Source organism: Limimaricola hongkongensis DSM 17492 (assembly GCF_000600975.2).
In the GTDB taxonomy this organism is placed as follows: domain Bacteria; phylum Pseudomonadota; class Alphaproteobacteria; order Rhodobacterales; family Rhodobacteraceae; genus Limimaricola; species Limimaricola hongkongensis.
On record NZ_CM002676.1, the window covers coordinates 1 to 57,078 of the forward strand.

General features: G+C 69.2%; 45 protein-coding genes (1 of these 45 only partly in view). 22 read left to right on the forward strand and 23 right to left on the reverse strand.

The window, feature by feature from the left end:
* The first annotated feature begins 54 nt into the window (after window positions 1-54).
* A complete protein-coding gene (locus tag LOKHON_RS16275; protein WP_051585560.1) occupies window positions 55-549 on the forward strand; it encodes a CAAX prenyl protease-related protein in 495 nt (164 codons plus the stop codon).
* Between the two features lie 127 nt (window positions 550-676).
* Here the strand turns inward: LOKHON_RS16275 and LOKHON_RS00430 are convergent, their stop codons facing one another.
* Window positions 677-1,360 carry a sugar transferase gene (locus tag LOKHON_RS00430; protein ID WP_033315700.1) on the reverse strand — a complete coding sequence of 228 codons (684 nt, stop codon included), beginning with the start codon at window positions 1,358-1,360 and terminating at the stop codon, window positions 677-679.
* A gap of 646 nt (window positions 1,361-2,006) precedes the next feature.
* On the opposite strand from LOKHON_RS00430, the gene LOKHON_RS00435 reads away from it, so the two are divergent.
* The 3 genes from LOKHON_RS00435 to LOKHON_RS00445 all read left to right on the forward strand — a co-directional run bounded on the left by LOKHON_RS00435 (window position 2,007) and on the right by LOKHON_RS00445 (window position 4,516).
* Window positions 2,007-2,189: a hypothetical protein gene (locus LOKHON_RS00435; protein WP_017929813.1), complete on the forward strand. Its 183-nt coding sequence runs from the start codon at window positions 2,007-2,009 to the stop codon at window positions 2,187-2,189.
* A gap of 168 nt (window positions 2,190-2,357) precedes the next feature.
* Complete coding sequence (locus tag LOKHON_RS00440) at window positions 2,358-3,401, forward strand: NAD-dependent epimerase/dehydratase family protein (RefSeq protein WP_017929814.1); 1,044 nt, start codon at window positions 2,358-2,360, stop codon at window positions 3,399-3,401.
* Between the two features lie 347 nt (window positions 3,402-3,748).
* On the forward strand, window positions 3,749-4,516 hold the full coding sequence (locus tag LOKHON_RS00445) for a class I SAM-dependent methyltransferase (RefSeq protein ID WP_162561742.1): 768 nt from the start codon (window positions 3,749-3,751) through the stop codon (window positions 4,514-4,516).
* On the opposite strand, the gene LOKHON_RS00450 is transcribed toward LOKHON_RS00445, so the two are convergent.
* From LOKHON_RS00450 to LOKHON_RS00460, 3 genes are all read right to left on the reverse strand, one after another.
* Window positions 4,509-5,636 (reverse strand): acyltransferase family protein, encoded by a 1,128-nt coding sequence (locus LOKHON_RS00450; protein ID WP_017929816.1) that lies wholly within the window; start codon window positions 5,634-5,636, stop codon window positions 4,509-4,511. The genes LOKHON_RS00445 and LOKHON_RS00450 overlap by 8 nt on opposite strands.
* 43 nt (window positions 5,637-5,679) lie before the next feature.
* Window positions 5,680-8,841, reverse strand: coding sequence for an SGNH/GDSL hydrolase family protein (locus LOKHON_RS16380; RefSeq protein ID WP_036082221.1), 3,162 nt, complete (start codon window positions 8,839-8,841; stop codon window positions 5,680-5,682).
* Window positions 8,842-9,007: 166 nt separating this feature from the next.
* Window positions 9,008-10,000, reverse strand: a complete 993-nt coding sequence (locus LOKHON_RS00460; protein WP_017929735.1) for a lysylphosphatidylglycerol synthase transmembrane domain-containing protein — start codon at window positions 9,998-10,000, stop codon at window positions 9,008-9,010.
* Between the two features lie 283 nt (window positions 10,001-10,283).
* Between LOKHON_RS00460 and LOKHON_RS00465 the strand changes: the two genes are divergently transcribed.
* The 3 genes from LOKHON_RS00465 (at window position 10,284) to LOKHON_RS00475 (ending at window position 15,263) form a co-directional block, all read left to right on the forward strand.
* Entirely contained in the window at window positions 10,284-11,576 is a 1,293-nt protein-coding gene (locus LOKHON_RS00465; protein ID WP_017929736.1) for a glycosyltransferase family 4 protein, read from the forward strand.
* Complete coding sequence (locus tag LOKHON_RS00470; protein ID WP_017929737.1) at window positions 11,573-13,567, forward strand: acyltransferase family protein; 1,995 nt, start codon at window positions 11,573-11,575, stop codon at window positions 13,565-13,567. The genes LOKHON_RS00465 and LOKHON_RS00470 overlap by 4 nt, the downstream gene beginning before the upstream one ends.
* 70 nt (window positions 13,568-13,637) lie before the next feature.
* Window positions 13,638-15,263: a hypothetical protein gene (locus tag LOKHON_RS00475; protein WP_017929738.1), complete on the forward strand. Its 1,626-nt coding sequence runs from the start codon at window positions 13,638-13,640 to the stop codon at window positions 15,261-15,263.
* Here LOKHON_RS00475 and LOKHON_RS00480 read toward each other — a convergent pair.
* Genes LOKHON_RS00480 through LOKHON_RS00495 form a run of 4 tightly spaced genes read right to left on the reverse strand, consistent with a single transcriptional unit; the run spans window position 15,251 to window position 19,031 of the window.
* Window positions 15,251-16,168: a sulfotransferase family protein gene (locus LOKHON_RS00480; protein WP_017929739.1), complete on the reverse strand. Its 918-nt coding sequence runs from the start codon at window positions 16,166-16,168 to the stop codon at window positions 15,251-15,253. The genes LOKHON_RS00475 and LOKHON_RS00480 overlap by 13 nt on opposite strands.
* Before the next feature lie 3 nt (window positions 16,169-16,171).
* Complete coding sequence (locus tag LOKHON_RS00485; protein ID WP_017929740.1) at window positions 16,172-17,326, reverse strand: glycosyltransferase; 1,155 nt, start codon at window positions 17,324-17,326, stop codon at window positions 16,172-16,174.
* Window positions 17,327-18,298: a glycosyltransferase family 2 protein gene (locus LOKHON_RS00490; protein WP_051585556.1), complete on the reverse strand. Its 972-nt coding sequence runs from the start codon at window positions 18,296-18,298 to the stop codon at window positions 17,327-17,329. It lies immediately after the preceding gene.
* Window positions 18,291-19,031, reverse strand: coding sequence for a family 16 glycosylhydrolase (locus LOKHON_RS00495; RefSeq protein ID WP_017929742.1), 741 nt, complete (start codon window positions 19,029-19,031; stop codon window positions 18,291-18,293). The genes LOKHON_RS00490 and LOKHON_RS00495 overlap by 8 nt, the downstream gene beginning before the upstream one ends.
* A gap of 118 nt (window positions 19,032-19,149) precedes the next feature.
* On the opposite strand from LOKHON_RS00495, the gene LOKHON_RS00500 reads away from it, so the two are divergent.
* The 3 genes from LOKHON_RS00500 to LOKHON_RS16545 all read left to right on the forward strand — a co-directional run bounded on the left by LOKHON_RS00500 (window position 19,150) and on the right by LOKHON_RS16545 (window position 23,251).
* On the forward strand, window positions 19,150-20,109 hold the full coding sequence (locus LOKHON_RS00500; RefSeq protein WP_081610636.1) for a glycosyltransferase family 2 protein: 960 nt from the start codon (window positions 19,150-19,152) through the stop codon (window positions 20,107-20,109).
* Window positions 20,110-20,477: 368 nt separating this feature from the next.
* Window positions 20,478-22,493: an acyltransferase family protein gene (locus tag LOKHON_RS00505; protein WP_017929744.1), complete on the forward strand. Its 2,016-nt coding sequence runs from the start codon at window positions 20,478-20,480 to the stop codon at window positions 22,491-22,493.
* Complete coding sequence (locus tag LOKHON_RS16545; RefSeq protein ID WP_017929745.1) at window positions 22,490-23,251, forward strand: acyltransferase; 762 nt, start codon at window positions 22,490-22,492, stop codon at window positions 23,249-23,251. Before LOKHON_RS00505 ends, LOKHON_RS16545 begins: the two co-directional genes overlap by 4 nt.
* On the opposite strand, the gene LOKHON_RS16550 is transcribed toward LOKHON_RS16545, so the two are convergent.
* Genes LOKHON_RS16550 through LOKHON_RS00530 form a run of 4 tightly spaced genes read right to left on the reverse strand, consistent with a single transcriptional unit; the run spans window position 23,160 to window position 27,141 of the window.
* A complete protein-coding gene (locus LOKHON_RS16550) occupies window positions 23,160-24,146 on the reverse strand; it encodes a hypothetical protein (RefSeq protein ID WP_017929746.1) in 987 nt (328 codons plus the stop codon). The two genes, LOKHON_RS16545 and LOKHON_RS16550, sit on opposite strands and share 92 nt — an antisense overlap.
* Before the next feature lie 4 nt (window positions 24,147-24,150).
* On the reverse strand, window positions 24,151-24,570 hold the full coding sequence (locus tag LOKHON_RS00520) for a GtrA family protein (protein WP_017929747.1): 420 nt from the start codon (window positions 24,568-24,570) through the stop codon (window positions 24,151-24,153).
* Entirely contained in the window at window positions 24,542-25,552 is a 1,011-nt protein-coding gene (locus LOKHON_RS00525; protein WP_248606222.1) for a glycosyltransferase family 2 protein, read from the reverse strand. The genes LOKHON_RS00520 and LOKHON_RS00525 overlap by 29 nt, the downstream gene beginning before the upstream one ends.
* Window positions 25,549-27,141 (reverse strand): glycosyltransferase family 39 protein, encoded by a 1,593-nt coding sequence (locus tag LOKHON_RS00530; RefSeq protein WP_017929749.1) that lies wholly within the window; start codon window positions 27,139-27,141, stop codon window positions 25,549-25,551. The genes LOKHON_RS00525 and LOKHON_RS00530 overlap by 4 nt, the downstream gene beginning before the upstream one ends.
* Before the next feature lie 175 nt (window positions 27,142-27,316).
* Here LOKHON_RS00530 and LOKHON_RS00535 point away from each other — a divergent pair, with 175 nt between their 5' ends.
* Complete coding sequence (locus tag LOKHON_RS00535; protein ID WP_110549302.1) at window positions 27,317-28,486, forward strand: glycosyltransferase; 1,170 nt, start codon at window positions 27,317-27,319, stop codon at window positions 28,484-28,486.
* Between the two features lie 16 nt (window positions 28,487-28,502).
* On the opposite strand, the gene LOKHON_RS00540 is transcribed toward LOKHON_RS00535, so the two are convergent.
* Together LOKHON_RS00540 and LOKHON_RS00545 are read right to left on the reverse strand one after the other, a co-directional pair.
* The gene (locus LOKHON_RS00540) at window positions 28,503-29,345 is read right to left on the reverse strand and encodes a sulfotransferase family protein (RefSeq protein WP_017929751.1); all 843 of its coding nucleotides are present in this window, start codon (window positions 29,343-29,345) and stop codon (window positions 28,503-28,505) included.
* Entirely contained in the window at window positions 29,342-30,556 is a 1,215-nt protein-coding gene (locus LOKHON_RS00545) for a glycosyltransferase family 2 protein (RefSeq protein WP_017929752.1), read from the reverse strand. Before LOKHON_RS00545 ends, LOKHON_RS00540 begins: the two co-directional genes overlap by 4 nt.
* Window positions 30,557-30,706: 150 nt before the next feature.
* Between LOKHON_RS00545 and LOKHON_RS00550 the strand changes: the two genes are divergently transcribed.
* The 4 genes from LOKHON_RS00550 to LOKHON_RS00565 all read left to right on the forward strand — a co-directional run bounded on the left by LOKHON_RS00550 (window position 30,707) and on the right by LOKHON_RS00565 (window position 36,612).
* Complete coding sequence (locus LOKHON_RS00550; RefSeq protein ID WP_017929753.1) at window positions 30,707-31,975, forward strand: polysaccharide biosynthesis/export family protein; 1,269 nt, start codon at window positions 30,707-30,709, stop codon at window positions 31,973-31,975.
* A gap of 120 nt (window positions 31,976-32,095) precedes the next feature.
* The gene (locus tag LOKHON_RS00555; protein ID WP_017929754.1) at window positions 32,096-33,103 is read left to right on the forward strand and encodes a glycosyltransferase family 2 protein; all 1,008 of its coding nucleotides are present in this window, start codon (window positions 32,096-32,098) and stop codon (window positions 33,101-33,103) included.
* Window positions 33,084-34,061: a hypothetical protein gene (locus LOKHON_RS00560; protein ID WP_017929755.1), complete on the forward strand. Its 978-nt coding sequence runs from the start codon at window positions 33,084-33,086 to the stop codon at window positions 34,059-34,061. The genes LOKHON_RS00555 and LOKHON_RS00560 overlap by 20 nt, the downstream gene beginning before the upstream one ends.
* 253 nt (window positions 34,062-34,314) lie before the next feature.
* On the forward strand, window positions 34,315-36,612 hold the full coding sequence (locus LOKHON_RS00565) for a GumC family protein (protein WP_017929756.1): 2,298 nt from the start codon (window positions 34,315-34,317) through the stop codon (window positions 36,610-36,612).
* On the opposite strand, the gene LOKHON_RS00570 is transcribed toward LOKHON_RS00565, so the two are convergent.
* The 4 genes from LOKHON_RS00570 to LOKHON_RS16005 form a co-directional block, all read right to left on the reverse strand.
* On the reverse strand, window positions 36,582-37,496 hold the full coding sequence (locus LOKHON_RS00570; protein ID WP_017929757.1) for a glycosyltransferase family 2 protein: 915 nt from the start codon (window positions 37,494-37,496) through the stop codon (window positions 36,582-36,584). The two genes, LOKHON_RS00565 and LOKHON_RS00570, sit on opposite strands and share 31 nt — an antisense overlap.
* The gene (locus tag LOKHON_RS00575; RefSeq protein WP_017929758.1) at window positions 37,493-38,527 is read right to left on the reverse strand and encodes a glycosyltransferase family 2 protein; all 1,035 of its coding nucleotides are present in this window, start codon (window positions 38,525-38,527) and stop codon (window positions 37,493-37,495) included. Before LOKHON_RS00575 ends, LOKHON_RS00570 begins: the two co-directional genes overlap by 4 nt.
* 164 nt (window positions 38,528-38,691) lie before the next feature.
* The gene (locus tag LOKHON_RS00580; RefSeq protein WP_033315697.1) at window positions 38,692-42,249 is read right to left on the reverse strand and encodes a G8 domain-containing protein; all 3,558 of its coding nucleotides are present in this window, start codon (window positions 42,247-42,249) and stop codon (window positions 38,692-38,694) included.
* A gap of 624 nt (window positions 42,250-42,873) precedes the next feature.
* Window positions 42,874-44,199 (reverse strand): O-antigen ligase family protein, encoded by a 1,326-nt coding sequence (locus LOKHON_RS16005; protein ID WP_017929760.1) that lies wholly within the window; start codon window positions 44,197-44,199, stop codon window positions 42,874-42,876.
* Between the two features lie 201 nt (window positions 44,200-44,400).
* Between LOKHON_RS16005 and LOKHON_RS16010 the strand changes: the two genes are divergently transcribed.
* The 3 genes from LOKHON_RS16010 (at window position 44,401) to LOKHON_RS00600 (ending at window position 48,039) form a co-directional block, all read left to right on the forward strand.
* Window positions 44,401-45,168: a hypothetical protein gene (locus tag LOKHON_RS16010; RefSeq protein WP_017929761.1), complete on the forward strand. Its 768-nt coding sequence runs from the start codon at window positions 44,401-44,403 to the stop codon at window positions 45,166-45,168.
* 4 nt (window positions 45,169-45,172) lie between these two features.
* Window positions 45,173-46,720 (forward strand): FAD-dependent oxidoreductase, encoded by a 1,548-nt coding sequence (locus LOKHON_RS00595; RefSeq protein ID WP_017929762.1) that lies wholly within the window; start codon window positions 45,173-45,175, stop codon window positions 46,718-46,720.
* 104 nt (window positions 46,721-46,824) lie between these two features.
* Window positions 46,825-48,039, forward strand: a complete 1,215-nt coding sequence (locus LOKHON_RS00600; RefSeq protein ID WP_211205691.1) for an NAD-dependent epimerase/dehydratase family protein — start codon at window positions 46,825-46,827, stop codon at window positions 48,037-48,039.
* Here the strand turns inward: LOKHON_RS00600 and LOKHON_RS00605 are convergent.
* Window positions 48,026-49,216: a glycosyltransferase family protein gene (locus LOKHON_RS00605; RefSeq protein ID WP_060490105.1), complete on the reverse strand. Its 1,191-nt coding sequence runs from the start codon at window positions 49,214-49,216 to the stop codon at window positions 48,026-48,028. The genes LOKHON_RS00600 and LOKHON_RS00605 overlap by 14 nt on opposite strands.
* 63 nt (window positions 49,217-49,279) lie before the next feature.
* The gene (locus LOKHON_RS00610) at window positions 49,280-50,704 is read right to left on the reverse strand and encodes an oligosaccharide flippase family protein (protein ID WP_081610639.1); all 1,425 of its coding nucleotides are present in this window, start codon (window positions 50,702-50,704) and stop codon (window positions 49,280-49,282) included.
* A gap of 552 nt (window positions 50,705-51,256) precedes the next feature.
* Here LOKHON_RS00610 and LOKHON_RS16015 point away from each other — a divergent pair.
* Window positions 51,257-51,697 carry a GNAT family N-acetyltransferase gene (locus tag LOKHON_RS16015; RefSeq protein WP_026147624.1) on the forward strand — a complete coding sequence of 147 codons (441 nt, stop codon included), beginning with the start codon at window positions 51,257-51,259 and terminating at the stop codon, window positions 51,695-51,697.
* Between the two features lie 19 nt (window positions 51,698-51,716).
* Here the strand turns inward: LOKHON_RS16015 and LOKHON_RS00620 are convergent, their stop codons facing one another.
* The gene (locus LOKHON_RS00620) at window positions 51,717-52,631 is read right to left on the reverse strand and encodes a Gfo/Idh/MocA family protein (protein ID WP_017929767.1); all 915 of its coding nucleotides are present in this window, start codon (window positions 52,629-52,631) and stop codon (window positions 51,717-51,719) included.
* A complete protein-coding gene (gene araD, locus LOKHON_RS00625; RefSeq protein WP_017929768.1) occupies window positions 52,631-54,373 on the reverse strand; it encodes an L-arabinonate dehydratase in 1,743 nt (580 codons plus the stop codon). Before araD ends, LOKHON_RS00620 begins: the two co-directional genes overlap by 1 nt.
* 123 nt (window positions 54,374-54,496) lie before the next feature.
* Between araD and LOKHON_RS00630 the strand changes: the two genes are divergently transcribed.
* Window positions 54,497-55,519 carry a LysR substrate-binding domain-containing protein gene (locus LOKHON_RS00630; RefSeq protein ID WP_017929769.1) on the forward strand — a complete coding sequence of 341 codons (1,023 nt, stop codon included), beginning with the start codon at window positions 54,497-54,499 and terminating at the stop codon, window positions 55,517-55,519.
* Window positions 55,520-55,583: 64 nt separating this feature from the next.
* Window positions 55,584-55,883: a hypothetical protein gene (locus tag LOKHON_RS00635; RefSeq protein WP_017929770.1), complete on the forward strand. Its 300-nt coding sequence runs from the start codon at window positions 55,584-55,586 to the stop codon at window positions 55,881-55,883.
* A gap of 48 nt (window positions 55,884-55,931) precedes the next feature.
* Here the strand turns inward: LOKHON_RS00635 and LOKHON_RS16020 are convergent, their stop codons facing one another.
* Window positions 55,932-56,537: an autoinducer binding domain-containing protein gene (locus LOKHON_RS16020; protein WP_017929771.1), complete on the reverse strand. Its 606-nt coding sequence runs from the start codon at window positions 56,535-56,537 to the stop codon at window positions 55,932-55,934.
* A gap of 309 nt (window positions 56,538-56,846) precedes the next feature.
* Here LOKHON_RS16020 and LOKHON_RS00645 point away from each other — a divergent pair, with 309 nt between their 5' ends.
* Window positions 56,847-57,078, forward strand: the start of a protein-coding gene (locus LOKHON_RS00645; RefSeq protein ID WP_017929772.1) for an SDR family oxidoreductase. It continues 443 nt past the right edge of the window; only the first 232 of its 675 coding nucleotides appear in the window; its start codon is at window positions 56,847-56,849; its stop codon lies off the right edge, out of view.

The window sequence follows — 57,078 nt, forward strand, 5'->3', positions numbered from 1 at the left end:
GCGTCGAGCTTCTTTGCCGACCCCGAAACCGCCTATCCGCTGCGGGTCGCGGCGATGGTGGCGGCGCTGTGGTTCTGCCGGCGTCCGATCCTGCGGCTCGGCTGGGGGCTGTCGCCGCTGGCGATCGGCGCAGGCGCGGTGATCGCCGGGCTGTGGATCTGGCTGGGCCAGCCATCCGGCCCGGCGGCGCAGGACACGCCGGTGCTGTTGATGGGCGGGGCGGTCTTCGCCGCATGGGCCGCGATCCGGGTGTTCGGCACCGTCATGGTCGTGCCGCTGATCGAGGAGCTGTTCTTTCGCTCCTATCTCTTCGATCTGCTCGGGGCGCGCCGGTCGCGGCTGGGGGCGGTCGCGGCCATCGGGCTGAGCAGCGTGGCCTTCGCGGCGCTGCACCAGCGCTTTGCGCTCGCGCTGTTCGCCGGTCTGGTCTTTGCGGCGCTGGCGCTTCGGCCGCGGGGCCGCTTAAGCGACACGGTGATCTGCCATGCCACGGCGAATGCGCTCATCGCGGGATACGCGGTGCTGACCGGAAACTGGTCGGCGATCTGAAACCCGACGCCGGAGCGCCCGAAGCAAGCATCCCGCCGAGGCGGGATCAGGAGCGATGGCGCGGAATTATGCGGTGGGGCGCGGCAGGCCGGGCTGCGCCCGCCCCGCCAGCCCCCCCCCCCGGAGATCAGCAGCCGGTGCGGTTCAGCACGACCCCGACGGTGCGCAGCAAGATCCCCAGATCGGTGCGCGGCGAGATCCGCTGGCGATACTCGGCGTCGAGCTGCACGCGCCTGTCGTAGCTGGTGTCGTTGCGGCCCGAAACCTGCCACAGGCCGGTGACGCCGGGACGCAGCGACAGGTAGACCGGGCGGTGCGAGCCATAACGCTCGAGCTCGGTCTCGGTCACCGGGCGCGGGCCGATCAGGCTCATCTCCCCGGTCAGAACGTTCCAGATCTGCGGCAATTCGTCGAGCGAGGTTTCGCGCAGGAAGTTGCCGAGCCGGGTCACCCGGGGATCGTTGCGCAGCTTGTGGTCGCGCTCCCATTCCTCGCGCGCCTTGGGGTCCGAGGCCAGAAGCTGTTCGAGCCGTTCGCCCGCATTGGGCACCATGGTGCGGATTTTCCAGCAGCGGAAGCTGCGCCCGTCACGCCCGATCCGGGGGTGGCCGAACAGGCCCGGCCCGCCATCGAGGCGGACGATCAGGCACAGGATCAGGATGATCGGCCCGAGCGTGGACAGCAAAAGCAGCGCCAGGACCAGATCGAGGGCTCTCTTGGCGAACCCGTCATATCGAATAGCAGGAAACCAGCGGGTACGTTCAACCTGGCTCGATCGCGTTGGCGGCGCTGCCGTCGAAGTATCCATCATGACCACATCCTAAAAAACTACCGTTCAAAAACACCTTTCACTGTCGATAGATACCGGTAACGCCGAAGCGCGCGGCTCTGCCTCGTTCCGCCATTGTTGTTGCCGGCTCTGATGGCCGGGCTTGCCGTGACGGGTCGAAAAACATTGACCCGTGGTTTCGTTTCGGGGTGCTGAAGGGATTTTCTCGCACGACACCAGACCTTTGGCCTGCTCCACCGATCGAAATCCCCGGACGACGCACACCCCTGATCGTCGCTTTCTCTGTCCCGACTATACGATGCGGAACCGAATTCTTGCAAACTTTAACTGCATTCTTGCCATAGTTGTGTGGCAGCGGGTTGTCTGTGGGACGTTCCGTCCGGCCGGGCGCGGCGCTTGCATTCACCGGGCCAGAATCGCGGGCAGAATCGGGGCCAGGATCGGAAATCCGCTCATCATTCCCCAGCTGCGCAAGAAAGATTGCGAAATGGCCCGGGAATGCGTATCCAGAATACCATGGGTTGATCTTGCGCGGGGCCGTTCGGACGGTAAGGCGCAATGATGTCATTCTCGCGAAAAGGGGCAGGACGCCTTGGCCAGTGTTCGAACGGAAGCTCCAGACAGCATGTCGGCAACATCCCCGAAGGCGAAGCATCGGCCACGCCCGATGCCGCGCCGGGGATCGGTCATCGTGCTGGCGCTGGCGCTTTTGCCGCTGTCCTTCGGCATCGCGATATGGATCACGCATTCGACCGGCATCTCGCTGCTCTGGGTGCTTCCGATCCAGGGGCTGACCGGCGCCGTGCTGACCCTGGCGGTGGTGATCGTGCGGTATCTCGACAGGCGGTGATCCCTCCGGGCGGCGCCTTGCGGGGGCGATAAATCCTTGACCTCCCCGGCCCCCTTGGCCGACCCTTTCTTGCAAGATGCGTCCATTTCGGCCCATCCGGGCCGCCAGCGGTGATGCGCGTTTCCGATTTCGTTTTTGACAATTGCCCCATCAGCCCGGAGCTCCGACATGTCCCACGAAGATACAATTCCCCCGCTTTTTCTCGTCACGGGGGCGGCCGGGTTCGTCGGCGGTCATCTGGTGCGGCACCTGCATGCGCGGGGCGACCGGGTCCGGGCCATGGTCCGCGACGCGGCACAGGCGGCGCCGCTCGAACCCTTTGCCGAGGTCGTGGTGGGCGACATCACCCGCCCCGACACGCTCGGCCCGGCCTTTGACGGGGTCACGGGGGTCTATCATATCGCCGGGCTGTTCCGGCAGGAGGGCGTCCCGGATCGCGCGTTCTGGGACGTCAATGCCGACGGGGTGCGCCATGTCTTCGACGCGGCCATCGCCGCGGGCGCGGCCCGCGTCATCCATTGTTCGACCAACGGCGTCCACAGCGACATCAAGGATCCGCCCGCCGACGAGACCGCGGATTTCAACCCCGGCGACCTTTATCAGGTGACCAAGCTCGAAGGCGAGAAGATCGCGGAGTCCTATTTCAAGGCGGGTCGCATCGGCGGTCTCGTGATCCGGCCGACGATGATCTACGGCCCCGGCGACGACCGGACCCTGAAGCTGTTTCGCATGATCTCGCGGCGGCGGTTCTTCTATGTCGGGCCGGGGACGGCGCTGACCCATTGGGTCGATGTCCGCGATCTCGCCGAGGCGTTCCGGCTGGCGATGCAGCGCGACGACGTCAATGGCGAAGCCTTCCTGATCGGTGGCGCGCGCTATCACGCGCTGAAGGACAACGTCCATGAAATCGCGAGGCAGCTTGGCGTGCCGGAGCCGCGGCTGCACCTGCCGGTTGCGCCGGTCATGATGCTTGCCCTACTGACCGAAAAGATCTGCAAGCCGATCGGGGTCGAACCGCCGCTGTTCCGCCGCCGCGTTTCGTTCTTTCTCAAGAACCGCGCCTACGACATCGGCAAGGCGCGGCGCATGCTGGGCTATACTCCGCGTCAGGATTTCGCGGGCGAGGTGGCCGAGATCATCGCCGATTACCGCGCGCGCGGTCTTCTGGATGCGGCCGGGGACACCGATGGCCGATCGCGCGAAGCGGTCTGAGCGATCCGCGGGCCATTTCAGGGCCCGCGATCAAATCGGGGCGCGTCTTTTGGCCGTGACAGCGATCGACATCGCCGCGCCCCCGGTTTCCAATCGAGAGACATTCCCGGTATTTCCAATTTAATGTCGAGTTCGTGCCGTATTGTCGCTTTTCGGCAACGCGTGCCTTGCGCCCGGGATTAGGATCTTTCGGATATCGGGCAGGATTTACCGTCCTGAAACGTAAAAGACGTGCCAGAATGAAGGCGCGGCGCGGTTGGCCTCGAGAGGCACTGAAAATGAAAATAAAAAACACGGAATTCCAGTCTTCGTCCCCGCTGGGCAATGTGATGCATTCGCGGGATATCGTGTCGGAGACGCCCCTCGATATCGGGTCGTGCGAGCCGGATCTCGTGTCATCGAGCGACCGCTATGCGAAACGGTTTCAGGGGCCGGCCGGCGATTGGCTCTTGGCGCGGCAAAGCGCGATCCTGCGGGATCTGATCCGGCCCTGGCCCTCGGCCAGCGTGCTCGATATCGGCGGCGGCCACGCCCAGGTCGCACGGCCGCTTGTCGCGGATGGCCACCGGCTTCGGGTGCGGGCCAGCTCGCAGGCCGCGCTCGGCCAGATTTGCCATCTGGACAGCGACCTGCTGTCGACCGAGACCGGCCCGCTGACGGTGCTGCCGCATGCCGATCGCAGCTTCGACGTCGTCATCTCGATCCGCATTCTCGCGCATGTCGGTCACTGGGACCGGCTGGTCGCGGAAATGTGCCGCGTGGCGCGGCACGCAGTGATCGTCGATTTTCCGACCCAACGCGCGGGCAACCTGTTCGGTGACCGGCTGTTCGCCCTGAAAAAGCGGGTCGAGGGCGACACCCGCCGCTATCGTTTGTTCCGGCACGATGAAATGCGCGCGCATCTGGCCGCGCAGGGGTTCGCGCCGGGCCCGGCGGTCGGGCAATTCGTGCTGCCCATGGTCGTGCACCGCGTGCTGAAACGCCCCGGCCTGTCATCGATCCTGGAACGCGGCCTTGCGGCGGCGGGGGGTGCTGCGATCGCGACCCCCGTGATCCTCTGCGCGCGCCGCGATCCGCGGCACCCTCCGCAACACCCGGTGGCGGCCCTCACTTGACGACGGTCTCCCGCGCATAGGGCGGAACGCGCGGCGGCGCGGTCATGCCGCGCCGCAGCCGCTCGGTCAAACGGCGTTCGAGCCAGACCTGGCTCAGATGGCCCAGCAGCAGCGAGATCGGCGCCGCGATGCCGAAGAAGACGAGCTGGCTCCAATCGCCCAGCATGGCGGGCAGACCGGCCTCTCGCATCGCCGCCTTGACGATCGCCAGCACGACCGGGTGCCACAGATAGAGCGAATAGCTGATCGTGCCGAGCCAGATCATCGCCCGGCTTTGCAAGAACCGCGCGGCGAACCAGCCCTGTCCCGCGGCGATCCCGTTCAGCGACAGGGTGGCCGCCGCGAAGGCGAGCGCGGCGAGCACGAACAGCCGCGGTTCGCTCCAGCTCCAGACCGGTTCGAAAAAAGGCGCCGCCGGCAGCGCGGCCGCCTGCCAGACGCCCAGGAACACCAGCAGCATCAGCCCCGGCGCGCGCGACAGCGCCGCCGTCACCGGCCCGCCGGGCAACCGGCCCGACCCGACCAGCAACCCGCACATGAAGAACAACGCGCGCGGATGGTGCAGCGCGAACACCGCCCCGACCACCACAAGCGGCAGCGCCCAGCCGATCCCCGGCCAGCGCTGGCGCAGCGCGAGATAGGCAAAGCACAAAAGGTAAAAGGCGAATTCAAAGCTCAGCGTCCAGGCCGGGGGCAGGAACAGCGGCAGGTCGAACACGCCCGGCAACGCCATCAGGTTGGCAAGCGTCAACAGCACGAGGCTGGCCGGGTCGAGCGCCGCCGGCGCCCGGCTCTGGCTGATCAGCGACAGAAGCACCACCACCAGCACCGCGGTCCACAGCACCGGAAAGATCCGGGTCGCGCGGTTCAGAAGAAACCGGCCCGGGCTGCGCGCCCGCTGCATCGAACGGGCCATCACGTAGCCGCTGATCGCGAAGAAGATCTCGACGCCGTATTTCAGCGAGCGCAGACCCTCCTCGACAAGCGGCGGAAGACCCCATGAGGGCAGCCCGGAATTGACCACGTGGTAGACCAGAACGCCAAAGGCCAGCAGGCCGCGCGCGCCGTGGACGCCAAGGCTGATCCGGCCCGGGGCCGCGGGGTCGGGCGCGGCGGTCATGCGCCGCCCCCGCCGCCCAAGCGCATCCCGGTCCCGCGCCGCATCAGACGAGGATCACGTCGTCGGCGAGGCTGATATCGCCGAGGGTGATCTGCGCGGCATGCACCACGGAGGTGGTGGACCCCGACGCGGTGACGGTGAGATCGACCCCGCCGGTGACCGCCACGAGCTCGAATCCGGCCTGGGCCTGGCTCAGCGTCCAGCCGAAGAAGGCGCTGATGGCGCTGACATCGATCATGTCGTTCTCGGTGGCGTTGAAATCGGCGATCCGGTCCGGGGTCGTCTGCGACAGGGATTTTTCGTCGAACACGAAATGATCCGCGCCGCCGCGCCCTTCGAGCAGATCGTTGCCGCCGCCGCCGTCGAGCCGGTTGGCGCCCGCGTCGCCGCGGATGCGGTCGCCCGCCTCGGTGCCGGTCACGTTCGCGATGCCCGGCAGCGCCACGGGGCTGCCGCCGAAGGTGCCGCCCGCAAGGCCGATCCCGCCGACGAGCAGGTCGGCCAGCGCGTCGGCATATTCGGTATAGGCGCCCGCGCTCCAATGCACCTCGTCGCCGGTCAGGTGATCGGTCTGGTCGGCGGTGTCGGAAGGCGGATGCGCGGCGTGCGGGTTCTCGAACAGCATCAGCGTCGGATGGCTGGCCTGCAGCCCGGCGATGGTGGCCTTGATGCCCGGCACATAGGTGCCGTTACCGGCATCGCCCGCCACAGCGGTGCCGCCGACGATGCTGTAGCCTTCATTCGCGAAATAGGCGTGCTCGGGTTCGTTGTCGCGGCGAGTGAGCGGCGCGAGGGTCGACACCACAAGATGCCGGTCGTCATTGCCGGACACGGCATAGAATTGTTCGACCGCGGTGGTGAGGTCCGAGACGAGATTGGCCTGCGTGCCCAGCACGTCGGCGGTCCCTTCGTCGAGATCGTTGGTGCCGAGCATCAGCAGCGTCACGTCCGGCGCGTGATCCTCGAGCATGTTGGTGAAATAGCCGTTGGCGATCAGCTGCGCCATTTCCCATCCCGCCACGCCGGCATGATCCCGGTCGAGCATTCCGGCCGGGCCGTTCTGGTAGGGGCCGACGTAATCGTACCAGCCGCCATCCGTGGCGATCCGCTCGAACATATCCTGCCGAAACCCTTCGCGCTCGGCGTTGCTCTCGGCGGGATCGTTGCGGTCGCGCCAGCCCACGGTCAGCGAATCGCCGATCGCCAGCACCCGCGCCGCGGTGGCGTAGCTCTCGGCCGCGAGGTCGATGACCACCGCCGCGGCCTCGCCCGCGAGCGACAGCGTGCCCGACGAGGCGATCCAGAAGCCCGGCCCCGAGCGGATGGTGGTGTTGCCCTCGGAATCATTGGCGGTGACCTCGGTGGTGACGGCGCCGTCATTGAAACCCGACAGGTCGAAGACAACCGACCCATCGGCGGAGATCGCGGGCGATGTCAGGCTGTTGGTGCCGTCGCTGATCGTGATCACCGCCGTGGCGTCGGCGTCGAGCCCGGACAGCACCACCTCGACATTGCCCTCTTCGCCGGCGGTGATGAGCGTATCGGGCAGCGTCAGCGCCATGTTGGCGTCGTCATCGGCAGAGGCGCCGGTGAGCAGCAGCGTGCCGGTGGCGGGGGTGATGTCGCTCGCGGCGGCGTCGCGGATGTCGATCAGGGATATGGTGCCGAGATCAGGCGTGGCCACCGACAGCAGAGCGCCGTTCGGCCCGTCGGTGACGCTCACCGCCGCCTCGGCCTGCGACTGGTTCCAGCCGTAATGCTCGGCGACCTTCGACAGGTCGATCACGTGGCCCCCGGCGGCGGAGAAGTAATACAGCAGGTCGCGATTGCCATCGAGCGCATCCATGCCCCAGACGAAGCGATCCGCGCCCGCGCCGCCATGGAGCACGTCGAAGCCCGCGCCGCCCTCGTAGACGTCGTCGCCACCGCCGCCGCGCAGCGTGTCGCGCCCGTCGCCGCCATAGAGGATGTCGTCGCCATCGCCGTTGAACAGCTTGTCGTTGCCCGCCAGCCCGTGAAGGATCGAGCCGGTGCTTTCGGGGATCAGCGTGTCGTTGCCCGAGGTGCCGAAGATCTCGTTCTCGGCCGGGGGCGGCGTGACGGTGTCGAGCGTCAGGCCGGGGCCGTCGACGCTGGCGGTGTTGCCGGTGGTGTCGTCGACCACCACGCGGCTGGTCAGCGGCCCGTCCTGCAGCCCGGTCAGATCGAAGCTGACGCTGCCATCGGCGGCCAGCGTGCGGGTCAGCGTGGTGGTGCCGTCGCTGATCTCGACCACCGCGTCGGCGTCGTCATCGATGCCGGTGACGGTCATCTGCACATCGTCCGCCTCGAAGGCGTCGATCTCGGTGTCGGGGGCGGTGAGGGTGAGGTTGCCATCGGCATCGGCGCTGGTGTCGGGTGCCGTGTCGAGCGTCAGCCCCGGCCCCTGCCGCGTGGTGGCGTTGCCGCCGGCATCGGTGGCGGTGACCTCGGTGGTGACGGCGCCGTCGTCGAAGCCCGACAGGTCGAAGACAACCGACCCATCGGCGGAGATCGCGGGCGATGTCAGGCTGTTGGTGCCGTCGCTGATCGTGATCACCGCCGTGGCGTCGGCGTCGAGCCCGGACAGCACCACCTCGACATTGCCTTCCTCGCCGATGGTGATCCGGTCGTCGGGCAGGGTGAGGGCCATGTTGCCGTCATCATCGCCGGTGTCCGGCGGCGGGCCGGAGACCAAGAGCAGCGCCCCCGTCACCTCGCTCGCGGCGACGCCGCGGATGTCGATCAGGGAAATGGTGCCGAGATCAGGCGTGGCCACCGACAGCAGGGCGCCCTTGGGCCCGTCGGTGACGCTCACCGCCGCTTCGGCCTGCGACTGGGTCCAGCCGTAATGCGCCGAGATCGCCGACAAATCGATCACGTGACCCTCGGCGGCGGAGAAATAATAGAGCAGGTCGCGATTGCCATCGAGCGCGTCCATGCCCCAGACGAAGCGATCCGCGCCCGTGCCGCCGATCAGAACGTCGAAGCCCGCGCCGCCCTCGTAGACGTCGTCGCCACCGCCGCCGCGCAAGGTATCGCGGCCCTCGCCGCCATAGAGGATGTCGTCGCCATTGCCGTTGACCAGGGTGTCATTGCCGCCGAGGCCGTAAAGGATCGAACCATCATGGTCGGGAGAAAGAACGTCATTACCGGAGGTTCCGAACACCTCGTCATTCGCTGACATGAAAACCACCTTTCACTGACACCAGACACAGCCAAAAAAAACGGAACGGCTGGGCCCATTATCTACACGATTGTTCAATCCACGCCATGACAATGATGCGATATGCCGGGTGGCGGTTGAATTGCGAAATAATGTTCCATTATTCAGGGCATTGCCCCCGGCATGTTCAGCCCCTGCGCAGCGCGAACAGCACGCCGCCAAGGCAGCCGAAGAGCAGGAAAATTCCGAATTCGAGCCAGGCCAGCGCGAGCGCGTCGGAGGCTTGGACGCCCCATTGGGCGAGCAGCAGAACGAAGACGCCTTCGCGCACGCCGATGCCGTTGATGCTGATCGGCAGCATCATCACGAGGACCGCGACCGGGGCGATGACGTAGAAATCGGCGTAGGAGACGGGCAGTCCCAGCGCCAGCCCGAGCGCCCAGTAGAAGGTGATGACGTTGACCTGCAACAGCAGCGACAGCGCCGCCGCGCGCAAGAGCGCCGGCATCGCCCCGTGATAGAGCGCGAGCGCCGCGCCGATCCTGCCCAGCCGTCCCGAAGCGGCCCCGGCCCGGCGCGGCCGCGCCAAGAGCACCGCCAGCGCCACGAGCGCGGCAAGCAATGCCAGGCCCAGCCATCTCAGGCCGGGCACGCGCTGATCGATCTGGGGTGACAGCAGCAGCGCCAGCATCGCCAGCGTCAGCAGCGCCAGCAGGCCCGCCAGCCGGTCCACCACCAGCGACATCAAGGCCAGGCTCTTCGAGGCCCCCGCCCGCCAGGCGTCGTAGCCGCGGATGACATCGCCGCCGATGGTCGACGGCATGAATTGCCGGAAAAAGCCCGAGACCAGCACCGAGCGATAGAGATAGGGCCAGCCCGGATGCAGGTCGTGATGCCCGAGCAGGCCGCGCCAGCGCAGCGCGATGATGGCGGGGCCGAGCAGCTGGCAGGCCAGCGCGAGGCCAAGCCAGCCGGGGGCGATCTGTGCCATGGCGCGCCAGACCGCGTCGAGATCGGCCCGGTTCAGGATGAACACAACGAGACCGATCGAGGCGGCCGCCTTGAGAAGAAAGCCGCCGCGCCCGCCGCGCCGCCCGCGATCCGTCGCGAAACCGCCGATCGCACCGAGCGAGGAGGCGTGGCGTCCGGGGCGCGAACCGGTGGCGGAATGATCGAACATGATCCACTCATCAAACAGGCGAACATACCAAGCGGGCGCAACAAGCCCACCTCTCCTTCATAGCCGCCCACCCCCCTTCTGGCGAGACATTTCGCAGCCGCGGGACCGGGCCCGCGACATCCCGGCTTTGAAAAAAACCTGATGGAATCCGGTGGGGCTGGTGTAGTCTGACGCTGCGGCATGCCCGTTTGCGGGGCATGGCGCTGGTTTGGCCGGCACGTGTGCGCCGGGTGTGTTTGCAGTGACGGCGGTTCGGCAGGGGTGGGCCGCCGGGAGTGTGTTTATGAGTGTGACGGTCTGGCCGAAATTCCGGTTTCCCTTTCGGAACGGCGCGCGGTTGGCCGCGCGCGAGGACGGCGCAGCGGGGGTGGCGCCGCTGCGGGTGCTGATCGTCGCGCCGCAGCCCTTCTTCGTGCCGCGCGGCACGCCGATCGCGGTGCGGGCGCTGGCCGAGGGGCTGGTGTCGGAGGGCTGGGAGGTCGATCTTCTGGCCTTCGACGAAGGCGACGCCATCGCGATGCCCGGCGTGACCCTGCGGCGCAGCCCGCTGCTGCCGGGGCTGCGCGGCGTGCCGCCGGGGTTCTCGCTGCGCAAGGTCGCCGCCGATGCGGTGATGCTGCCGCGGCTGGCGCTGCTGCTGGCGCGGCGGCGCTACGATCTCGTCATCGCGGTCGAGGAGGCCGCCTACATGGCGATGCTGCTCGGACCGATCTTCCGGGTGCCCTATATCTGCGATGTCGACAGCTCGATCCCCGAGCAGATCGGCGACAAGTACGATCTGCCGGGCTGGGTGGCGCGCGTCCTGAGCGCGGTCGAGGCGCGCGCGGCGCGCGGTGCGCTCGCCGCGATCACCTGCTGCCCGGCGCTGGAGCGGCTGATGCGCGACCATGCGCCGGGGCTGCCGGTGCAGACGCTCGAGGATGTCACCCTGATCGATCCCGCCGCCGGGACCGCGCCGCCACGGGACTGCCGGTTCGAGGGGCCGGTGCTGATGTATATCGGCAATCTCGAAGGCTATCAGGGCGTCGATCTGTTGCTCGAAGGGTTCGCCCGCGCCGTGGCCGATGGCGCGCCGGGCCATCTGGTGATCATCGGCGGCGCCGAGGCGCATGTCGCGGCCCTGCGCGCCGAGGCCGACCGGCTTGGGCTGGGCGCGCGGGTGGCGCTGCTCGGGCCGCGGCCGATCGAGGCGATCGGCCAGTACCTGGCGCAGGCCACCGTGGTCGCGTCGCCGCGCGTGCAGGGCCGCAACACGCCGATGAAGGTCTATTCCTATCTCGACAGCGGGCGGCCGCTTCTGGCCACGCGGCTGCCGACCCATACGCAGGTGCTCGACGACGAAATCGCCTGCCTGGTCGATCCCGCGCCCGACGCGATGGGCCGGGCCATCGGGCAACTCTTCGCGGATGACGGGCTGCGCGCGCGGCTGGCCACCGCGGCGCGGCGCCGGGTGCAGGCGGAATATAGCCCCGAGGCCTATCGCCGCAAGCTGTCGCGCTTTTTGCGCCGCGATGTCGTGCCGCGCCTTTCCGCCGGCCATGCCCATGAGGCGCTCGGGGCGGAGACGCGCGGATGACGGGGCGGGCCGTCGCAAAGCTGGGCTACCGGCCCGAGATCGACGGGCTGCGCTGCCTCGCGGTGGTGCCGGTGCTGCTGTTTCATGCGGGCCTGCCGCCCTTCAGTGGCGGCTATGTCGGGGTCGACGTGTTCTTCGTGATCAGCGGCTACCTGATCGCCACCATCCTGTTCGAGGATCTCGCCGCCGGACGCTTCAGCATCGCCCGCTTCTACGAACGCCGGGCCCGGCGGATCCTGCCGGCGCTGTTCGTGGTGGTGCTGGTCTGCCTGCCCTTCGGCTGGTCGTGGATGCTCGTGCGCGAGTTCAAGGAGCTTTTGCAAAGCGTCGCCGCCACGGCGCTATCGGTCTCGAATGTCTATTTCTGGCTCAAGAGCGACTATTTCGCGATCGAAGCGGAGCTGTTGCCGTTGCTGCACAGCTGGAGCCTCGGGGTCGAGGAGCAGTTCTACCTGCTGTTTCCCGGCCTGCTGCTGCTGTTGCATGGCCAGCCGGGCCGACGCCAGGTCGGGGTGCTGCTGGCGATCGGCGGGGCGAGCTTCGCCGCCGGGCTCTGGTACATCTCGACGCATCCGATGATGGTCTATTACCTCTTGCCGTTCCGCGCGTGGGAGCTGATCGCGGGCGCGGCCTGCGCCTATCTGCATCACCGCCATGGCCGCTGGCCGAATGGCTGGCTGGCGCTGGCGGGGGCGGGGCTCGTGTTCTACGCCATGCTCGCCTATGACGCGCATACCGTGTTTCCCGGCTGGGCCGCCGTGCCGCCGGTGCTCGGCAGCGCGCTGATCATCCTGTACGCCGATCCCGGCGCGCTGCTGGGCCGGGTGCTGGCGCTGCGGCCGGTCGTCTTCGTCGGGCTGATCAGCTACAGCCTCTATCTTTGGCACCAGCCGGTGCTGGCCTTCGCGCGGCACTATCTCGGCCATGAGCCCGCCGCGCCCGTGCTCGTCGCGCTGCTGCTGCTTTGCGTCCTGCTCGCGGTGCTGACCTGGCATTTCGTCGAGAAACCGTTCCGCCGCCGCGGCCCGCTGGCGCTTGTGCCGGGGCGAAAGCAGGTCTTCGCCTGGTCGGCCGCCTCGATCGTGGCGGTCACCGGGATCGGCGTGGCGGGCGATCTGCGCGGCGGCTTCCCGGAGCGGCTGAGCGATTGGGAAATGCGGGTCTATGTCGAAAGCGGCTGGTATTCGGATTGCATGTATACGCGCGACGCCCCGGCGCCCGCGCCGCCGGATGCGGGCTGCGTGGTCAATCCCGGCCAGCCGCGCAAGGCGGCGCTGTTCGGCGATTCGGTGATGAGCTCGCTCGCCCCCGCCTTCGCGCGCAGCCTCGCCGCGCGCGGATACGAGGTGCACCTGCTGACCCATTCGCACTGCACGCTCAATCTCGATTACCACCGGGCCAGCCAGAATGCGCAGCCCTGCCCGGAGTTCGCCCGCTCCATGCTCGGCTTCATCGAAGCCGAGCGGTTCGATCTCGTGGTCACGGCCGGGCATTTCGCCGCCCTTCTGGGCGGGGCGCCGGGGCAGGTCGTCGAGGCCGCGGGCGGCGCGCCGGTCATCGATGCCGGGCCGGTCCTGCAGGACCTGGCCCGCCAGCTGAACAGCCTGCCCAGCGAGGTGGTGCTGGTGCTGCCGCATCTCACCCCCGAAACCGGGGTGCGGGTTAGCACGCTCAAACAGCTTCGGGTGACAGGGGAGCTTAGGCAGACGGCGGTCGCGCGGGCCGATCTGGCCGACGCCGCCGACCGGGTCGGGGCGGTGCTGCGCGACACGATCACCCAGGACAACATCCGGTTTCTCGATCCGACGGCATCGCTGTGCGATGCAAGCCATTGCCGTTTCGTGCAGCAGGGCATGCCGCTTTTGTCGGACACGCTGCATTTCACCGCCACGGGGGCCGATCTCGTGGCAACGCAGCTCGAGACCCTGCTCGCGACCCGCGACCGGCCGGTGCCGGTCGATTTCGCGGCGCCGACACCGGTGGTGCGATGACCGGGCCGGGCGCGGGGGCGGGGCGGGGGCCGGAGCCGGGGGCGCAAAACCCGCCAGCCAGGAGGGCGCTATGACGACGCAGGTGGCACGCGACAGGACGACCTTCGGCAAACCGGAGCTGAGCGCCGTGACGGTGGCGGCGCTGGTCTTCGTGCTCGCTTGCGCCAGCCGCGTGGCCCTGCTCGACGCCGCGCCGTTCTATGACGAGCTGTATCACCTGCTGGCGGCGCGCAGCTGGCTCGACAGCGGCACGCTGGGCATCGCCGAGGGCACCTATACGCGCAGCGCGCCCTATACCCGGCTGACCGCGGCGTTTTTCGCGCTGACCGGATCGGACACGGTGCTGGTCGCCCGGTTGCCCAACGTGCTTTTCGGGGCGCTTTTCGCCGCGCTGGCGACCTATTGGGTCTGGCGCAAGGCCGGGCGGATCGCGGGGATCACGGTGGCCGGTCTGGTGCTGCTCTGGCCCAGCGGCATCCTGTTGTCGCAATTCGCCCGTTTCTACGCGCTGCACGGCCTGCTGTTTCTGGGCGGGGCGCTGTGCTTTTACGAGGCCGCCGCGCCGGGCGCATCACCGCGCCAGCGGCTGCTCGCCGCCCTCGGGGCGGGGCTGCTGCTCTTGGGCGCGTTGCAGTTTCAGGAGACGACGCTGGTCGGGGTGCTGTGTCTTCTGGTCTGGTTCGGGCTGTGCGTGGTGCTGCCCGCGATCTGGCGCAGCCGTCACCGGGTCTGGATCTTCGCGGGGCTGATCGCGGCGGGGCTGACCGTCGTCGCGCTGGCCTTCGGCGCAGGCGTGCTGCAGGCGCTGTGGACCGAATACCGGGAATCGCCATGGGACAGCGACCCGTCGGCCTACAACCGGGTGCTGCGCGATTTCTATCCGCTGTTCTGGCCGCTCACGCCGCTGCTCGGGCTGCTGGCGATCCGCGAGGCGCCCCGCCCGGCGGGGTTCTGCGCGGTGATCAGCGCGCTGGGGCTGGTGATCCATTCCTTCGCGGGCGTCCAGAACCTGCGCTATATCTATTACTTCTCCCCCTTCCTGTTCGGGCTCTGGGCGATCGGCGTGCAGGCGGCGCTGCCGGCGCTGTTCGAAGCGGTGCGGCGCGGTCTGCGGGGGCTTCCCGTTCCCGTCGCGGGGGCCTTTGCGGGCCGCGCCCTGACGGTGGCGGCGATCCTGTTCGCGGTGCTGGCCAACGGGGCGGTGCCGCGCGCGATCAGCCTCGCCGCCGGTGGCGGCGCGCCGCCCTTCGTGCCGCGTCTGGACTGGGAGGAGGCGCGCGACCGGGTGGCCGAGCTGGATCGCGACGGGGCGCTCGTGGTGGCGGCCAACGACCTCAACGCCATCGCCTATCTCGGGCGGCTCGACCTGACCTACAGCCTGAACTGGCTGCCCGAGATGAACCGCACCGAATTCGCGCGCGATCCGCGCACCGGCAAGCCGATGATCTCGGAGCTGGCCTCGCTGCGCGACGTCGTCAACTGCGTCCCGGAAGGCGTCTTCGTGACCGACCTCCAGTGGCGGCCACCGGCGGGCTACATCGACTTCTTCTCGGTGTTCGAGACGCCGGGCATCCGGCTGCACGTCGAACGGGCCGGGCCGGTCCGCCTGCTGCGCTGGTTCGCCGATCCGTCGGCGCTTGGCGATCCCGCGACCTGCGCCGCGTTGCCCTCCGGGCTGCGCGGTCAGCCGGGATAGCCGTATTCCGCCAGCAGCGGCGCAAATGCCTCGGGCATCTGCCTGAGATCGGCGGGGCCGAGCTGCGCGCGCCAGCGCCCGACCGAGGCGGCCGAGATCGGGCGCCGGACGTTGCCGTGATGCGCCCGGCGTTCGACATCGCCCATCGCGCCGCCGGAGTCGGTCAGGACGCCCGGCGCGTAGTCGAGCCCGGCCCAGCCATAGATCGCCCTGACGGATCGTTCGGGCGCGGTCACGAGATCCTCGTAGGATTGCCGGTAGACATCGCGCCCGCGCCGGGCGAGCGCGGCGCAGGCCCGGTTCGCCGACACCCAGCGCTCGGCCGCCGCGCCGAGATCGTCGTAAAGACCGGCCTGCACATAGGACAGGGCCACGTCGCGGCCGTCGCGCAGCAGCCACAGATATTGCGCATCGGGAAACAACGCGTCGATCGCGGGCAGGTGCACGGTGTTGTAGGGGGTCTTGTCGCCCCAGCGATGGGCCGCGGAGCCGTGCTGCCGCGCGAGGTGGCGGTAGAAGGTCTCGAACAGGGATCTCAGGTTGCGCGCCGGTGGCGGCAGCGCCACGGCCTCGTCGGCAAAGGCGTTGAGGTTGTCGAGCGCGAAGGTCGGAAATTCCGGGTGCTTCTCGAAATAGGCGCAGAACAGCCAGACCCGTTCATACCATGACAACAGCGCGCCGCGCGGCCAGCGTTCGATGATCTCGCCCAGCACATAGGTTTCGGGCGGCAGGTATATTTCGCCCGACGCCATCAGCAGGCGGCGCATCAGCGTGTTGCCCGACCGCCCCGACCCGATGACGAAGAGCGGGCGCGCGCGGCTGTCCCCCGCGCCGGGCCGGGCGCGGTGCAGCCCCAGCGCGACCGACCGGGCGAGCTGGCTGCCAAGAGAGGGTCTGCGCTCCACGGCTCAGCCCTCCAGCCCGGCGGTGCGGCGCCGATAGAGCCCCGCGAGCTTGCGCAGCGCCACGGTCGGCGGGATGCTCGCTGCCCGGCGGGCGCGGGTGCCCGGATCGTTCTGCAGCGCGGCGAGCCGCGGCCGCAGGCTGTCGGTGCCAAAGCGCCGCTGCGCGATCTCGCGCGCCTCGATCGCGCGCCGCCGCGTGCCGGTCCTGTCCGACAACATCCGTTCGACCGCCGCCGCCACCTCGGTGGCCGGGCAATACAGCGCCATCGGCCCGAAGGTCGGTTCGAGCCGCGGATCGAGCAGGCAGGGCCGGCCGCTCAGCGCGGCCTCGATCACGGTGCGCCCGAACCCCTCCACCCAGTTGGGGTGGTAGTGATAGGCAAAGATGTCGAGGCTGTGCAGGAAGGCGGACGGGTCCTCGGCGCCGAATTCGACCACCTCCCAGCCGTCGAGCCGGGCGCCGCGGGCCCGAAGGTCTGATTGCGGGCAGCCCAGCACCCGCACGCGCAGCGCGTCCGAGGCGGGCAGGCAGGCGTCGATCTCGGCCGCCGTGGCGGGCCATTTCAGAAGATCCGCCCGGCCATGCCGCCCGATCACCGCGCCCGGCCCGGTCAGGATCTCGGGCCCGCGGGACCAGCGCCCGGTGTCGAAGATGTTGGGCCAGTCCTCTCCGGTCAGGCGGATGAAGGGGGCAAAGCTTTCGAGCTGGCGCCGCACCGTGCCGGAGATCGGGCCGAAGCGGACCGAGAGACCCAGCGCGGCGCGGGCCCGGCGCGCGGTGGTCACGGGATCGTATTCCAGCGACCCGTCGGCCCGGAAGGGCGGGTGATGGGCGACCAGCACGCTTTGGTCGGCGCGCAGCGGCGAGCGGGTCTCGATGCCGCGGAAAAACACCATCGGGTGGTGCAGGAAGGCCAGCCGCGCCTGCGCGGGCTGGCCGGGCGCGAGCAGGTGCACCCCGTCGAGATCGGCCAGTTCCAGCGCCGCCGGGTTCGGCGGATCCTCGTCATCCTCCAGGAACGGAGAGCGCACGAACAACAGCCCGATCCGCGCCCCGAGCCGCGAGAAGGCCGCGACATCGGCGGCCATGGCGGCGGTGGTGCCGCCCTGGAACCGCGCATCGCCGACCACGATGATATCGAAATCCGCCGCGCGCATTCAGCCGGTCCCGCCGCGCCGCAGGCCGCGTTGCAGTCCCTCGCGCAGCAGCCGGCGCGACAGGTCCGCGCTCACCCGGGGCGGTGAGATCAGACAGGCCAGCGCCGCCTTGGGGTCGCGGTTGCGCACCGCGTCGATCATCCGCCGCCAGACCCATTTGCGATGATGTTCGAGAAGATGGGCCCGCAACGCCGCGCGGGTCTCGCGCGAAAGTCCCGGCTGCGAGAGCATCCGCCGGTCGGCGGCCATCAGCGCGGCATGGTCCTGCGTCGCGTGGCGCCCCGACAGCGAATTGGCGCGCACCGTGGCGAGATAGCCGCAAGGATCGGTCAGCCGGAACCGCGCGCCCCTGATCAGCGCGCGGGCATAGAGGTCGTAATCCTCGCCGAGCCGCAGCGGCGCGTAGCGCAGCGCGTGGCGATCGAGAAAACCGCGGCGCATCACCGGCTTGAGAAACCCCATTTCGCGGCGGTCGCCATGGCCGGCGGCGAGGTTGGCGCGGATGAAGGCGGCGGCATCGATGTCGATCGTGCCGATCGCGTGGTCCGAATAAAGCCGTTGGCGCGGCCCGTCGGGATCGGCCTCGTCGACCTTCTCGATGTCGTCGGCGAGAAAATCGAGCCGCGCCGCCTCGGCCTGCCGCACCAGCCGCTCCAGCCGGTCGGGGGCCATCACGTCGTCGGCGTCGAGCACCGCGATCCAGGGGGCGCGGCTGGCCTCGATGGCGCGGTTACGCGCTTCGGCGGGGCCGGGGTTGCGGTCCTGCCCGATGCAGCGCAGCGCAGGGTTGGCGCGGGCGAGCGCCGCGATGCGCCCCCTCGTGCCGTCGGTCGAGGCGTCGTCGACCACCACCACCTCGACCGGCAGGGTCTGCCGCAGCGCCGAAGCGATCGCCCGGTCGATGCTGGCTTCGGCGTTCCAGGCCGCGATCACAACGGTCGCGCGCGGCGTGGCGGGGGCCGCGTCAGTCACGAAGGATCCCGTCCGAGCATTGCGGCGCGTCGACGCCGAAGGGGCGGTAGGACATGCAGTCATAGCTTGCCGCCGCCCTGGTCCAGATCGGCGCTTCGCCAGACCAGTTGCGCTGTGCCTTTCCGCCGGCCCAGATGTTGGCATAGATCTTGCCCGGCGTCTGCGGCAGCGGCCCGTCCGCCTCGGTGACGCGCAGGATCTCCTTGCCGTCGACATACCAGACGATGCGGTCGGGGTGCCATTCGAAGGCATAGAGATGCGGCGCCTCGGCGGCGTCGAAGCCCAGATCGATCCAGCGGCCCGACAGCTTCTGCCCGTCGGCAAAGGCCATCGCCCAGACCTTGGTGGTGTCGCGGCCGAGGAACTCGAAGTCGATCTCGTCATGCGGATCGTCGAACCACGGGCCGGTATAGGTGAAGAACGAGGAGATCACGCCATCGCCGCGCGCCGCCGTCATCACCACCTCGTAGCGGCCGTAATGGGTGCGCTGGCGGCGCTGCACCTCGCTGCCGAGAAAATCCTTGTCATGGCCGTCCGGGGCGGGGCGCAGCTGCAGCACCATGCGGCCATCCTCGGTCGAGACCAGCGCCTTGCGCCACGCGGTGCGAAAGCCCGACGTCTTGATGGCGAAATTCGAAGTGAACCATTGCGGCTGGATGTCGGCGCGGCTGAATTCGCCCGCGTCGAGGATGAAACCGGGCGCCGCCTCATCCGCGGCGGCGGATCCTGCCATCGCCGCCGTGGCGAGGGCCAGATGGACCGCGAAAGCCCTTGATGTACGTAAAAAAATAGACATCGCAAACACCTGACATGGCTGGGCCAATCGTCACCTTCATGGTTAGCTCGGAATCATGATCGAAACAACAGTGATCATCGCCGCCTACCGGGCCGAGGAGACGCTTGGCGCCTGCGTCGAAAGCGTGCTCGGCGCATCGCCATCCGGGGTCGAGATCCTCATCGCCGACGACGCCTCGCCCGACGGCACCGCCGCCGTGGCCGACGCGCTGGCGCAAAGGCATGCGCAGATCCGCGTGCTGCGGCTGGCCGAGAATGGCGGGCCGGGGGCCGCGCGCAACGCCGCGCTGGCGCAGGCGCGCGGCGAATGGGTGGCCGTGCTCGACGCCGATGACCGGTTCTGCCCGGACCGGCTGGCGCGGCTGACGGCGTTTGCCCGCGGCCACGGCGCCGACATCGTCTGCGACGGGCTGGTGCTGGCGGACATGGCGGGGCGGCAGGCCCCGGCCCCGCCGCTGTGCTTCGACGGGGCGCCGGAGGGGCGGCGCTGGACGCTGCCGGATTATCTGCGCGGCAACCAGATGCGCGATGGGCGGATGTCGCTTGGTTATCTCAAGCCTTTGATACGGCGTCGCTTTCTTGTCGAGCACGGGATCGCCTACGATCCGCGCCTGCGCAATGGCGAGGATTTTCACCTTGTTCTGGCGATGCTGATCGCCGGGGCCGACATGCGCTACCTGCCGCAGCCCGGCTACCTCTACACGACGCGCAGCGGCTCGGTGTCGCATAGGCTCGACCCCGACCATGCCCGGCAGCTTCTGATCGCGGATCGCGAGGTGCTGCGCGAACACGCCGCCGTGCTGGGGCCAAGGGGCCGCGCCGAGATGCGCCGCCGCATCCGGCTCAACACCGATCTGGCGGTGGCCGAAGAGGCGATCGGCCTGCTGAAGGCGCGCCGGCCTTTCGCGGCGGGGGGTCGGATCGCGCGGCGTCCGCGCGCGACCGCACGGCTGCTGCGGCAGCTTTCGGCCGCCGCGCGCAAGCGTCTTCCGGGCGCGGGGCCGCCCGGTCCATGACCCGGGCAGGGCCGCTTTGCGAAACGGTCTTGCGGGCGTTTCGAAACAAGACAGTGGCGCGAAACGCCGATTTCTGGCATGACGTAGGGGGAGAGATCCGGGGCGTCACGGACAGCCGGAAGCCCCGGTTCCGCCCATCGGCAAGAGCGGAGGCGAGAGCGTGAAGGGTGTCGCGGAGCGCGAAGGACGGTGGCGCAACACGCGCCGCGGCCCGTGCCGCGCGGCCCGCGCGAGCATCATCAGCAAGGAGAGAATGACCGGGACCGGCCGGGCCTGAGCCGATCCCAAGTGCCGCGACACCACCGGGGGCATGCCGGATCCGGCGTCGCGTTTGACCAGTTCCAGTTTGCGGGAGGCGTGCTCGCCAGATGTCCCAGCTTTCCTATCGTGCCGATATCGACGGCCTGCGCGCGGTGGCCGTGCTGCCGGTCGTGCTGTTTCACCTCGGCGTGCCGGCCATGGCGGGGGGGTTCGTCGGCGTCGACGTCTTCTTCGTGATCTCCGGCTTTCTCATCACCTCGATCATCCGGCGCGAGATCGCTGAGGGGCAATTTTCCATCCTGCGCTTTTACGAACGCCGGGTGCGCCGCATCCTGCCGGCGCTGTTCGTGACCATCGCCGTCACGCTGGCGATCTCCAGCCTGATGCAGGTGCCGAAAGACCTGCTCAACACCGCGCAGAGCGCGGTCGCGGCGACGCTCTTTGCCTCGAATGTGCTGTTCTTTCTTGAATCGGGCTATTTCGACGCCTCCGCCTACAGCAAGCCCTTGCTGCACAGCTGGTCGCTCGCGATCGAAGAGCAGTTCTACATCCTGCTGCCGCTGCTGATGATCGCGGTGTCGCGCCGCCGGTTCGGTGCCACCGGCTGGATCGCCGCGATCACGCTGGCGTCGTTCCTGCTCAGCGCGTTCGCCACCCGCTCCTATCCGAGCGCGGCCTATTATCTCCTGCCCTGGCGCGCCTGGGAGCTGGGGATCGGCGCGCTGCTGGCCTGCGTCACCGGTCCGGCGCTGCACAGCGCGGCCCTGCGCGGGGCGGTCGCGGGGCTGGGCCTCGCGCTGATCCTTGGCGCGGTTCTGCTGATCGACGCGGCCACGCCCTTTCCGGGGGTCGCGGCGCTGGCGCCCGTGGCGGGCACCGCGATGATCATCCATGCCGGACGTTTCGGCCCGAGCCCGGTGTCGCGGCTATTGGGGGCGGCGGGGCCGGTCTGGATCGGCAAGCTCTCCTATTCGCTCTATCTGTGGCACTGGCCGGTGATCGTCTTCTTCGTCTACTGGCGTTTCGACATGCCCGATCCGGTCGAGGGCACGGCGCTTTTCGCGCTGTCGCTGGCGGCCGCGGCGCTCAGCCTGCGCTATGTCGAGCGCCCGTTCCGCAAGCCGGGCGGGCCGGTGCCGGGGCTGCGCCTGTTCGCCGGGGCCGGGGCGACCGCGGCGCTCTTGCTGGCGGTGAGCGGCGGGCTGGTGCTGAGCCGCGGCCTGCCGGGACGGCTGCCGGGCGATTTGCAGCGCATCGCCGCCTTCAGCGAGGATTTCGATCCGCGCAGCGGGCCGTGCTTTTACGTCAAGACCGAGGAGGAAAGCTGGCTCGACCCCTGCATCTATGGCGATGTCACCGCCGGCCCGCCCAAGGTCGCGCTCTGGGGCGACAGCCATGCCCCGGCGCTGGTGCCGGCGCTCGACCAGGCCGGTCACGACGCGGGCGCCTCGGTCGCGCTCTATGCCAAGCAGGGCTGCCCCGGCTTTACCGATTTCCAGGTCTACTGGACCGGCAACGACCATGATTGCAGCCGTTACCTCGACGAGATCATCCCGGCGATCCTCAACGACCCGGGCATCGAGGTCGTGGTGCTGAGCTTTCGCACGCCGATCTATACGCAGGGCTGGCTCGATTACGGGCTGGCCGAACGCGGGCGGCGCAGCATCACCATCGGGTCGCGCGACACGCCGCTGTCGCCGGTCGCGGTCGAGGCGCGGCTGGCGCTTTTCCTCGACCGGCTGGACGGGGCGGTGACGGCGCTTCAGGCCGCGGGCAAGCGGGTCATCCTGGTCTACCCGACCCCCGAAGCGGGCGTGCAGGTCCCGAGCGCGCTGCTGCGGCAGGCGCTGTGGCAGGGCGCCATCGGCGATCTGGCCCTGCCGCGGGACGTCTTCGACGCGCGCACCGCGCACAGCATCGCGGGCTTCGACCGGCTGGCCGAACGCCACGGGCTGACCACGGTGCGGCTCGACCGGGCCTTGTGCGACGAAATGGCGTGCCGGCTGGTGCAGGACGGGATCCCGGTGTTTCGCGACAACAATCACCTGAGCGCCACCGCGGCCCGCAACATGGCGCCGCATTTCCGAACGGTTTTCGAAACGCTGCGCGAGAGGGGCACATGAAGGATCTGGACGACGCCGGGACGCACCCGCCCAAGGACAAGGTGGTGGAGCGGCTTTCGGGGCAGGGCTCGGCCTATGCCAAATACGCGGCCTTCTTCGTCGGCACGACCGCGCCGGGCGCATTCCTGCGCTACGAGGCGGCGATGATGCTGGCGGCGGGCGCGCGCGGGGCCCTGGGCTTCGCGCTGCGGCGGGCGCTGTTTCCGGGGCTGTTCGGCCGGGCCGGGCGCGGCCTGAATGTCGGGCGCGACGTGTCGCTGCGCTGCCCGGGGCGGATGTCGATCGGCGATCACGTCGCCATCGACGATGGCTGCGCGCTCGATGCGCGCGGCGGGTCCGGGCCGGATGATTTCGTGATCGGCGACCGCTGCCTCATTGCGCGCGGCACCAGCCTCGTGCTCAAGCAGGGCTACCTGCGCATCGGCGCCGATTGTTCGATCGGCAGCCAATGCTACCTGAGCGGCGTGTCGGGGATCGAGATCGGCGATCATGCGATCATCGCGGGGCAGTGCTATTTCGGGGGCGGGCGCTACCTGACCACGCTCGGCGCCGGGCCGATGGTCACGCAGGGTCTGACGACCAAGGGCCCGGTGGTGATCGGCGCGGATGTCTGGATCGGCGCCGGGGCGCGGGTGCTCGATGGGGTGCGCGTGGGGCAGGGCGCGATCATCGGGGCGGGCGCCGTCGTGACCTCGGATGTGGCGCCGAACGCGGTGGTCGCGGGCGTGCCGGCGCGAGAGATCGCGCAACGGCGCTGAGCACCCCGGCCCGCCAGGCCCAGACCACCCACCAGCCCAGCACGACGACCAGCCCGACGAGCGTGAGCCGGTCGCGTTGCCCCGTGGCATGCACATGCAGCGCCGTCGCCCGAATGGTGTCGTGATCGACGAAGCGCCCGCGCAGGGAAACGGTGCGCGCGCCGTCGAGCCCATCGGCGATCACGGCCAGCGCGGGGCCGGTGCCGGGCCGGATGATGGCGCCCTGCGCGCCGGTCGCGATCACCTGTCCGCGGTCGATTTCGATGGCGCGGCCGCTGCGCGCGACGTCGCCGCGCAGCGTGGCGACATGGTGAAGATCTTGGGCCGCGGCGCGATCGAGAAAGGCCAGCGGCAGCAGCATGTAGACCGCGCAGAGCCCGGCCGCCGCGACTGCGCGGTCGGGTCGCGGCGCCCGGATGGGCGCGGGCCGGTGCCGCCGCGCCTTCCAGACCGCATGCGCGACATGCACGGCCCCGAGCGCGGTGAGCAGGTGGCCGGTCCAGCCATCGGGCCAGTAGAGGCCGAAATTCAGCAACTCCCACGAGGCGGGGGCGAAGAGCAGGACCCCGTTGGCCCATTTCGTCTCGGTGGCATCGAGCAGAAGATGCAGCACCGCGCCGAGCGCCAGCGTGGCAAAGGTCCGCCCCGGCCACCGCGACAGCAGCGCCAGCGCGCCCGCGGCCAGAAGCGTGACGAACAGGCTGCTCTGGACCACGGCATAGAGCCGCAGGTCGAAGGCCGACAGCCCGGCGATCCGGCCCTCGACGAGCCGTTGCAGGATCCATGGAAGATCGGGCAGGACACAGCCCGCCCAGACCCATTTCAGATCCATCCCCGGGATCGCGGCGCGGGTGAGAAGGGCCTGCACACCGAGATGGGCAAGCGTGTTCGGCACCGGTCTAGGGCCTTTCGTTCGGGGCGCGCGGCGCGGCAAAGCCCCACAGCCGGCTGGCGAGGAAGGTGGCGGCGGGCACCACGAGGATCGCCGTGGCGAGGGCTGCGCCGTCGCCGACCCGGCCCGAGGCCACGAGCGCGGCCAGGGCCAGGTTGTTGACCAGAAAGCCCCCCATCGCGATCACGCCGTAGCGGCGCAGGGCCCGCGCGAAGGGGCCCGCGGCGCGGAAGGTGAAATGGTAATGCCCCAGCAGGCCGAGCCCGAACGCCGCGGCGAACCCCGCCGCGTTCGCCGCCACCGGGGCTACGCCCGCCGCCAGAACGGCCTGCGCCGCGACGAGATGCATCAGCGTCGCCGCCGCCCCCACCAGCCCGAACCGGGCCGCCTTCGCGCCTTCAGACCGCGCGCGCCCGTTTCGAAACATCCCGTCCCTTCCTGTAGACGCCCTGGCACAGGTACAGCGGCCGCTGCTTGGTTTCGACGAACAGCCGCGACACGTATTCGCCGATGATGCCGAGCGAGATCAGCTGGATGCCGCCCAGGAACAGCACCGTCACCATCAGCGAGGCATAGCCCGGCACGTCGCGCCCGAAGATCAGCGTGCGCGCGATGACATAGCCGCCATAGACCAGAGAGAACAGCGCGACCAGCGTGCCCAGATAGGTCCAGACCCGCAGCGGCATGGTGGAAAAGCTGACGATCCCGTCCAGCGCGAAATTCCACAGCTTCCAGAACCCGAACTTGGTGGTTCCGGCGCAGCGTTCGGGCCGGGCATATTCGACCCCGGTCGAGCTGAACCCGACCCAGGCGAACAGCCCCTTCATGAAGCGGCTGCGCTCGGGCAGCTGGGTGACGGCATCGACCACGCTGCGGTCCATCAGGCGGAAATCGCCGACATTCTCGGGGATCTCGGTGCTCGCGAGGCGGTTGAAGAAGCGGTAGAACCACTGCGCCGTCGCGCGCTTGATCCGGCCATCCTTGCTGCGGTCGGCGCGCACCCCGTGCACCACGTCGTAGCCTTCGCGCCAGCGTTCGAGGAATTGCGCGATCAGCTCGGGCGGGTCCTGCAGGTCGGCATCCATCGGCACCACCACGTCGCCGGTGGCGAGATCGAGACCGGCGGTCATGGCGATCTCCTTGCCGAAGTTGCGGCTCAGATCGGCCACCACCACGCGCGGGTCGCCCCGGCTCAGCGCCAACAGCTTGACGAGCGTGTCGTCGCGGCTGCCGTCATTGACGAAGACGAATTCGATCCGGGCCTGCGGCAGCGCCGCGTCGACCGCGGGGATGAAGGCGTCGATCGCCTCGCTTTCGGCATAGCAGGGCACGACCAGCGAGATCAGCGGATCGGCCTTGCGGGGCCGGGCCGGCGGCAGCGGCATCCGTGGCAGGTCCTGCGCCGTCATCCGCCCCGGCTCCATCTGGCATAGTAGCGCCGGCCCTGATCGGCGGGCGCCGCGGCGGTCCTGTCAAAGCCGTCTGCTTCGAGCATCTCGACGATCTCCTTGTAGAGTTGGGCCTTGTCGCTCTCCATGGAGCCGCGCTCGATGGTGTAGAGGAGCAGCACCTGGCTGACGCCGTCGAGCCGCGGCGCGATGTCCGCCGCGGCGGCGCCCCAGCCCTTCGGGTCGCTGTCCAGAAGATAGGCCCCGGTATCGGGCGGCAGGGCATAGGCGGCCTCGAGCGGGGTGCCGCGGCCGCTGCCCATGTCGATCAGCACCAGCGTCTCGCCCGCCGGTCGCGCCGCGACCTGCGCCGCGATGGAGTTGAGATAGGATCCGCCGCGGTTGCGGTTCGCCTCCCAGCCGTAATTGGCCATCGCCGCCTCGGCCGCGACGAGCAGCAGGGCGGGGGCAAGGCGCCACGCCCGGTCGGCGAACAGCGCCCGCCCCAGTTCGAGCGCGCCGCGCCCGGCGAGATAGGCCATGAAGGGGGCGAACATCACGAAATAGCGCAGCGCGTCGAACCAGCGGTCGAGCAGCACCGACATCGCGAGAAACCCCGCCAGCCCGAGCGCCGGCACCACGACCGCGATCAGCGCCAGCCGGTCGCGCCCGGCCCCCATCGAAGGGCGCCGCAGCGCCGCCAGGGCGCCGAGCGCCGCGAGCCCGAGCACCGCGATCCGGCCGATGGTCTGAACCTGGCTCGACACCGCGAAATGGCTGGCCGAAAAGACCTGCCCGGCCATCAGATGCGCCACGCGCCTGAGCCATTCGACCAGACCGGCAAAGCCCTGCATCTGGCCGGGCCGGGCCCCGAGATGATCGAACAGCACCGGCAGCCATGGCAGGAAAAACAGCGTGCAGGCCAGCGGCGCGATCAGCGCGATGGCGCGCCGGCGGCGCAGCCCGTCGAGCAGGTGCCAGCCGAACAGCGCCAGAACCAGCAGCACCGCGAAGTAATGCGTCAGCATCAGCCCCGCGCACAGCCCGCCCAGCAGCGCCTCGCCGCCCAGGCGGCGGCGCCCCGACAGATCCGGCATCACCGCGAGCAGGTGCCACGCGCCGATCGCCAGCGGCAGCAACAGCGCGTAACCGCGCGCGTCCTGCGCCGTGCTGATGGCGGTGAAGGACAGGCCATAGACCAGCATCATCAGCAACGGCGCGGGCGATCCGGTGCGCCGCAGCATGTTCATGTAAAGCCCGGCCGACACCAGCACCAGCACCAGCGACACGCCCCGCACGACCATCAGATCATTGCCGAAGACCAGCGTCGCGGCATGGGCAAGCAGGAAATAGAACGGCGGGTGGATGTCGGTTTCGATGTAATGCCGCAGCAGCCCCGAAACGGTGGTGGTGCCTTCGACATAGGGGCGCAATTCGGCGATCTGCACCGCGCCGGGTTCAAGCCCGCGAAAGGCGGCCCCGGCGAGCGATTGCAGGGTGATCGCCTCGTCGAACCAGATCGACCGGCTCGACACGCCGATGGCATAGAGCAGCGCGATCCCCGAAAACAGGACGGCCAGCATGAAGGTGGAACGCAAGCGACGGGTCATCGGCCGAACACGGCTCCTCGCGGGGAGGCACACAAAACACCCCCCGACGTTAGCACCCAAGATGCGCGTTCGGCAATTCTGCAAATTCGGCGCAGCGGCAGATTGCGGGCGCGCCCGTTTGCGACAAGACTTCGCAAGACGGACCGGCATGTCGGCCGGCGAGGGGAGGGGCGCGATGACAAAGCTGGCGGTGTTCGGCTTCGACGCGGCGGAGGCCGCGCAGATCCGGCGCATCCGCAGCTACATGGCCTGCGGTTTCGCGGTGCGCGGCTTCACCATGCGGCGCCGCAACATGAACGAGACCTTCGAGCCGTTCTGGCCCAACGTGGCGCTCGGCGAGATTTCGAACAACAGCCTCGCGCGCCGGGTCCGGTCGCTGGCCGCGGCGCTGCCGGTGATCGCGCGCCATCGCCACGCGCTGGCGGAGGCCGACGTGATCGTGGCGCGCAATCTCGACATGCTGGCGCTCGCGGCGATGGCCCGCGCGCTGATCCCGGGGCGTCCGGCGCTGATCTACGAATGCCTCGACATCCACGGCATGATGACCCGCACGGGCGCCGGTGGCCGTCTCTTTCGCTGGATCGAGCGGCGGATGCTGCGCCGGGTCGATTGCCTCGTGGTGTCCTCGCCCGCCTTCCTGAGCGCCTATTTCCACCCGGTTCAGGGCTGGCGCGGGCGCAGCGTGCTGCTGGAGAACAAGCTCTGGTACGAAGAGGGCGCCGTGACGCGGCCCGCGCAGGACAGCCGGCCGCCGCGGCCCGACGGGGCGCCGATCCGGCTGGGCTGGGTGGGCACGCTGCGTTGCCCGCAAAGCCTCGCGCTGCTGGCGGAGACGGCGCGGCAGCTCGGTCCGGCGGTGGAGCTGCGGCTGCACGGGGTGGTCCATCGCCACGCGCTTCCGGATTTCGACGCGGTCGTCGCGGCGCATGACAACATCGCCTATCTGGGCCCCTATGATTACCCGGCGGGCCTCGCGCGGGTCTATGCGGATTGCGATCTCGTCTGGTCGCAGGATCTGTGGCAGTGGGACGCCAACTCCACCTGGCTGCTGCCCAACCGCATCTACGAGGCGAGCTTCTTCGGCTGTCCCTCCCTTGCCGTGGCGGGGACGGAAACGGGCGCGCGCGTGGCGCAGGGGCTGGGCTGGACCCTGCCGCGCCCCGATGCCGAAGCGCTCGTGGCGCAGCTGCGCGCGCTCTCCGCCGGGGATCTGCACGCGGCGCGAAAGGCGCTTCTGACACGGCCGGAATCGGCGTTCCGGCTGACCGATGCCGAGGTGCGCGACGCGATCTGCGCGGCGCTGCGCCCGGTGGACACCGATGACGCGCGGCGCGCGCGCGCCTGATCCGACGACCCGGGCGTCAGACCCGCCAATGCGCGAAATCGAGGCCGGAGAGCCGCCGGAACGCGGCCGCATCCTCGGCCAGGCCGGCCGCGACCGCGTCGAGCAACGTCTCGGGCAGGTCGGGCACGTGGCGCTTGGGGCCGATCGACAGCGCGCGCCGCGCGACATCGCGGGCGCGGCGCGAGATCAGCGGGTCGAAACGCCGCATCGCCGGGCTGCGCCACAGCCGCTGCACCGCGCCGGGCATGCGGGCGATCGAGGCGGCATCATTCTGCGCCGACATGAGCGGCACCCGGTGCCGCGCGATTCCGATATGATCGGTCACGCGGTCCATCAGACCTTGCGGATCGCAGCGCAGCTCGTCGAAATCGAGAATCAGCAGCTGCGCGCGGTCGAAGCGTTCGAGAAAGGGCTGAAGCTGCCAGGCATAGCGGCTCGTGGCGAGGATCTCGCGCCCTTCGGTGGTGTCGAGCAGCCCCTCGGGCGCGAGCCGGGCATGGCCCAGGAGCCACAGATGACGGTATTGCGACACGAAGCGGTCGACCGGATCGCGGGCGATGAAGATCAGCCGCGCTTCGGGCGCGGCCTCCACCAGATTGCCGGCGACGCCGGTGAAGATCTCGCGCATCGTGTAATTCGGCGAAGCCTCGCCATAGACGTCGAAACCGGGGGCGAACTGCGCGCGGTACCAGTCCGGGCCGAGGCGGAAATTCTTGTTGCGGATGAAGTAGTCGGTTTCCTTCATCCGCGACATCCCGACCTGCGGATGCTCGTGCAGATAGCGGTAGAGCGTGGTGGTACCGGCCTTCATCGCGCCGAGCACCACGAAGTCGGGCAAGGGGCGCGCGGCGACGGTCATTCATGCTCCCCGAGCACGAGCGGGAGCAGCGCCGGTTCGCGGCGTTCGGTCAGGGCGGGCCATGTCGCGCCCGCCGGGCGCCAGCTCGCGGCGCCGATCCGCGCAAAGCCCGCCACGAGCCGGAGCACCATCTGCGCATCCCGCGCCCGAACCGCGTGGCGCAGGCGCCAGACCAGCCCGCGCAGCAGGCCGCGCGCGATCGCCGCGCCCGCCGGACCCTGCCGTCCGAGCCGCGCCAGCCGCGCGCGGATCGGCGGGGCGAGCGCCTCGGCGCAGCCATGTTTCCCGGCCATCGCGCGCAGGCAGATCGCCCGCTCGGTGCGCGACAGCGCCGTGTCGGGCAGGATCGCGGCTGCCTGCGCGAAATCCTCAAGCGCGCTGTCCCAGTCGGTGCGCCGCGCATAGACGCAGCCGCGCTGCAAGAGCGCCGCGCGACGCCGCGCGCCCGGCGCGGCGCCGCCATACATCGCCTCGTAGAGCGCGAGCGGCAGGCTCTGGCGGAACGGGGCGAAAACCGCCCGGTCGGCCGCCTTCCACACCTCGTCGGAGCGCGCCGCGGCGTGCCGCGCGGCGGCCGGGCCGCGATCGCCGTCATGCTTGCGCTGCAAGAAGACCGGCTTTTCGGTGACATGAACCGGGTAGCGGGCGGCGAGCCGGACGATCATGTCGTAATCGATCGAACGCGAAAGATCCTCGCGGAACGGGCCGACCTCGGCATAGCAGCCGCGCCGCGCCAGCGTGGCGTTCTGGAACAGGAAGATGTCCTCGAGCAGGTGGCGTAGCACCGATCCCTGCCGCAGGTCGGGCCAGTAGCCCGGCCCGGATTCGATCCGCTGGCCCCCTTCGGTGCGAAACCTTCGGTAGCTGGCCGCCGAAACGCCGATCCCGGCGCACCGGTCCAGCGGCTCGGCCAGCATTTCGGCGGCCCGCGGCAACGCGATGTCGTCGTCGTCGCAGATCCAGACGTAATCGCCGCGCGCCCGCGCCATGGCGGCGTTCAGGGCGCGGGACTTGCCGCCATTGGCGCCGTGGAAATAGCGCACCGGCCCGGCGCGCGCGCGGGCCACGGATTCGGTCGCGTCGGTGGAGCCGTCATCCCAGACGATGATCTCGGCCACCGGGCGCGATTGCGCCAACAGCGCGTCCAGCGCTTCGCCAAGCAGCGCCGCGCGGTTGTAGGTCGGTACGATGGCCGTGATCGTGGCTGGCATGGGGCCTGTCGGGTCCGCGCTTTTCCTTGACGCAACGGCGTCTGATGGTCTTCACTTTGGACTAGAGCGCAATAAGAGGCGGATTTCCAGCACCTACACGCACTATGTAGCAAAGTGATTGCAGGGTTTATGTTACCTATTTTTCGTTTCATGAGTGTCGTTGCGGCAGTTTTCCTGATCGGCGGCGCCGCGCGCGCCGAGACGCAGCCGCCCGCCTACAGGCTCGGCCCGACCGAGCAGATCGGTCTGCGGGCGGTGGTCTGGGACAGCACGCAGGCCGCCTTCGTCGAGCTTGAGGCGATGCGCGGCTCCTATTCCATCGCGGCGGATGGCCGGGTGATGCTGCCGATCGTCGGCCCGCTCGACGCCGGGGGCACCACCATCGACGATCTCGCCGCGCGGGTCTCGCGCGCCCTGCAGGAGCGCACCGGTCTGAACGAGGCGCCCAGCGTCGCCATCGAGATCCTGCGCCATCGGCCGGTCTTCATCCTTGGCGAGGTGGCGCAGCCGGGGCAGTACGAATACCGGCCCGGCCTGCGCGCGATCCAGCTTCTGTCGATGGCGGGCGGCTATTTCCGCGCGCCGGAGGAGCGCGCCGGGGGCCGGGTCTCCGAAGCGATCCGGCTCGGCGGTGAATTGCGGGCCTTGCGGGCGCAGCTTGCCGGGGTGCGCATCCGCGAGGCGCGGCTGGCAGCCGAGGCCGAGGGCGACGCCGAGAGCGGCGGCGCGGCCCGGTTCGCGCTGCCGCAGGATATCGGCCACCCCGAAGGCGCCGCCGCGGTCGACCAGATCTATGCCCGCGAGCTGAGCCTCATGCAGGCGCGGCAGGACGCGTTCGAGCGGTCGATCGCCTCGCTCGAATCCTCCCGCGCGTTGCTCGAAAGCGAAACGCGCGTGCTGACCGAAAAGCGCGGCGGCATCCAGCGCCAGATCGAGCTGATGTCCGAATCCGTGGGCAACATAGAGGATCTGGCCGAGCGCGGGCTGGTGCGTTCGCCGAGCCTCGTGAACATGCAGCAGGCGCTGATCGACCTGCAGGCCCGCGATCTCGACGCCGAAACCCAGCTGTTCCGCGCCGCCCAGACGATCGGCGAGATGGAGCGCGACCTGAACGACATCCGGCAGCGCCGCGCCACCGAGGTGCTGGCCGCGCTGCAGGCCGACCAGGCGACGATCGTGCAGCTCGACCTGCGCCGCGAGATGCTCGGGCGGCTGCTGCACGAAACCCGTGCCGAGATGGCGCAGGCCGATGCCGATACCGGCGTCGCCTATGCGCCGGTGTTCAGGATCACGCGCGAGACGGACGGGCAGCCGGTGACCGAGATCGGCGGTCCGCAAAGCCTGCTGACGCCGCTCGACGTGCTGGAGATCGAATGGGTCGAGGTCGCGCCGGATGGGGTGGGGACCGTCACGAATTGAGAGCCGCGGCGGCGCGTCCCAGGATGGTCGGGCAAGATAAACCTGTCTCGAAAGGGGCAACTCTGCTAGCGTCAGGCATGTTTCCGCGGGCTGCCGGTATCGTCGGGAAAGGTTGTTTTCATGGTGAACGAGTACAAGATCGGCGCTGGCGCTGTGCCATCCGGGGGCCGGGTTCCCGATCTTTCGGTGGTCGTGCCGATCTACAACGAGGAAGACAACGTCGTGCTGCTGCACGAGGCGATCGTCGGCGCGCTCGACCCGTCGGGCCGCGATTTCGAGATCCTGTTCGTCGATGATGGCAGCCGCGACGCGTCGATCGCCCGGGCCAGCGAGATCGCGGCGCGCGATCCGCGGCTCGCCATCGTGCAGTTCCAGCGCAATTACGGCCAGACCGCCGCGATGCGGGCCGGGATCGCCTTTGCCCGCGGCCGTTATATCGTGACCATGGACGGCGATCTTCAAAACGATCCCGCCGACATCCCGATGATGCTCGCCAAGCTCGACGAGGGCTTCGACCTGGTGGTCGGCTGGCGGGTCAACCGGCAGGACAAGTTCCTGTCGCGCAAGGTGCCCTCGAGGATGGCCAACTGGCTGATCGGCAAGGTGACGGGCCTGCCGATCCGCGACAATGGCTGTTCGCTCAAGGTGTACCGCGCAGAGGTCATCCAGAACGTGCCGCTCTATTCGGACATGCACCGCTTCATCCCGGCCATGACCATCCCCGTCGGCGCCCGGATCGCCGAGGTCGGGGTGCATCACCGGGCGCGCCAGTTCGGGGAATCGAAATACGGGCTGTCGCGGATCTTCAAGGTGCTGCTCGATCTGCTGGTCATCAAGGCGCTGCTTTTGTTCGCCCGCCGCCCGCTGTCGAGCTTCACCAAGCTCGGGGCGCTGCTGGCGCTGCTGGCGCCGATCTCGGCGCTGGCGATCGGCGCGGATGCGGCCGGATCGCAGGTGGTGGCGATGACCGTGTCGGGCCTGCTCGCCACGCTGGCGGTCTTTCTCTTCCTGTGCGGCCCGATCGCGACGCTGGCGTTCCGGCCGGCCGATGCCGACGGGACGATGCAGGACATCGAACGCGACCTGACAGAAGACGACGGGAGGGACCATGAACGTGACGTTGCCTGAGATTGCCCCGCAAGAGCGCGCCGCGCTTCAGCTTTCCGTGCTGGTGTCGGTCGAGGGCGCCCCCGACCTGCCGGGCACGCTCGAAATGTACCGCCCCGTCTTGAGCGACCTGAAGATGAGCTACGAGGTGCTCTGCGTGGTCGACGCGCGCGACGAGCAGATGATGACGCAGCTGGCCGCGCTGGAACGGCGCTGGCCCGAGCTGACCATCCTCGGCCAGCGGCCCTGGCTCGACGAGGATGCGGGGCTTCTGGCGGCGGTCAAGCGGTCGCGCGGCGACCGGGTGCTGACGCTCGCCGGATGGCCCGAGGTGGCGCCCGCCGACATCGCCGCGCTGGTCGGCGCGCTCGATCACTGCGACATGGCGGTGGCCGCGCGGCGCGGGCGGGCGGGGTCGATGCGCCAGTCGGCGCTGCGCGCGATGCTGCGGACGCTGTTCGGGCGTTCGGTGTCGGACCTGTTCTGCCGCACCCGCGCCGCGCGCCGCCCCGCGCTCGCCGAGGCCAGCGCCTTTGGCGTGCGGCAGCATTTCCTGCCGGCGATCGGGTCCGAGCTGGGCTACACCGTGACCGAGATCGATGTCGATCAGCCGCCGGCGGACGCCCGCGGCGCAAAGTTCGTGTTCAAACCGCTCGGCCATCTGCGCGCCCTGTTCGACGCGCTGACGCTGTTCATGGTGCTGAAGTTCCTGCGCCGGCCGCTGCGGTTCTTCGGCGCGGTGGGCCTGCCGGTCTTTCTGCTCGGGATGGTGATCACCACGGTCTATCTGGTGCTGCGGATCTTTGCGGATGTGCCGCTGGCCGACCGGCCGGGGCTCATCTTCGCGGTGCTGATGGTGGTGCTCGGCCTGCAGGTCATCGCGCTTGGCCTGATCGGGGAAATCATCATCTATGCCCATAGCCGCCGCCTGACCCAGTATTCGGTCAAATCGGTGATCCGCAAGGAACCGGCGCGCTGAGCACGGGCCAGCCCCTTGCAAGTGTTGCCGAAAGGGAAACGGCGCACGGTTCGCGCGATGATCGTGTCGCGGATGCGCCAATGGCCCGCCTTGATGTCACGACCCGGTGTCCGGGTCTCAGAAAAGGCTGGTCTGATCTTCGCGGCTCGGCGCAGACTGGTCGTCAGCAGCCCGGCGCCGCAGGCGGCGTGCCGGGCGCGCCGGGGCGTGAACTCAATCGCCTATCCCCGGGGGCAGGTGTGGGTTGCGTGACATGAACGAGACGGTAGGCAGCGTTTTCCAGCGAAACTGGGGCAAGCGGAACGGCGACGGCGATGGGGGCGGCGAGCTGGTCGTCAATTTCACCGAGTTCTTCCGCATCCTGCGCCGCGGTCTGTGGATCATCGCGGCGTGCTTTCTGGTCGGCGGCTTCGTCAGCTATGTCATGGTCAAGCGCGTCCCGCCGACCTACACCGCCGCATCGCAGATCCTGCTGGGCAAGCAGAGCCAGGCCGACAACCTGCTGGGCGACCTGTTCGAGGGGCTGGCGCTCGATGGCAGCCAGATCCCGGGGCAGATCGCGCTGATGCAGTCGGGCCGGCTGCTGAGCCGGGTCGCCGAGCAGCTGGAGCTCGACACCCGGCCCGAATTCAATGCCGCGCTGCGGCCGGATGACGGCGAGAGCGTCCCGCTGACCGTCAGGGCCAAGAGGCTGGTTTCGCGCGCCACCGAACGGGTGATGGCGGCGCTGGGGCGGCCCGCCCAGCAGGCCGCGACGGGGGCCGCGACCGAAGGGGCGGATGCGGACAGCCCGCTCCTGCGCGCGGCCCGGGCCGAGCGGCAATCGCTGGGCGAGCAGGCCGATTACGTGGCCGGGCTCAGCTCGGGCCTGCGGGTGCGGCAGGTCGGCAACACCGCGCTGGTCGACATCTACTTCGTCTCGCCGGACCCGACCATCGCCGCCGCCGTGGTCAACAGCGTGGCCGACCAGTACATCGCCTTTCAGCTCGAGGAAAAGCTGCGCGGCACGCGCCGGATCACCGAAGGCCTGAACGAGCGGATCGCCAGCCTGCGGCTTCAGGTCGAGGCCGCCGAGGGCACGGTGGTCGAGTTCCGCGACCGGATGCTGGGCAGCAATTCCGGCGGGACCGAGCGGTTCGAGCAGCAGATCCGCGAGCTGTCGAGCCGTCTGGTCCAGGTCAACGCCGCGCAGGCCGAGATCGACGGCAGCCTGCGCGAAATCGACCGGCTGATCGAGGATCAGGGCCTCCTGGCCGTGATCGGCGTGCTGGAATCCGACCTGCTCGGCCAGCTCGAAGCCGAACGCGCGGCGCTGCAGATGCGCATGGCGCGCCTCGAGGAGCGGTTCGAAGCCGGCAGCCCGCGCATCGCCGAGGCCGCCGACGACGTCGCGCGGGTCGAGCAGGCGCTGGGTCAGGAAATCATGCGCCTGCGCGACCTTCTGGCCAACGAGGCCGCCGTGGCGGCGGCCAAGGCAGGCTCCATTCGCGACCAGCTGCGCAATCTCGAACAGCGGTTCCTGACCCTGTCGCAACAGCAGATCCGGCTGGGCCAGCTCGAACGCGAGGCCGAGGCAAGCCGGCTCGTCTACGAATCCTTCCTGTCCACCTTCACCCAGACCAGCGAGATCGGCAGCCTGCAGGAGGCCGATGCCCGCGTCGTGTCCTATGCGCAGCCGCCGCGGGCGCCGAGCGCGCCCAACAAGAAGGTGGCGGTGTTTCTCGGGCTCGTGGCCGGGCTGTTCGCCGGGCTGGCGCTGGTGTTCCTGCGCGCCTTCCTCGACCGCTCGATCGACAGCCCCGAAAAGCTGCGGCGCCTGCTCGGAGACGTGCCCGTCGTCGCCTCCCTGCCGAGCCTGCGGCGTTTTTTCCGCCGCGTCGACCCGGTCAGCGTCGTCAACGAAAAGGGCAGCCTCGCGCTGGCCGAAGGGGTGCGGACCCTGCGCAACACGCTGATGCTGCGGCGCACCGAGCCGGGTTGGAAGGTGGCGGTGATCTCGGCCCAGAAGAACGAGGGCAAGACCACGACATCGCTGCTGCTGGCCCATGCGGCGGTGCGCGCGGGCAAGAGCTGCATCGTGGTCGAAACCGACCTGCGCAAAAGCTCGATCGCGAAGGTGCTGGACCTGCCGACCTCGCCCGACATCGTCGACGTGCTGCTGCGGCGCGTCCCGCTCAAGGAGGCGCTGCGCAAGGACCCCAAGACCGGCGCGCATGTGCTGTCGGCCCAGCCCGACATCGCCGATCCCGCGGGGCTGCTGCTGTCGGATCGCATGACCGAGATGGTGCACGAGCTCGAGCAGCTCTTCGACCTGATCATCTTCGACACCTCGCCGCTGGTGCTGGTCAGCGACGCGCTGCCGGTGGCCCGGCTTTGCGACGACGTGGTGCTGACCGTGCGCTGGAAGCGCAGCGATACCAACGATCTGCGGGACTGCCTGTCGATGCTGCGGGTGGCGGGCGTGCCGATCACCTGCGCGGTCATGACGATGACCCGCGAACGCGAGGCGCCGCGATACTACTACCGCGAAGGCTCGGAGGCCGCGCCGTAATGCTCGGCTTCGGGCAGGGCGATGCACCCGGCGCAGACCCCGGCATGCATCGCCCCGCGCAGCGACCAGTAGTTGCGCCGTTCGCGGTGCGCGACGCAGGCCAGCGCCATGCCGCCGCACAGCAATGTCTTGGCCATCGCCTTGCCGCCAAGCGCCAGCCGGCTTGAAAGGGTCGGCGCCGAGCTGACATAGCTCTGCCCCATCCGGAACCGGCGCCGGCGCAGCCAATCGAAGCTCAGCCGGTTCTCGGGCACCGCTTCGCGCACGATCGCCGCGTCGCAGATCTCGAACCGCGCCCCGGCGCGGCCCAGCCGAAAGAAGAACTCGGTGTCCTCGCCGCCCGAACGCCCGCGCGCGATGTCGAAGCGTTCGGCCTGCCACGGCGTGTTGCGCCAGCGCAGCAGCGCGTTGCCGGTCAGCCCGGTCTCCACCCGGCCCCGGCGGCGCTGCGGCCGGCTCGAATGGTAATCGCGCGCCCGGATCCAGCCGGGCGTGCCGGGCGGGTAATCGGCCAGAACCGGCCCGAACACCCCGTCCACCTGCGCGCGCTCGGCGGTTTCGAGCAACGCCACCAGCCAGCCCGGCTCGACATATTCGTCATCGTCGAGCAGCGCGATCCAATCCGCATCCGCCGCGTCCAGACAGGCGTTGCGGGCGATGGAGATGTTGCGGCGGGGGGCATGGACATAGCTGACCGGGAACGGATGCCCGGCGGCCGCCGTCTCGACCACCTCGCGGGCGCTGGGGGTGTCGTCATTGTCCACCACGACGATCCGCAGCCGCGTGTCGGGCGGCGGCGTGCAGGCGGCGACGGAAGCGAGCGTCCGCGTCACGTCGGGCCGGCGAAAGGTGCAAATCAGAATGTCGACGCTGCGCTTGGTCACCGGCGTCCTCCTCTTAGCAATTGCCAAAAGACCCCCGCGCCCCAGCCGTTATGGATCAGCGCGAGCGCCAAACCGGCCCAGATCCCGCACGCCGAACCCAGGCGCAGCATGGCCGTCACCGACACGGCCACGAGCAGCGCGAGATAAAGCGCGGGGAGGGCGAGAAACGCGGGCGCGACCGGCGCGAGCGCCACGCACAGCGCCAGTGCCGCGAGGTTCGCCGCCGGCAAAACCTGGCGAAACCGCGGCCGCAGCCGGTGCTTGCGCAGCGTCCGGGCCCGGCCACGGCCATAATTCCAGTACTGGCGCAGCAAGGCGCGCGGCGTCGGCCGCATGCGGTACCCGACCCGGATGCCCGCATCGAGCCAGATCTTTCCGCCCGACAGGCCCAGCCGGTGATCGAGCTCGGCATCCTCGTTGTGGCTGAAGCTTTCGTCATAGCCGCCGACGCCGCGAAACGCGTCGATCCGAAACCCGGCATGATGCCCGTGATCGACCCACATCGACCGCTGCCCGCCGCGATGCGCCGACCCCCCGGAGCCGAGCCGCGTGTCCACCACCCAGGCCGCCGCGCGCTGAAAGCAGGTCGCACCGGTGGCGTCCATCGGCGTCGCGAGGGCGACGGCGTCGGGCCGCGCGGCCAGCGCGGCGACGACGGCGCGGACATAGCCGGGCGGGTAGGTCGCATGCGCGTCGCAGCGCACAAGGAACCGGGTGCGCGGCGTGGCCAGCCGGGCCACGGCGTTGATCGCGGCCGATTGCAACCGGCCGGGATTGTCGATCAGGCGAAGCGTCGGCCAGCGCCGCCCCAGACGGGTGACGATCGAGACGGTGGCATCGGTGCTGCCGCCATCGGCCACCACCAGGGCCACGTCGCGCATCCACGGATCCGAAAACAGCGAGGCCAGGCAGTCATCGACATGATCCGCCTCGTTCAGCGTCGGCACCGCGACGAGGACGGTCTCGGGGTCGGGCGCGGGGGGCGGGCCGACAGCGTCGGCTTCCCGCCATGACGGATCCATCCTGCCCATGAACCAACCTCGTTCCACACATGTCAAACCACGCGGTCAGGATGGCACGGTACGGCGCCAAAGTCATCGCCTTGCTGAGAGCGCCCAGACGAAAGCGGCCAGCGGGATTGCCCCGCTGGCCGCGGCATCGCCCGGGGGCGATGCAGTAGCTGAAGCCCGGCGGCTCAGAAGATCAGGGCATCCGCGTCGAGCAGGCTTTGCAGCGTCAGGTCGCCGCCGTTGCGCAGAAGGGCGATGTCCTTGAAATCGTCGCCACCGCCATTGGCGTCGACCGCCAGATAGGCCTTGTTGTGGACCCCGCGGACCTCGACATAGTCGCCGATGTTCTCCGCCGTGGCGCCCTGCAGCAGGTCCGACAGGTCGAACCGGTCCTCCTGCTCGGACACGAAGTCGAGGATGAAGTCCCGCCCGGTGCCGATGTCGTCGGCCCCGTAGTAGAACGTGTCAGCCCCCGCGCCGCCGACGAGAATGTCGGCACCGGCGCCGCCATCGAGCCAGTCGTCCCCGCCATAGCCGAACAGCCGGTCGACGCCACCCATGCCGGACAGCACATCCGTCCCGGCGCCACCCGTGAGCCGCTCCTCGCCCGCGCTGCCGGTCTGCGTCGGCGCCGGGCCGGTCGTCGGGGCAGGCGTGGGCGCAGGCGCCGGTGCGGGCTCGGCCACGTCATCGGTCGGCGCCTGCACGGGATCGTCGTCCGTATCGTCCTGCACCGGCGCGCCGCCCTTCACCGTCAGAAGGCCGTCGGCCATCAGGTCGGACACGGTGAGCGCGGCCCCGTCGGAAATCATCGCGACCGTCTTGAAATCGCCGTCGCCATTCGAGGTTTCGAGCATGCCATAGCTGCCATTGGCGGTGATCCGCACATGCGACGCGACATCCGCCATGTCGAAGGCATTCGAGACGTTGACCAGTTCGATCGAGTCGCGCCCGGCCACCGAGAAATCGAGCAACTGGTCCGTGCCCTTATGCGTGACGTCGAGCACGAAGCGATCCGCGCCGTCCTCACCGAACAGACGGTCCGAGCCGCCGCCGCCGACGATCCGGTCGGCCCCGTCGCCGCCGCGGAGCACGTCCTTGCCAGCGCCACCGCGCAGCGTGTCATCGCCGCCGGCCCCCATGAGCAGGTCGCGCCCGCCCTTGCCGATGATCAGGTCATCCCCGGTCTTGCCGGTCAGCACGTTGTTGCTGGCGTTGCCCCGAAGCTCGCGCAGGTCGCCAGACGACGCCGGCAGGTCCGGGGTGTCGTCGATCTCGGGTTCGGGCTCGGGTTTGGGCTCGGGCTTGGGCGCGGGATCCTCGACCTCGGTGCTGCCACCCGTGTCGGTCGGCATCTCCATGCCGTCATCCATGCCGTCATCCGTGCCCGAACCGGAACCGGGCATGTGGTGACCGTGACCGCCGCCGTGATCCTCGTCATCCGTCGCGCCGGGCTTGCCATCGCCGACCTTCTCCCACGCGTGGAGATAGCCGGTGTTGTTGATCGCCGGCGGCGTCCAGCCGGGCATCTCGTAGCCCTTGAGATAGGAGGTCTCGAAGCCTTCGAGCTCGATCTCGATGACGACCGGGTGGTTGTCGCCGGTCAGGCGGTCGGTGACCCAATGCACCACCGGTGCCACCCACGCGCCGTCGGATTTCTGGATCGTGCCATGGATGTCGAGAAACTCGTCGACGAAGAATTCCTTGCGCAGCACGCCCCCGCCGTTGAGCGTGGCGTCGATGCCTTCGAAGTCCTTGCTGGCGCCGCTGCCGTCGTAATTCGCCGCCTGCACGTATTCGTTGAAGCGGCGCTCACCGAGGCTGTCGATGGTCTTGCCGTGGATGGAGACCGAATTGTCACCGGGGCTCAGGGTCAGGTCGGCGTCGCCATCGGCGATGAAGCGCACCTTGTCGACCTGCTTGAGCGAGGCGCTGTCGTACATCTTCGGCTCGGGATTGTCGTAATCGAGGCCGTACTTGTTGCGGTACTCCGACTTGACCTTGCCCGCGGTTCCGCCATCGGCGGCGAACAGAAGGTCGAGCTGGTCGAAGGTCTGGCCGACATTCTTGAGCTTGACGTCGATCATCGCCGATTCATGGTTGATGCCGGTGGATTTCCACGCGGTGTCGTAATCGACGATCTCGACATTGTTCAGAACCACGGAAGAGGTCTTGCGCTCGATGCTGAGCGCCGGGCCGGAATCGCCCATCCAGACCGAGTCCTTGTAGAAGTAGTTCGACGAATAGTTGCCCTGGTCCACGGCCTGGCCGCCGCCCCAGATGTCGAAATCCCGGATCACGCTCATCAGGTCGGTGTCGTCGGAATCGGCGCGGTGGAAGATCCGCATGCCAAGATCGCTGGCGATGACCGAGTTGCCGTCGAAGTCCTCGAGCGAGGGCTCGTGATGGCTGATCGCCTCGTCGAAGGGCGAGGGGTCGAATTTGAGCTGGTCGCGATCATGCATCTTGGCGGCCATGCCGTCGCGGGACGCGGAGACGAGATCCTCGGGCTGCAGGTTCCAGCCGATCTTGGAGTTGGCGGCGATGTTGTCCTGCTGCACGATGATGCGCGACTGGTTCTCGTAGGCGGTGCCGTCATTGCCCGCCTTGTCGGCGCTGTCGTGGCCGCGGATCGAGGTGACGAGGTTGCCTTCCCAGACGCCGTCCTCGTCGCCGCGCTCCGACACGATGCCGGCATTGCGCACGTCGAAGACGATGTTGTCCGAGATGACGGCGTTGCTCTGGTGCTGGACGATGCCCCAGCCCTTGCCGCCATTGACGGCGTTGCCGTCGAGCAGCGAATGGGCCGCGTCGTTGCCGGTCCCGGTCTGGTGCAGGTGCAGCGAGTAGCGGCCGATCGGGTTGTCGGCGCCGTTCGAGCCGTTGAACTCGGTGCGGCCGAGATCCTCGAACTCGGCATGACGGACCGAGTTGGCGTAGGCCTTGCCGCCAAGGTCGCTGTTGTGCAGCATGACGTGGCCGCGCACCCCGTCGGGGTTTTCGGAGGCGAGGGTCACGTTGCGCGACAGGTTGCCGACATAGGTTTCGAAATCATAGCCCTGCGGCGCCTGGTGGTTGTAGGCCAGCGGCTTGTCGAAGGCGATGCTGTTGCCGTCGACCGCGGTGATCACCCGCTCCTCGTCCTGGGTGCGCAGCTCGCCCGCGCCGTTCTTGCCCATGCGCGAGGTGCCGACCACGAGGATCGTGTCGCCGACCTTCCAGTTCGACAGGTCGCCATCGACCTTGACGCTCGTGGCACCGGCCTTGGCGCCGTCGGTCAGCGACAGGTAGCTCTCCTTCGCGGCGCCCTCGATGTCGACCCGGCCAAAGGCGACGAGACCATGGTCGATCTTGTTCCCGGTTTCGAGAGGGGTGTCGCGGAAGGTGACGTTGGCGTTGACATTGGCGGCCACGGCCTTGCCCGCCGCGCCGATTTCCAGATGCGAGCCCGGCGCGGTCGCGATGGTTTCGACCAGCATGTTGGTGTCGCGGTCGGTCGCCCATTTCAGATCGCCGTCGACACGCACCGTGCCCAGCGAGACAGCCGAGTTCGAATCGTAGGTCACGGCAACATCGGCGGGAATGAAGACATCCGCGTCATTGCCCGGAACCTTGCCACCTTCCCAGACATTGAGGTCGGTCCACGCCCCGTTCTTGACGGCGGTATGCGTGGCCTTGGCGGGCGTAAGGATGGTGTCGAGCATGGCGAGCATGTCGCCGTGATCATGTCCTTGGTTCATCATTTATGTCCGTCTCGTATTTGTTTCTTCGAAGCGGCGCCCGTGTCGAGACGGGCGCGCCGATTGGGCGGTGCCGGCCCTGGCCGAGTTCCCTGACGCACAAAGACCGCGCACACCCCCCGGTTGTTCGGGCGGTGTCGGAAATCGACCAGCCGGATGAATATCGTCTTGACGAGTCGTCGCAGATCGACGATTTAAGTGAAAATTCAAGTTCCTGCGCTGCGTGCCATTGCAGTGGCACATGGTGTCGTCAGCTGGATCAGTCCGTGTGTTGCCTCATCTGGCTCTCTTGCTGCGGCACAGCTACCAAACTTGGTTGCCTTGAGAAGCGACCCGGCAGCACAAACTCTGAAACCGGCAGATTCAGGCCGATCAGACAGGGTGAAAAACCAGATTTCCGCTCGTTTACGCGGCGTTCACCGGTCCTTCTGACCAATGTCGTGCTTGGACGACGACACCACGCACAATCCCTGCATGAAGCCGCCGAATGTCTTCGCCCCCCGGTAGCGAAGGCGCGTCGCGGGCCGGAAAATCGATTCTCTTCGAACCCGCGCTGGCCTTTTGCCAGACGGACGTGACCGAAAGATGACCGCCAAGGGTCATTCGCCGCGTGCGCGGCCGTGAATTTCAGGAAGGCAACCGGTCGACGGGCCGGATCGGCCGCCCCCGATCCGCGAGCCGCAGCGGACGGGACACCGGGGGGCGGGGCGTCTGGCTGCGCATCCGGGCGGCGATGGCCGTCAGGGCGCCGATCCAGAACAGCATCTGCAACAGCACGAAGGGGCGCATGAAGTCGCTTTCGGTCAGGCCCCGGACCAGCGTCGCCGCCCATATGCACAAAAAGAAGACCTGCGGCATCGCGGCCGAGACCAGCGCCCTTCGCCAGATCCAGACCGTGACCCAGGCGATGCCCGCCAGCAGAAAGCCGACCCCGACCAGCCCCTGATGCACCGCGATCTCGTAATAGCTGTTGTGGAACTGGAACTGCGCATAGGGGCCCTTGTGGAACTCCTCGTAGATGCGGCGCACCAGTGGCGAGGCCTGGTAGCGCCAGAACCCGCCCATCCCGACGCCGAGCATCGGTTGTTCCTCGATCTGCTCCTCGGCGTAATGCCAAAGCAGGGTGCGCCCGGTCAGGGTCTTGTCCTTGCCGAATTTCGACAGCACCTCGCCCGCGAGGTCGCCCTGATAGACCGGCACGACCTGGCTGGCGATGCCGCTCGCGGTCGCGATGGTCGCGCAGAGCAGCGCGATCCGGCTGGCCCGCAGCAGGCCGCCGCGCAGGATCAGCGCGCCGCTGATGCAGATCGCCCCGAGCGCGATCGCAAGCAGCATCGCGGTGGCCGAATTGCTGTGCGCCACGAGATACAGCGCGATCGGCGCCAGCCCCGCCCCCGCGAGCCGTAGCCGCCATCCCGACCCGGTGTCGAGCAGCACCGCAAGCGACACCAGCCAGAGCACGACCATGTTGCTGCCGAGGATGTTCTTGTGGACGAACACCGCCGTCAGCATGTTGCCGGTCGCGATCCCGAGCACGAGGTTCAACAACCCGATCGCACCGGTGGCCAGGAACACCGCGTACAGAATGCGCCGGGCATCGAGCGTCGCGGCGATGTAGACGCAGATCACGTTGGTCAGCAGCAGATAGGTCGCCCCCTTGGCCGCCTCGATCGGCATGATGGCCCAGAAGACGGTGAGATAGCACCACAGCGGGAACAGCATGATCGGCCAGGCGCGCAACGCGAGCGGCACCGTCCGGTCGCGTTTCTGCCAAGCCATCACCGCGTAATAGAGCGCGAGCGGATAGAGCAGCAGCTCGTCATTGTCGAACTGGACGAAGGTGACGCCGACCCAGAGCGTGAACAGCACGAACTCGATCCGGTCGACCCGCAACACCAGGCGCCGGTCGTCCGGGTCGCCATGGGAAAACAGGCCTTCGATCGATCTGGACATCACCACACTCGCAACCGGCACCTTTCCCCTGTCTACAGGACCCCATCTCACCGGTCGAGCGACCGCGGTGCGAAACCGATCGTTTCCGCCGCCTGCGCGCTTTATTTGTCGAGGATTGCGACTATCCTGACCGGGCCGACCCTCTCCCGGCCAAGGCAAGGGACGGGTTGGCGGTTTCCGAGTGCAGGTGGTTGCCGTTTCATGCTCATCGACGCCCATGTCCATATTCACCCCGGTTTCGACCGGGCGGTTTTTCTGCAAAGCGCGGCCGACAACCTCGCAAGGGCCGGCGCCGCGCGCGGCCACCCGCCCGCGCCGGGTGGCCTGATCCTCACCGAGATACCGGGCGCGGACGTGTTCGACGCCTTTGCCGCCGGGCGGGGCCTGCCGCGGGGATGGCGCGCGCAGGCGCCGTCGCAGGACCCCGAGGCGCTTTGGCTGCAAGGCCCGGAGGGGCGCGAGCTGCTTCTCGTCTCGGGCCGGCAATTCGTGAGCGCCGAGGGGCTCGAAATCCTCGCGGTCGGCGGCCGGCCCGAAGGTCTGGGCGGGCAGCCGGCGGCAGAGATCCTGGCACGGCTGGGCGGCATGGGCCTGCCGGCGGTGCTGCCATGGGGCGCGGGCAAATGGATCGGCGAACGCGGCCGGGTGCTGCGCGCACTGCTCGACGCGGCGGCCCGGCCCGGCGTGCTGCTCGGGGACAATGCCGGGCGGCCCTTCGGCTGGCCGAAACCGGGCTGCTTTCGCGGTGGCCCGCCGGTCTTGCCCGGCACCGATCCTTTGCCGATCGCGGCGGCGGCGCAGGATGCGGGCCGCTATGGCGTCGTCTGCGACCAACCGCTCCCGCGCGCCCGGCCCGCGGCCGCGCTGCGCGACTGGCTGCTGCGGCTGACCGTCCAGCCGCCCGTGTTCGGGCGGCGCTGCGGCCCGGTGGCCTTCGCGCATCGCCAAGTCATGCTGCGGGCCGGCTGATCCGATGTGGCGCGCCTCGTTGCCCGATCTCGCCGCCGCCCGCTACGACGTGCTGGTCATCGGTGGCGGCATCTACGGCGCCATGGCCGCGCGCGAGGCGGCGCTGCGCGGGCTGCGCACCGCCCTTGTCGAGCGCGACGATTTCGGCGGCGGCACATCGCATAATTCGCTCAAGACCATCCATGGCGGCATCCGCTACGTGCAGCATCTCGATTTCGCGCGGCTGCGCGCCTCGGCGCGCGAGCGGACCTTCTGGCTGCGCGCGGCACCCGATCTGGTCCGGCCGCTCGAATTCGCGATCCCGCTGGTCGGCCACGGCCTGCGCGGGCCCGGCGCCTTCGCCGCCGTCGCGGCGCTGTACGGGCTGGGCTCCGCCGGGACGAAGGGGCGCGGCTGGCCGGGCGCGCGGGTGGTCGGGCGCCGCCGGGCCGCCGCGCTTCTGGGGGATCTCGCGCCCGGCGGGCTGACCGGGGCGGGGCTCTGGTGCGACGGGCAGGTGAGCGACACCAACAGGCTGCTGCTCGCCACCCTGCGGGCCGCGACCGCATCGGGCGCAGACATCGCCAATTACGTCGAGGCCGAGACGCTGATCGGCGCGCGGGGGCGGGTTGTCGGGGCGCGGCTGCGCGACCGGATCGATGGCGGGCAGGCCGAGATCCGCGCCCGCGTCACGCTGTGCTGCGCCGGGCCCGCGACCGGGGCGCTGGCCGGGGCGCTTCTGGGCGACGCGGCGCGCGCGCGCTTTCCGCGTTTCGCGCGGGCGATGAACCTCGTGCTCGACCGGCCCGCCGGGGCGCGCGCGCTCGGCGTGATCAGCCGGGCGCAGGCGGATGCCGTGCTCGACCGCGGCGGGCGGATGTATTTCCTGGTGCCGTGGCAGGGGCGGATGATGATCGGCACCCACGAGGCCCCGCATCGCGACGACGCCCCCGGCGACGCCCCTGGCGATGACCGGGCCGACAGCGCCGCGTTCCTCGCGGCGATCGACGCCGTCTGCCCGGAGCTCGCGCTCGGTCCCGGTGACGTGCTGCATGTCCATCGCGGCCTGATCCCCGCCGATGCCGACGATGCGCGCAGCGCCGTGCAGCGCCAGACCCGCGGCACGCTGATCGACCATCGCCATGCCGACGGCACCGCCGGGCTGATCAGCTGCGTCGGCGTCAAATACACCACCGCGCGGCTGGTGGCCGAGCGGATGCTCGGGCTGGCGCAGTCCCAGCTCGGGGCCGACCGGGCCGGTCCCGTGGGCATTCCTGCGCGCGAGGGCGCGTGGCGCAGCTTTGCCACGCCGCTGCCGGTGACGCCCTGCGACCCGGTCGATCCGGCCGATCCCGGCGCGCTGGCGGCGCGGATAAGGGCCGCGATGCGCGAGGAAATGGCGATGTCGCTCGACGACGTGCTGTGGCGGCGCTGCCTGCTGGGCGAAACCGGGGCGCTGCGGGGGGCGGGGGGGGACGCGCTCTGGCGGCGGGCCGAACGTATCGCCGCGCCGCTGGGCCTGCCGAACCGGATCCTGCCACCTGTCGAAACGGCTGGCGCGCGGCGGGTGTAAACAATCAATTTCGCTTGTGTCGGGCGCATCGGGGCGCAAGAGCACTTGCCCGAAACGCCCGGCCATGCTGCAATCTAGATTGTTGGTTTGGGGGAAATAATCCCTTGGAAACGAGTGAAATCACCGATTTCGGGACTGGCGGCGGCCTTGCCGGGGCATCCGTGCTCGTGCTGGGGGGCGACGGCTTTTGCGGATGGCCCATGGCGCTGCGTTTTTCGCGGCTGGGCGCGCGGGTGACGCTGCTCGACAACGGCTCCCGGCGCGAGATCGACAAGCGCCTCGGCACCGCCTCGCTGACCCGGATCCGCAGCCTGCCGGAGCGGCTCGGCGCGTGGCACGACCGGACCGGGCGGCGCATCCGGAGCCACGACATCGACCTCGCGGAAAACTATGCCGCGCTGCGCGCGCTTTTGTCCGATTGCCGTCCCGACATCATCGTCCATTTCGCCGAACAGCGCTCCGCGCCCTATTCGATGATGTCCTCCGAGGCCGGGCGCTACACGGTCGACAACAATCTCAGGGCCACGCACAACATCCTGAGCGCCATCGCCGAGAGCGGCATCGACCCGCATCTGGTGCATCTGGGCTCGCTCGGCGTCTATGGCTATTGCAGCGCCGGGCTGCGGCTTCCCGAAGGCTACCTGCCGGTGACCGCCACCGGCCCCGACGGGCGCGAGGTGCGCAAGGAGGTGCTGTTCCCCGGCGAGCCGGATTCGATCTACCACATGACCAAGGCGCTCGATCAGCAGCTCTTTGCCTTTCACGCGCGGTTTCACGGGCTCAGGGTAACCGACCTGCACCAGGGCGTGGTCTGGGGCACCCAGACCGCCGAGACCCGGATCGACCCGCGGCTGGTCAACCGTTTCGACCATGACAGGCTCTATGGCACGGTGGTCAATCGCTTCATGATACAGGGGATCACGGGGCAGCCATTGTCGGTCTATGGAAGCGGCACGCAAAGGCGCGGCTTCATCCATATCGAGGACATGCTACGCTGCATTGCCTATGCCACGCGGACGCCGCCGAACCGGGGCGACCGCGTGCGGGTCATCAACCAGGTCGCCGAAACCTGCAGCGTCGACCATATCGCGGCGCTCGTCTCGGCGCAGACCGGCGTGCCGATCAGCCATGTCGACAACCCGCGCCGCGAGCCCGAGGGCAACGAGCTCGACGTCGACACCTCGACCCTGCGCGGCATCGGCTTCACGCCGCGCCTGTTCGAGACCGCGCTCGGCCCGGAGATCGAGGATGTGCAGGCCCTGCTGGCCCCGCCCGCCGAGACCACCGGCCCCGCGGCCAGAGCCGTCACAGCGCCCTGATGGCGTCCAGAAGCGCGCGCGTCTCGCGCCCGTCCTCGAGAAACAGCGCGTCGCGCCGCGCCATGATGTCCTGCCGCTCGGCGCGGTAGCGCGCGGGGTCCATCTCTTCGAGAAAATCGGCGATCGCGTCGGCATAGGGCGGCGCGAAGGCGTGGCCGACACCGGCCTCGCCGAGCCAGCGGTCCATCTCCGTGCCCGCCATCACCAGAGGCACGGCGCCGTAATAGCCCCCCTGATACACCCGGCAGGCGCGCAGCAATTGCGAATTGCCATGCTCGTCGAGCATGTCGAGACACCATGAGAAATGCACCCGGCCATACATCGTCTCGAGATCGTCGGGGATGCTGTATTCGCCGTCATGCACCCAGTTGGGATGGCGATCGACGATCCGCATATAGGCGTCGAGCCCGGTTTCGGTCGGGTAGCCGCGGGTATAGATCTCCACCTTCGGCCCGAGCCGTTCGGCAATGCGTTCGAGCAGCGCCATGCTCTTGGGACAGCGCAGGGTGCCGAACCAGCCGATGACCCAGCGGTCGGTGATCTCCTCCCAGACCCGGCCCGCCGGCGTGGCAAGCCCGCGCCGCTCGCCCGGCTGGATCTTGTTCTCGAGCACGAAGCTCGGGCCGCCATAGGCCAGCACCGGCTCGTAGAACCCGCGCAGGAAACCGGGCGAAAGCGGCACCAGAAGGTCGATGCGGCGCAGCACCCATCGCTCGATCGCGCGAAACAGCGCGCCCACGACATCGTCGCGGAAATACACCGCCTGGATGTCCTCCACCTCGTAGACGATCTTCGCGCGGCTGCCCGACACCCATTTGGCAAAGAGCGCCAGGACGAGCAGGTCGATCTGCCGGGCATAGATCGCGTCGACCCGGCGAAACCGCGCGCGATGCCGCGACAGCCGGACGGCGGCCCGGGCAAGCCGCGACAGGCGGCGCAGGTAATTGCGGTCGACCGTCTCGCCGAGATGGGTGTTGGGCCAGTCCGGCTGGTAGTCGACATTGTATTTCCGGCGGCGGAAGGTGAAGGCATCGACCGCCGCGCCACCACGCATGAAGGACCGGATGCGCAGGATCAGGGTGGGGTTGGTCGCATCGCCCCCCAGCACCGCGATCCGGAGCGGTGACGCGGGCGCCGCCGCCGTCGTCTCAAAGCTGCTGTCGATCCGCGACTTCATGATCGTCCTTTCGCCTTCGGGCGGTGCCGTTCCGGCCAGCGGGCGCGCCCGGCCATCCATCTCTCAGGCCATTCCGGCTCTGAGCGCGGCATAGCTGTCGCGCAGCCGCCCCCGCGAGATCAGCAGGATCGCCGCCCACACCAGCAACAGCAGCACCGGCGCCAGCCCCAGCTGGCCCCATTCCCCGAGCCCGAGGCTGCGCGACAGGCCGCGTTGCAGCGCAAATCCCGCCATGGAGAGGAGCACCGGCCAGCACAGCAGCGCCATGATGTCGGCCAGCCCGACATCGAAGGCGCGGCGCATGAAGACGGCCATGCGCGGCAGAAAGACGATGAACCAGACCGAACGCGCCGCCACCAGCGCGACCGCCCCGAACGACGCGGCCAGCGGCAGCATCAAGAGCCACAGCACCGCCATCTCGGTGGTGACGCGCAATCGCAGGTCGGTGCGGCCCTGCGCCATGAAGGCGGTGCCGTTCGGGGAAAGCGCGATCTGCAGCGCAAAGCCCGGCGCCAGCAGGGTGAACAGCAGCCCGACATCGCTCCATTGCTCCGAAAGAAGCAGCACGAAGACCGGTTCGCTCGCCGCCGCGAGCAGGGCGATCGGCGGAATGACGATCACCGCCAGAAGACCGCTGGCCTGCAGGAACAGGTCGCGGACCGCGCCGGGCGTCGCGTGCTGCGCCGCCATGCGGACATAGACCACGCGCGACACCGGGTCGCTGATGACGGTCGAGGGCACCCGCAAGAAACGCATCGCCATGGCAAAGGCCCCGAGCTGGGCCATGGTGCCGACGAAGCCGATCACCAGCCGCAGCGATTCCCGGATCACGAATTGCAGCATCGCCCAGCCCAGCGTGTCGGAGCCGAACTTCAGATGCGCGCCGAGCGCATGGCGCGAGAAGGTCACGCGCGGACGGAAGGTGGAGCCGAGCACGTACCAGACGGCCTGCACGGCAAAGAGCGTGACCTGCTGGGCGATCAGCGCCCATGCGCCGGCGCCGTTCATGGCCAGCCCGATCGCCACCCCGGCGCTGAGCACGCTCGACAGCACGAGGGCAAGCGCCAGCGGCAGGAAGGCGTGGCGGGATTCGAGCTCGGCCACGAAGACCGCCGAGATGCTTTGCAGCACGGGCACCAGCGCCAGGACCGACAGGAAACGGGCCAGCCGGGGGGCATCGTAGAGCAAGGCGACGAAGGGCGCGGCGGCGAGCACGCACAGCCCGAGCACGAGACCGAAGCCGCACAGCATCCAGAAGGCGCTGGACCAGACCAGATCGTCGCGCCCGCCATCGCGCAGCAGCGACTTGCCGAGACCGGCATCGCTCAGCGCCATCGCCAGCCCGACGAAGACCATCGACAGCGCGACGAGACCGAATTCGGCGGGCGGGACATAGCGCGCCACGACCGGCAGGGTCGCCAGTTGCAGCGCCACCGCAAAGACCCGGGCCCCTGACAGGGAAACGACGCTACCTGCGAAAGCCGGCATCTGGCGAAACGCTTTGGAACAAGAAAACCGAGAACGACATTACGGGTTCATCTCCGGCCCGGCCATTCGACCGGTACTAGACTGACAACCTGGTCCGAAGCGGGCCATGGTTTCACCCTAGCCCTGCGACTCATGCGAATCCACAAGAAGCTTTGCCATCGCCGGAGCGACGCGGGCGGGCCGCGGTCCGGCGCCGAGCTGTCTTTGCCAGGCCGCGAAGGCGGCTCTCCCGCGCGCAGCTCAAGGCGTGCTTTCGGCAAATGCGGCCCGGAGGTCCGATCCGCATCGCGTTTCAACCGGCCACGGGTCATTGGTCGCGCCATCAAGATACATAACGCTTATTATGCAATACGAATGCCCATAACGCGGCACGCGCCCCGCCGAACTGCATTTTCCTTGGGTTTCTTGACAAATAGCGGATCGCGGGCCTCGCCTCGTGTCAAAGCGGCTTCACCCGGCGCGACATCCCGCCAGCAAACTTTGCCCTTCCCGCTCCGCTTTCCGGCAGCGGGGGTCTTGCCTGTCGGCGCGGCCCCTGCGAGCCTGCATGGCATGACAGACTGGACGATACGCCGGGCCGTGCCCGAGGACACAGCCGCGCTCACCGCCTGCTTTGCGCGCGGCTATGCGCAATATGCGGACCTGCCCGACCTGCCGCCGGTCACCCGTGGCATCGGCGATGACATCGCCAACCACTATGTCTGGCTTGCCGAAAGCGGGGCCGGGATACTGGGCGGCGCGGTGCTCGTCATCGGGCCGGGCCGCGCCCGGCTGTCGAACATCGCCGTCGATCCCGATGCCGCCGGACGCGGGATCGGCCGGGCGCTGCTGGCGCTGGTCGAGGAAGAAGCCAGCGCCTGGGGCGCGCAGACCATCACCCTGACCACCCACGCGGCGATGGAGGGCACGCACCGCTTCTACGACCGCCTCGGCTGGCGCGAAACCGGGCGGTCGGGCAACCGGGTGTTCCTCGAAAAACCCCTGCCGCAATAGGCCCTGTCCCGCCGCCGCTTCAGAACGCGAAGGGCGCCACGGCGATCCGCCGCCCAAGCGTCATCGCATCGGCCACATGCACCATCGGCGCGAGATCGACCTCGCTGTCGCCGCGCGCCACCAGATCGGCCATGCGCGCGTAAAGCGCAGGGTACTCGCCCGGCCCTTCGTCCAAGGCCTGCGCCGCGCCGTCGATTTCAAGCCGGGCGCCGCCGTCGCGCAGGGCGATCCGGGCCTGCGGCGTGTCGATCTCGATGTCCCATCTCTGCGGCCCCTCCTGCCGCCAGTCGAATTCGGCCCGGAGATTGCCGGTGAAATCGAGCGTGGCGGCGATCGGCGTGTGCCGGTTTTCGGGAAATTCCAGCGTGGCGGCGGTCAGGTGCACCGGCTCGGGCAGGATTTCGGTCAGGATCGACAGCGCGTTGATGCCGGGGTCCATCACCCCCATGCCGCCCGGCTCGAACACCCAGTCCTGTCCGGGATGCCATTTGCGCACGTCTTCCTTCCAAATGATGCGCCCGCCGCGCACCGCGCGGCCCGCCAGCCACGCCTTGGCCGCCGCGACCCCCGCCGCCATGCGGCTGTGCCAGCTGGCATAGAGCGTGACGCCGCGTGTCGCCGCCAGAGCGGCGAGCGCGTGCACCTCGGCCAGAGTCTGGCCGGGGGGCTTTTCCAGCATCACGTGCCGCCCCGCCGACAGCGCCTTTTGCGCATAATCGAAGCGCGGCTGCGGCGGCAGGCAGAGCGAGATCGCGCCGATGTCGGGCCGCGCGGCGAGAAAGGCGTCGAAATCATCATGCGCCTCGACGCCCTCGACCTTGCCCGACCGGCTCACCGTGGCGACGAGATCCCAGTCGGGGCTCGCCTGCAGGGCCGGCACGTGGCTGTCGCGGGCGATCTTGCCGATGCCGACAAGCGCGATCTTGCGGGGCATCAGTGGCTTTCCCGGCCGACCGCGCTGCCGCGGCAGCCGACGAGGAAATCGAAATCGGCCCCGGTTTCCGGCCCCATTACCCGGTCGTGGTAGAGGCTGGCATAGCCCGAGGCGGGGGCCTCGGTCCGCGGCGTCCAGGCGGCGATCCGCGTGGCCAGCTCCTCGTCGGTGATGTCGAGATGCAGCCGCCGGTTCGGCACGTCCAGCTCGATCATGTCGCCCGTGCGCACCACCGCCAGCGGCCCGCCGCGCGCCGCCTCGGGCGAGGTGTGCAGCACCACCGTGCCGTAGGCCGTGCCCGACATGCGCGCGTCGGAAATCCGCACCATGTCGGTGATGCCGCGGCGCAGGATCTTCGGCGGCAGGCCCATGTTGCCGACCTCGGCCATGCCCGGATAGCCGCGCGGGCCGCAATTCTTGAGCACCATCACGCAGGTCTCGTCGATGTCGAGATCCTCGTCGTCGATCCGCGCCTTGTAGTCGTCGATATCCTCGAACACGACCGCCCGGCCCCGGTGCTGCATCAGCGCGGGCGTCGCGGCCGAGGGTTTGAGCACAGCGCCCAGCGGCGCGAGGTTGCCCTTGAGCACCGCGATGCCGCCCGATTTGGCGAGCGCCTTCTCCACCGGCAGGATCACGTCCTCGTTCCAGTTGCGCACGTCTTTGACCTCGTCCCAGATCGCGCCGCCCGACACGGTCAGCGCGCCCTTGTGCAACAGCCCCGCCTCGCCGAGCCGCCGGATGACCACAGGCAGGCCGCCGGCAAAGAAGAACTCCTCCATCAGGTGCTGGCCCGAGGGCAGCAGGTTCACGATGGTCGGCACGTCGCGGCCGCAGCGATCCCAGTCCTCGAGCGTGAGATCGACCCCGGCCCGCCCGGCCATCGCCAGAAGATGGATCACCGCGTTGGTCGAACCGCCGATCGCCGCGTTGGTGCGGATCGCGTTCTCGAAGGCGGGCTTGGTCATGATGTCGGAGGGTTTCAGGTCGTCCTTGACCATGTCGACGATGCGCCGCCCCGTCAGATGCGCCATCACGCGGCGGCGGCTGTCCACCGCCGGGATCGCGGCGTTGCCCGACAGCGCCATGCCGAGCGCCTCGGCCATGCTCGCCATGGTCGACGCCGTGCCCATCGTGTTGCACGAGCCCGGCGAGCGCGACATCGAGGCCTCGGCCTCGACGAATTCCTCGGCCGTCATCTCGCCCGCCTTCACCGCCTCGGAGAACCGCCACAGATGCGTGCCCGAGCCGACCTTCTCGCCCCGGAAATGGCCGTTGAGCATCGGCCCGCCCGACACCAGGATCGCGGGCAGATCGACGCTCGCCGCCCCCATCAACAGCGCCGGCGTGGTCTTGTCGCAGCCCGCCAGCAGCACGACGCCGTCCATGCATTTGCCGCGGATCGCCTCCTCGACATCCATGGCGCACAGGTTGCGGTACATCATCGCCGTCGGGCGCAGGGTCGATTCCGACGGCGAGAAGACCGGGAATTCCACCGGCAGGCCGCCCGCCTCGTAGATGCCGAACTTCACCCGCTCGGCGAGGTCGCGCAGATGCGCGTTGCACGGCGTCAGCTCCGACCAGGTGTTGCAGATGCCGATCACCGGGCGGCCATCGAACAGGTCGGCGGGCAGGCCCTGGTTCTTCATCCAGCTGCGGTGATAGATCGCGTCCTTCGACGTGCCGCCGAACCATTCCTGCGAACGCAGCTTGCGGGGCCAGGGGGCGGGGGTGAAGCTCATGATGGGGCCTTTCGGGGCAGAACAGATGCGCCGCAGCCCGGTCCCGGCGACAGCGCCCGACCGCGGCCCGGTCTTTGGCCCAGATTGCCAAACTGTCCGATATCATTCAAATACTGGATCGACATGAATCCATATCAAAACCGGGATGATCCAGCCGACCGGCTGCTGCGGCGCGGGCTCAAGATCATGCATCTGCAGCTTTTGGCGCAGCTCGAACAGGGCAAGCCGCTCGGCGCCGCGGCCGCGGCGCTCGGCATCGCGCAGCCCGCCGCGTCGCGGCTGTTGTCCGAAGCCGAGCGGATCGCGGGCTGCGCGCTGCGGCGGCCCGACGGGCGCGGGATCCGGCTCACGCCCGAGGGCGGCGCGCTGGCGCGGCGTGCCGGGCGGATCCTGGGCGAGCTGAACGATGCCGGGCGGGAATTGTCCGAGATCGCCTCGGGCCTGTCGGGCGAGGTGCGCATCGGCGCCGTCACCGGCCCGGCGATGGACCGGGTGCTGCCGGTGCTGCAGGCGGCGCGGCGATCGATGCCCAAGCTGCGCATCCGGGTCGAGATCGCCAATTCCGAAGAGCTGAGCGAGGCCCTGCTCGACGGGCAGCTCGATCTCGCGCTGGCGCGGCTGCCCGCCGCGCGGCCAAGGGAGCCGTTCGATTTCGTGCCGCTGAGCCCCGAGCCCGTGGCGCTGGTGGTGCGGGCCGGGCACCGGCTTCTGGCGCAGTCGGGCCCGCCCCCGCGCGAGATCCTGGACCAGGACTGGGTGCTGCCCGCGCCCGGCACGCTGTTGCACGACACGGTGCAGGACCGGCTGGCCCGGCTCGGCCTGCCGGCGCCGCATGTGAGCGTCACCACCTCGTCCTTTCTGCTGACGCTGGCGCTGGTCCAGCGCAGCGACGCGGTGGCGCCGATGGCGCGGGCGGTGGCGATGCGGTTTTCGGGCGCGGCCTGCGCGGTCCTGCCCGAGGATCTGGGCATTTCGGTCGCGCCTTACGGGTTGCTCACCCGCGCGGGCGCGGTGCTGCCGATGGCGGCGCGGCGGCTGGCCGAACAGCTCGTGCGCACCGCGCCGGACAGCCCCGCGCCGCCGGGCCCGGACGGCATGCCGGGCCCGCATGACGGCCCTGTCCAAACTGCAGGGCAAGCCCCGTGACAAGGACGCCGGGCGGGACTATGTGCGCCATTCCCAACCCCTTCTTTTGCAAAGGATCGCGCCCGTGTCCGCCCCCGTGTCCGCCATCGTCTCCTCCACCCCCGCCCCCACCGTTGCCAGCGCCGGCTTCGTCGCGCGCCTGCGCGCCGCGGCGGGCCGGTGGTTCGCCCATCGCCAGTCGATCTGCGACCTGGCGCTGCTGAGCGACGAGGATCTCGCGCATCTGGGCGTCTCCAGCCGCGAGATCCGCGAAATCCGCCGCGTTGCCCGATTCGAGGCACCGTTCACGCCGCGCCCCGCCGCCCCCGTGGCGCAGCGGGCCAACCCGCTTTCGCTGCTGACCAGCGCGGCGCTGCACCGCTGAGACGGCCCGCGGCGTCCGGGCCCCGCGCGATGCGGGCCGGGCGGCGCTTCAGATCATGCCGCGCATCTGCGCGGCATGCACCGCTTCGGCGGTGGTGCGGGCCCCGAGCGCGGCCCGCGCCGATTTCAGCCGCGCCTTGAGCGCGCTGGCGCTGATGCCGATGATCCCCGCCGCGCGCGCATGCCGCTCCCCCGAGGCCATCAGCCGCAGCGCCTCGCGCTGCGCGGCGGTCAGTTCGATGGCGCCGGGCGCGCCCGCGTGCAATCTTGCGATGATCGCAAGCGCGAGATCGCGCTCCGCCGCGGTAAAGGGCCGGTCGGCGCGGGCCAGACCGCAAAACGACCGGGTCTCGGCGTCTCCGGTCGCCGCGGTGATGCCGTGGCAGAGCCCGTGCGCCTGCGCGTCGGCGATGACGCCGTTGGGATCGCGCGCCGCGAGGCTGTCCCAGCACGCCACCCCGTCATGGCTCAGCGCCCAGCCGATCGCCGGGTCGCGCAGGAAATAGGATTTGCGCGCATAGGTGTCGCGCCAGCTTTGCGCATAGCAGTTCTCGATATGCGCGGCGCGCCCCCGTCGCACCCGCAGCACCGCCGAGAATCCGGCAGGGGCAAGCCGCGCGAGTTCGGAGAAATCATGCGGAGCGTAGCTGTGCATAGGCATCGGCGGCAAAGACGTCCCTGGTGGCGAAGATTCGGTGTTGCGTACGCAACAGGCCCGAGATAGCGGGCAATTTAATGGCATTGAAGCGACGACAGCTTTGCACGTCAAGCGTGTATAAAGAATGCCGCATATTTTTTGACGCAAGATGAGCCGCCCGCACCGGCCCAAGGCCCGACCCGGCGGCGCGCTGGCCGGAGGCGTCGCCCTGTGCGCAGATGCGAAGCCCTCCCGCCATGGCCGGGGCTTGCCGCGCGACGGTGCCGCCACACCTCCCCGTGCAGGAACGCAGGACAGGAGACGTACATGGGACATCGCATCCTTTTCATCACCGGGGCCTCGTCGGGCATCGGCGCCGCCACCGCGCGCGCCGCCGTCGCGGCGGGCTGGCATGTCGGGCTGATGGCCCGCAGCGAGGACAAGCTGGACGCGCTGGTCAAGGAACTCGGGGACCGGGCGCTGGCGCTGCCGGGCGACGCCACCGACCTGGCCGCGCAGGAGCGCGCCGTGGCCAAGCTGGTCGAGAGATGGGGCGGGC

Bases quoted from the DNA above. Each gene is read 5' to 3' on its own strand.
- LOKHON_RS00530 (WP_017929749.1), bottom strand. From the start codon at position 27,141: ATGACCCGTCGCTTGCGTTCCACCTTCATGCTGGCCGTCCTGTTTTCG.
- LOKHON_RS00450 (WP_017929816.1), bottom strand. From the start codon at position 5,636: ATGACCGCCGCGCCCGACCCCGCGGCCCCGGGCCGGATCAGCCTTGGC.
- LOKHON_RS16275 (WP_051585560.1), top strand. From the start codon at position 55: ATGGTGGCGGCGCTGTGGTTCTGCCGGCGTCCGATCCTGCGGCTCGGC.
- LOKHON_RS00525 (WP_248606222.1), bottom strand. From the start codon at position 25,552: ATGACGGCGCAGGACCTGCCACGGATGCCGCTGCCGCCGGCCCGGCCC.
- LOKHON_RS00535 (WP_110549302.1), top strand. From the start codon at position 27,317: ATGACAAAGCTGGCGGTGTTCGGCTTCGACGCGGCGGAGGCCGCGCAG.
- LOKHON_RS00540 (WP_017929751.1), bottom strand. From the start codon at position 29,345: ATGACCGTCGCCGCGCGCCCCTTGCCCGACTTCGTGGTGCTCGGCGCG.
- LOKHON_RS00505 (WP_017929744.1), top strand. From the start codon at position 20,478: ATGTCCCAGCTTTCCTATCGTGCCGATATCGACGGCCTGCGCGCGGTG.
- LOKHON_RS16380 (WP_036082221.1), bottom strand. From the start codon at position 8,841: ATGTCAGCGAATGACGAGGTGTTCGGAACCTCCGGTAATGACGTTCTT.
- LOKHON_RS00460 (WP_017929735.1), bottom strand. From the start codon at position 10,000: ATGTTCGATCATTCCGCCACCGGTTCGCGCCCCGGACGCCACGCCTCC.
- LOKHON_RS00495 (WP_017929742.1), bottom strand. From the start codon at position 19,031: ATGGCAGGATCCGCCGCCGCGGATGAGGCGGCGCCCGGTTTCATCCTC.
- LOKHON_RS00545 (WP_017929752.1), bottom strand. From the start codon at position 30,556: ATGCCAGCCACGATCACGGCCATCGTACCGACCTACAACCGCGCGGCG.
- LOKHON_RS00435 (WP_017929813.1), top strand. From the start codon at position 2,007: ATGCCGCGCCGGGGATCGGTCATCGTGCTGGCGCTGGCGCTTTTGCCG.
- LOKHON_RS00470 (WP_017929737.1), top strand. From the start codon at position 11,573: ATGACGGGGCGGGCCGTCGCAAAGCTGGGCTACCGGCCCGAGATCGAC.
- LOKHON_RS16005 (WP_017929760.1), bottom strand. From the start codon at position 44,199: ATGTCCAGATCGATCGAAGGCCTGTTTTCCCATGGCGACCCGGACGAC.
- LOKHON_RS00500 (WP_081610636.1), top strand. From the start codon at position 19,150: ATGATCGAAACAACAGTGATCATCGCCGCCTACCGGGCCGAGGAGACG.
- LOKHON_RS00485 (WP_017929740.1), bottom strand. From the start codon at position 17,326: ATGCGCGCGGCGGATTTCGATATCATCGTGGTCGGCGATGCGCGGTTC.
- LOKHON_RS16020 (WP_017929771.1), bottom strand. From the start codon at position 56,537: ATGCACAGCTACGCTCCGCATGATTTCTCCGAACTCGCGCGGCTTGCC.
- LOKHON_RS00475 (WP_017929738.1), top strand. From the start codon at position 13,638: ATGACGACGCAGGTGGCACGCGACAGGACGACCTTCGGCAAACCGGAG.
- LOKHON_RS00550 (WP_017929753.1), top strand. From the start codon at position 30,707: ATGAGTGTCGTTGCGGCAGTTTTCCTGATCGGCGGCGCCGCGCGCGCC.
- LOKHON_RS00630 (WP_017929769.1), top strand. From the start codon at position 54,497: ATGAATCCATATCAAAACCGGGATGATCCAGCCGACCGGCTGCTGCGG.
- LOKHON_RS00555 (WP_017929754.1), top strand. From the start codon at position 32,096: ATGGTGAACGAGTACAAGATCGGCGCTGGCGCTGTGCCATCCGGGGGC.
- LOKHON_RS00595 (WP_017929762.1), top strand. From the start codon at position 45,173: ATGTGGCGCGCCTCGTTGCCCGATCTCGCCGCCGCCCGCTACGACGTG.
- LOKHON_RS00560 (WP_017929755.1), top strand. From the start codon at position 33,084: ATGAACGTGACGTTGCCTGAGATTGCCCCGCAAGAGCGCGCCGCGCTT.
- LOKHON_RS00565 (WP_017929756.1), top strand. From the start codon at position 34,315: ATGAACGAGACGGTAGGCAGCGTTTTCCAGCGAAACTGGGGCAAGCGG.
- LOKHON_RS00620 (WP_017929767.1), bottom strand. From the start codon at position 52,631: ATGCCCCGCAAGATCGCGCTTGTCGGCATCGGCAAGATCGCCCGCGAC.
- LOKHON_RS00610 (WP_081610639.1), bottom strand. From the start codon at position 50,704: ATGCCGGCTTTCGCAGGTAGCGTCGTTTCCCTGTCAGGGGCCCGGGTC.
- LOKHON_RS00575 (WP_017929758.1), bottom strand. From the start codon at position 38,527: ATGGGCAGGATGGATCCGTCATGGCGGGAAGCCGACGCTGTCGGCCCG.
- LOKHON_RS00580 (WP_033315697.1), bottom strand. From the start codon at position 42,249: ATGATGAACCAAGGACATGATCACGGCGACATGCTCGCCATGCTCGAC.
- LOKHON_RS16545 (WP_017929745.1), top strand. From the start codon at position 22,490: ATGAAGGATCTGGACGACGCCGGGACGCACCCGCCCAAGGACAAGGTG.
- LOKHON_RS00520 (WP_017929747.1), bottom strand. From the start codon at position 24,570: ATGTTTCGAAACGGGCGCGCGCGGTCTGAAGGCGCGAAGGCGGCCCGG.
- LOKHON_RS16010 (WP_017929761.1), top strand. From the start codon at position 44,401: ATGCTCATCGACGCCCATGTCCATATTCACCCCGGTTTCGACCGGGCG.
- araD (WP_017929768.1), bottom strand. From the start codon at position 54,373: ATGAGCTTCACCCCCGCCCCCTGGCCCCGCAAGCTGCGTTCGCAGGAA.
- LOKHON_RS00430 (WP_033315700.1), bottom strand. From the start codon at position 1,360: ATGATGGATACTTCGACGGCAGCGCCGCCAACGCGATCGAGCCAGGTT.
- LOKHON_RS00605 (WP_060490105.1), bottom strand. From the start codon at position 49,216: ATGAAGTCGCGGATCGACAGCAGCTTTGAGACGACGGCGGCGGCGCCC.
- LOKHON_RS00440 (WP_017929814.1), top strand. From the start codon at position 2,358: ATGTCCCACGAAGATACAATTCCCCCGCTTTTTCTCGTCACGGGGGCG.
- LOKHON_RS00465 (WP_017929736.1), top strand. From the start codon at position 10,284: ATGAGTGTGACGGTCTGGCCGAAATTCCGGTTTCCCTTTCGGAACGGC.
- LOKHON_RS16015 (WP_026147624.1), top strand. From the start codon at position 51,257: ATGACAGACTGGACGATACGCCGGGCCGTGCCCGAGGACACAGCCGCG.